The 52,552-nt window shown below is 51.8% G+C and carries 48 protein-coding genes (1 of these 48 running past the window's edge); 18 read left to right on the top strand and 30 right to left on the bottom strand.

Annotated features, from left to right (window positions below; genetic code table 11):
- Positions 1-379: 379 nt before the first annotated feature.
- The 5 genes from xylF to AB4Z33_RS03960 form a co-directional block, all read right to left on the bottom strand.
- Positions 380-1,525, bottom strand: coding sequence for a D-xylose ABC transporter substrate-binding protein (gene xylF, locus AB4Z33_RS03980; protein ID WP_442048663.1), 1,146 nt, complete (start codon positions 1,523-1,525; stop codon positions 380-382).
- Between the two features lie 22 nt (positions 1,526-1,547).
- Positions 1,548-3,086, bottom strand: coding sequence for a response regulator (locus AB4Z33_RS03975; RefSeq protein ID WP_442048662.1), 1,539 nt, complete (start codon positions 3,084-3,086; stop codon positions 1,548-1,550).
- Positions 3,061-4,530, bottom strand: a complete 1,470-nt coding sequence (locus AB4Z33_RS03970) for a sensor histidine kinase (protein ID WP_442048661.1) — start codon at positions 4,528-4,530, stop codon at positions 3,061-3,063. Before AB4Z33_RS03970 ends, AB4Z33_RS03975 begins: the two co-directional genes overlap by 26 nt.
- Positions 4,527-5,504 (bottom strand): sugar ABC transporter substrate-binding protein, encoded by a 978-nt coding sequence (locus tag AB4Z33_RS03965; RefSeq protein WP_442048660.1) that lies wholly within the window; start codon positions 5,502-5,504, stop codon positions 4,527-4,529. The genes AB4Z33_RS03970 and AB4Z33_RS03965 overlap by 4 nt, the downstream gene beginning before the upstream one ends.
- 172 nt (positions 5,505-5,676) lie before the next feature.
- Positions 5,677-8,091, bottom strand: a complete 2,415-nt coding sequence (locus tag AB4Z33_RS03960) for a choice-of-anchor A family protein (protein ID WP_442048659.1) — start codon at positions 8,089-8,091, stop codon at positions 5,677-5,679.
- 128 nt (positions 8,092-8,219) lie between these two features.
- On the opposite strand from AB4Z33_RS03960, the gene AB4Z33_RS03955 reads away from it, so the two are divergent.
- Both AB4Z33_RS03955 and AB4Z33_RS03950 read left to right on the top strand, forming a co-directional pair.
- Complete coding sequence (locus tag AB4Z33_RS03955; protein WP_442048658.1) at positions 8,220-8,819, top strand: hypothetical protein; 600 nt, start codon at positions 8,220-8,222, stop codon at positions 8,817-8,819.
- The gene (locus AB4Z33_RS03950; RefSeq protein WP_442048657.1) at positions 8,761-9,507 is read left to right on the top strand and encodes a glycosyltransferase; all 747 of its coding nucleotides are present in this window, start codon (positions 8,761-8,763) and stop codon (positions 9,505-9,507) included. The genes AB4Z33_RS03955 and AB4Z33_RS03950 overlap by 59 nt, the downstream gene beginning before the upstream one ends.
- Positions 9,508-9,557: 50 nt before the next feature.
- Here the strand turns inward: AB4Z33_RS03950 and AB4Z33_RS03945 are convergent, their stop codons facing one another.
- On the bottom strand, positions 9,558-10,574 hold the full coding sequence (locus tag AB4Z33_RS03945; RefSeq protein ID WP_442048656.1) for an SDR family oxidoreductase: 1,017 nt from the start codon (positions 10,572-10,574) through the stop codon (positions 9,558-9,560).
- A gap of 163 nt (positions 10,575-10,737) precedes the next feature.
- Positions 10,738-11,286: a hypothetical protein gene (locus AB4Z33_RS03940; protein ID WP_442048655.1), complete on the bottom strand. Its 549-nt coding sequence runs from the start codon at positions 11,284-11,286 to the stop codon at positions 10,738-10,740.
- A gap of 567 nt (positions 11,287-11,853) precedes the next feature.
- Here AB4Z33_RS03940 and AB4Z33_RS03935 point away from each other — a divergent pair.
- The 3 genes from AB4Z33_RS03935 (at position 11,854) to AB4Z33_RS03925 (ending at position 14,856) form a co-directional block, all read left to right on the top strand.
- Positions 11,854-12,909 carry an LLM class flavin-dependent oxidoreductase gene (locus AB4Z33_RS03935; RefSeq protein WP_337100855.1) on the top strand — a complete coding sequence of 352 codons (1,056 nt, stop codon included), beginning with the start codon at positions 11,854-11,856 and terminating at the stop codon, positions 12,907-12,909.
- Between the two features lie 117 nt (positions 12,910-13,026).
- Positions 13,027-13,497 (top strand): MarR family winged helix-turn-helix transcriptional regulator, encoded by a 471-nt coding sequence (locus AB4Z33_RS03930; protein WP_442048654.1) that lies wholly within the window; start codon positions 13,027-13,029, stop codon positions 13,495-13,497.
- A gap of 72 nt (positions 13,498-13,569) precedes the next feature.
- A complete protein-coding gene (locus AB4Z33_RS03925; protein WP_442048653.1) occupies positions 13,570-14,856 on the top strand; it encodes an MFS transporter in 1,287 nt (428 codons plus the stop codon).
- 63 nt (positions 14,857-14,919) lie between these two features.
- Here the strand turns inward: AB4Z33_RS03925 and AB4Z33_RS03920 are convergent, their stop codons facing one another.
- On the bottom strand, positions 14,920-16,149 hold the full coding sequence (locus tag AB4Z33_RS03920) for an MFS transporter (RefSeq protein WP_442048652.1): 1,230 nt from the start codon (positions 16,147-16,149) through the stop codon (positions 14,920-14,922).
- A gap of 215 nt (positions 16,150-16,364) precedes the next feature.
- Between AB4Z33_RS03920 and AB4Z33_RS03915 the strand changes: the two genes are divergently transcribed.
- Complete coding sequence (locus tag AB4Z33_RS03915) at positions 16,365-16,796, top strand: MarR family winged helix-turn-helix transcriptional regulator (protein ID WP_442048651.1); 432 nt, start codon at positions 16,365-16,367, stop codon at positions 16,794-16,796.
- A 59-nt stretch (positions 16,797-16,855) separates the two neighbouring features.
- Here the strand turns inward: AB4Z33_RS03915 and AB4Z33_RS03910 are convergent, their stop codons facing one another.
- Entirely contained in the window at positions 16,856-17,203 is a 348-nt protein-coding gene (locus AB4Z33_RS03910; RefSeq protein ID WP_442048650.1) for a potassium channel family protein, read from the bottom strand.
- Between the two features lie 331 nt (positions 17,204-17,534).
- Between AB4Z33_RS03910 and AB4Z33_RS03905 the strand changes: the two genes are divergently transcribed.
- Positions 17,535-18,392: a class II fructose-bisphosphate aldolase gene (locus AB4Z33_RS03905; protein WP_337100670.1), complete on the top strand. Its 858-nt coding sequence runs from the start codon at positions 17,535-17,537 to the stop codon at positions 18,390-18,392.
- A 73-nt stretch (positions 18,393-18,465) separates the two neighbouring features.
- Here the strand turns inward: AB4Z33_RS03905 and AB4Z33_RS03900 are convergent, their stop codons facing one another.
- Positions 18,466-19,704, bottom strand: coding sequence for an RNA polymerase sigma factor (locus AB4Z33_RS03900; protein ID WP_442048649.1), 1,239 nt, complete (start codon positions 19,702-19,704; stop codon positions 18,466-18,468).
- 147 nt (positions 19,705-19,851) lie between these two features.
- On the opposite strand from AB4Z33_RS03900, the gene AB4Z33_RS03895 reads away from it, so the two are divergent.
- Positions 19,852-20,523 (top strand): response regulator transcription factor, encoded by a 672-nt coding sequence (locus tag AB4Z33_RS03895; protein ID WP_442048648.1) that lies wholly within the window; start codon positions 19,852-19,854, stop codon positions 20,521-20,523.
- Positions 20,520-21,527, top strand: a complete 1,008-nt coding sequence (locus tag AB4Z33_RS03890) for a sensor histidine kinase (protein WP_442048647.1) — start codon at positions 20,520-20,522, stop codon at positions 21,525-21,527. Before AB4Z33_RS03895 ends, AB4Z33_RS03890 begins: the two co-directional genes overlap by 4 nt.
- A 35-nt stretch (positions 21,528-21,562) precedes the next feature.
- On the opposite strand, the gene AB4Z33_RS03885 is transcribed toward AB4Z33_RS03890, so the two are convergent.
- The 3 genes from AB4Z33_RS03885 to AB4Z33_RS03875 all read right to left on the bottom strand — a co-directional run bounded on the left by AB4Z33_RS03885 (position 21,563) and on the right by AB4Z33_RS03875 (position 24,514).
- Positions 21,563-23,527, bottom strand: a complete 1,965-nt coding sequence (locus tag AB4Z33_RS03885) for an FtsX-like permease family protein (RefSeq protein ID WP_442048646.1) — start codon at positions 23,525-23,527, stop codon at positions 21,563-21,565.
- The gene (locus AB4Z33_RS03880) at positions 23,524-24,270 is read right to left on the bottom strand and encodes an ABC transporter ATP-binding protein (RefSeq protein ID WP_442048670.1); all 747 of its coding nucleotides are present in this window, start codon (positions 24,268-24,270) and stop codon (positions 23,524-23,526) included. The genes AB4Z33_RS03885 and AB4Z33_RS03880 overlap by 4 nt, the downstream gene beginning before the upstream one ends.
- Positions 24,271-24,358: 88 nt before the next feature.
- Positions 24,359-24,514: a hypothetical protein gene (locus AB4Z33_RS03875; protein ID WP_442048645.1), complete on the bottom strand. Its 156-nt coding sequence runs from the start codon at positions 24,512-24,514 to the stop codon at positions 24,359-24,361.
- Positions 24,515-24,675: 161 nt separating this feature from the next.
- Here AB4Z33_RS03875 and AB4Z33_RS03870 point away from each other — a divergent pair, with 161 nt between their 5' ends.
- A complete protein-coding gene (locus AB4Z33_RS03870; RefSeq protein ID WP_442048644.1) occupies positions 24,676-26,484 on the top strand; it encodes an ABC transporter substrate-binding protein in 1,809 nt (602 codons plus the stop codon).
- Positions 26,485-26,802: 318 nt separating this feature from the next.
- On the opposite strand, the gene AB4Z33_RS03865 is transcribed toward AB4Z33_RS03870, so the two are convergent.
- Positions 26,803-27,318: a VOC family protein gene (locus AB4Z33_RS03865; RefSeq protein ID WP_442048643.1), complete on the bottom strand. Its 516-nt coding sequence runs from the start codon at positions 27,316-27,318 to the stop codon at positions 26,803-26,805.
- 215 nt (positions 27,319-27,533) lie between these two features.
- Here AB4Z33_RS03865 and AB4Z33_RS03860 point away from each other — a divergent pair, with 215 nt between their 5' ends.
- On the top strand, positions 27,534-28,454 hold the full coding sequence (locus tag AB4Z33_RS03860) for an aldo/keto reductase (protein WP_442048642.1): 921 nt from the start codon (positions 27,534-27,536) through the stop codon (positions 28,452-28,454).
- A gap of 81 nt (positions 28,455-28,535) precedes the next feature.
- On the opposite strand, the gene AB4Z33_RS03855 is transcribed toward AB4Z33_RS03860, so the two are convergent.
- The 5 genes from AB4Z33_RS03855 to AB4Z33_RS03835 form a co-directional block, all read right to left on the bottom strand.
- Positions 28,536-29,078, bottom strand: coding sequence for a GNAT family N-acetyltransferase (locus tag AB4Z33_RS03855; protein ID WP_442048641.1), 543 nt, complete (start codon positions 29,076-29,078; stop codon positions 28,536-28,538).
- 27 nt (positions 29,079-29,105) lie between these two features.
- Entirely contained in the window at positions 29,106-29,918 is an 813-nt protein-coding gene (locus AB4Z33_RS03850; RefSeq protein WP_442048640.1) for an aminoglycoside N(3)-acetyltransferase, read from the bottom strand.
- Positions 29,919-30,401: 483 nt separating this feature from the next.
- A complete protein-coding gene (locus AB4Z33_RS03845) occupies positions 30,402-31,802 on the bottom strand; it encodes a hypothetical protein (protein ID WP_442048639.1) in 1,401 nt (466 codons plus the stop codon).
- Positions 31,803-31,866: 64 nt separating this feature from the next.
- On the bottom strand, positions 31,867-32,640 hold the full coding sequence (locus AB4Z33_RS03840) for a DODA-type extradiol aromatic ring-opening family dioxygenase (protein WP_442048638.1): 774 nt from the start codon (positions 32,638-32,640) through the stop codon (positions 31,867-31,869).
- 21 nt (positions 32,641-32,661) lie between these two features.
- Positions 32,662-33,324 (bottom strand): alpha/beta hydrolase, encoded by a 663-nt coding sequence (locus AB4Z33_RS03835; protein ID WP_442048637.1) that lies wholly within the window; start codon positions 33,322-33,324, stop codon positions 32,662-32,664.
- Positions 33,325-33,493: 169 nt separating this feature from the next.
- On the opposite strand from AB4Z33_RS03835, the gene AB4Z33_RS03830 reads away from it, so the two are divergent.
- A complete protein-coding gene (locus tag AB4Z33_RS03830; RefSeq protein ID WP_442048636.1) occupies positions 33,494-34,042 on the top strand; it encodes a helix-turn-helix domain-containing protein in 549 nt (182 codons plus the stop codon).
- 65 nt (positions 34,043-34,107) lie between these two features.
- On the opposite strand, the gene AB4Z33_RS03825 is transcribed toward AB4Z33_RS03830, so the two are convergent.
- Positions 34,108-34,869: an SDR family NAD(P)-dependent oxidoreductase gene (locus AB4Z33_RS03825; protein WP_442048635.1), complete on the bottom strand. Its 762-nt coding sequence runs from the start codon at positions 34,867-34,869 to the stop codon at positions 34,108-34,110.
- A 204-nt stretch (positions 34,870-35,073) separates the two neighbouring features.
- Here AB4Z33_RS03825 and AB4Z33_RS03820 point away from each other — a divergent pair, with 204 nt between their 5' ends.
- Together AB4Z33_RS03820 and AB4Z33_RS03815 are read left to right on the top strand one after the other, a co-directional pair.
- Complete coding sequence (locus AB4Z33_RS03820; RefSeq protein WP_442048634.1) at positions 35,074-35,682, top strand: TetR/AcrR family transcriptional regulator C-terminal domain-containing protein; 609 nt, start codon at positions 35,074-35,076, stop codon at positions 35,680-35,682.
- A 16-nt stretch (positions 35,683-35,698) separates the two neighbouring features.
- Positions 35,699-36,520: an alpha/beta hydrolase gene (locus tag AB4Z33_RS03815; RefSeq protein ID WP_442048633.1), complete on the top strand. Its 822-nt coding sequence runs from the start codon at positions 35,699-35,701 to the stop codon at positions 36,518-36,520.
- 53 nt (positions 36,521-36,573) lie between these two features.
- Here the strand turns inward: AB4Z33_RS03815 and AB4Z33_RS03810 are convergent, their stop codons facing one another.
- The 6 genes from AB4Z33_RS03810 to AB4Z33_RS03785 all read right to left on the bottom strand — a co-directional run bounded on the left by AB4Z33_RS03810 (position 36,574) and on the right by AB4Z33_RS03785 (position 45,042).
- Complete coding sequence (locus AB4Z33_RS03810; RefSeq protein WP_442048669.1) at positions 36,574-37,569, bottom strand: FecCD family ABC transporter permease; 996 nt, start codon at positions 37,567-37,569, stop codon at positions 36,574-36,576.
- A 4-nt stretch (positions 37,570-37,573) separates the two neighbouring features.
- On the bottom strand, positions 37,574-38,545 hold the full coding sequence (locus tag AB4Z33_RS03805; protein ID WP_442048632.1) for a FecCD family ABC transporter permease: 972 nt from the start codon (positions 38,543-38,545) through the stop codon (positions 37,574-37,576).
- Between the two features lie 19 nt (positions 38,546-38,564).
- Complete coding sequence (locus AB4Z33_RS03800) at positions 38,565-39,578, bottom strand: ABC transporter substrate-binding protein (protein ID WP_442048631.1); 1,014 nt, start codon at positions 39,576-39,578, stop codon at positions 38,565-38,567.
- A 128-nt stretch (positions 39,579-39,706) separates the two neighbouring features.
- Positions 39,707-41,284 carry a helix-turn-helix domain-containing protein gene (locus AB4Z33_RS03795; protein ID WP_442048630.1) on the bottom strand — a complete coding sequence of 526 codons (1,578 nt, stop codon included), beginning with the start codon at positions 41,282-41,284 and terminating at the stop codon, positions 39,707-39,709.
- A 164-nt stretch (positions 41,285-41,448) separates the two neighbouring features.
- Positions 41,449-43,671, bottom strand: a complete 2,223-nt coding sequence (locus AB4Z33_RS03790; RefSeq protein WP_442048629.1) for a glycoside hydrolase family 3 N-terminal domain-containing protein — start codon at positions 43,669-43,671, stop codon at positions 41,449-41,451.
- Positions 43,672-43,689: 18 nt separating this feature from the next.
- Positions 43,690-45,042, bottom strand: a complete 1,353-nt coding sequence (locus AB4Z33_RS03785; RefSeq protein WP_442048628.1) for a glycoside hydrolase family 30 protein — start codon at positions 45,040-45,042, stop codon at positions 43,690-43,692.
- A gap of 140 nt (positions 45,043-45,182) precedes the next feature.
- Here AB4Z33_RS03785 and AB4Z33_RS03780 point away from each other — a divergent pair, with 140 nt between their 5' ends.
- Entirely contained in the window at positions 45,183-45,971 is a 789-nt protein-coding gene (locus AB4Z33_RS03780; protein ID WP_442048627.1) for a helix-turn-helix domain-containing protein, read from the top strand.
- 64 nt (positions 45,972-46,035) lie between these two features.
- Here the strand turns inward: AB4Z33_RS03780 and AB4Z33_RS03775 are convergent, their stop codons facing one another.
- Positions 46,036-46,392, bottom strand: coding sequence for a nucleotide excision repair endonuclease (locus tag AB4Z33_RS03775; RefSeq protein WP_442048626.1), 357 nt, complete (start codon positions 46,390-46,392; stop codon positions 46,036-46,038).
- A 205-nt stretch (positions 46,393-46,597) separates the two neighbouring features.
- Between AB4Z33_RS03775 and AB4Z33_RS03770 the strand changes: the two genes are divergently transcribed.
- On the top strand, positions 46,598-46,903 hold the full coding sequence (locus AB4Z33_RS03770; protein WP_442048625.1) for a phasin family protein: 306 nt from the start codon (positions 46,598-46,600) through the stop codon (positions 46,901-46,903).
- Positions 46,896-48,590, top strand: coding sequence for an ABC1 kinase family protein (locus AB4Z33_RS03765; protein ID WP_442048624.1), 1,695 nt, complete (start codon positions 46,896-46,898; stop codon positions 48,588-48,590). The genes AB4Z33_RS03770 and AB4Z33_RS03765 overlap by 8 nt, the downstream gene beginning before the upstream one ends.
- A 147-nt stretch (positions 48,591-48,737) precedes the next feature.
- Here the strand turns inward: AB4Z33_RS03765 and AB4Z33_RS03760 are convergent, their stop codons facing one another.
- The 3 genes from AB4Z33_RS03760 to AB4Z33_RS03750 form a co-directional block, all read right to left on the bottom strand.
- Positions 48,738-50,222 carry a protein adenylyltransferase SelO gene (locus tag AB4Z33_RS03760; RefSeq protein WP_442048623.1) on the bottom strand — a complete coding sequence of 495 codons (1,485 nt, stop codon included), beginning with the start codon at positions 50,220-50,222 and terminating at the stop codon, positions 48,738-48,740.
- A 20-nt stretch (positions 50,223-50,242) separates the two neighbouring features.
- A complete protein-coding gene (locus AB4Z33_RS03755) occupies positions 50,243-50,704 on the bottom strand; it encodes an SRPBCC family protein (RefSeq protein WP_442048622.1) in 462 nt (153 codons plus the stop codon).
- A 119-nt stretch (positions 50,705-50,823) separates the two neighbouring features.
- Positions 50,824-51,744 (bottom strand): helix-turn-helix transcriptional regulator, encoded by a 921-nt coding sequence (locus tag AB4Z33_RS03750; protein ID WP_442048668.1) that lies wholly within the window; start codon positions 51,742-51,744, stop codon positions 50,824-50,826.
- A 144-nt stretch (positions 51,745-51,888) separates the two neighbouring features.
- Between AB4Z33_RS03750 and AB4Z33_RS03745 the strand changes: the two genes are divergently transcribed.
- On the top strand, positions 51,889-52,552 hold the 5' portion of the coding sequence (locus AB4Z33_RS03745; RefSeq protein WP_442048621.1) for an alpha/beta fold hydrolase. Its footprint extends 68 nt past the window's final position; 664 of the gene's 732 nt are visible here — the first part of the coding sequence; its start codon is at positions 51,889-51,891; its stop codon lies beyond the right edge, outside the window.

Raw genomic sequence — 52,552 nt, 5'->3', positions numbered from 1 at the left:
GGTTGTCTTGTACAAACTGAGTAACAAGATTTTCAAATAGATTAGTGAGCATGTTTTCGGGTATATTAGTCATCGGTAGGGTCCTTTCTCTGGTGGCTTCAGCAACCCCGAGGATACCCTACTTTTTTGTTGTCTGACAAGGCTACAAATCTTGGTACACAAACAATTTTAYGTCATCTCACTGGGGGCGAAAAGGCCGATTCTGGCTGTATCAATTCCATTCAAAAGTCAGTTCAGCGGGCGATTTTGACCTATTAGACTGTATGAAATACAGGCAAAATAAACCTCAGTATGCGAGTCTCCGATTTATACAGAAAAGGATCTCAACCCATTCACGGCAAGGTGAAGGCTGAGATCCTCTTTCTCTAATAAATAAACGTTATTCCGGCTGCGCGAACCTGTACACATCCTCCTTGGCGTGGAAGCCGTCGGCAATAATGGTCGCGTCCAGGTTCAGCCGATCTACCGCGATCGGCGACAGCAGTACGGACGGCACCTCGATCTTGCCGTTATTCACCTTCCGGTCGGCGTGCGGAGTCTCGCCCTTGGCCATCATGACGGCAAGCTCGGCCGCCTTAAGCGTCAGCGCATGGATCGGCTTATACACCGTCATCTCCTGAGTGCCGGTTACGATACGCTGCGCGGCAGCGAGATCCGCATCCTGTCCGGCGACCGGAATTTTGCCGGCCAGTCCTTGTGCTTCCAATGCTGCTATGACGCCGCCTGCCGTCGCGTCGTTGGCGGCAATAACCGCATCGATCTGATTGTTATTGGCCTTCAGCGCCTCTTCCATATTGGCTTTGGCGTTAGCCGGCGTCCAATCCTTGGTCCACTGGTCGTAGACGACCGTAATATCTCCGCTGTCAATGAACGGCTGCAGCACGTTGAACACGCCTTCCTTGAACAAGTGGGCGTTGTTGTCCGTCTCCGCTCCTCCGATATACACATATTTGCCTTTCGGCACAAGCTTCGTGATCGAATTGGCCTGCAGTTCGCCGACCAGCTCGTTGTCGAAGGAAACGTACAGATCGATCTCTGCATTTTTGACCAGCCTGTCGTAAGCGATAACCTTCACCCCAGAGGAATGGGCTTTCTTCACAATCGCTGCCGTGGCCTCCGCATTATGGGGTACGATGACGAGAAGATCGATGCCATGGCTGATCATCGTCTCCGCTTGTACGATCTGAAGCGCGTCGTCTCCGTTCGACGCACTGATCTCGACCTCAACTCCGAGAGCTTCCACAGACTCCCGGAACAAATCCCGGTCCTTCAGCCAGCGTTCCTCCAGCAGCGTATCCATGGAGAATCCGATCTTGATCGGTTGCTCCACGGTCTCAGAGCTTCCGCCTGTTCCATCTTTGGTTGATACCGGCGAGGGCGAAACAACCGAATTCGACGCGCCACCACCTCTATCCGCATCCGCGCCAAGTGCGCCGTCGTCGCCGTTATTGTCGCAAGCGGCAACGGCTAAGACGATAACGATTGCAAGCAGAGCCGTCCTGACTCGCATCCATATACGCTTCACGCTAATCGCTCCTTCTCTGCCGTCAGCTCTCATCGTCGGTCAGCTTTCTGCCGCCGAGCAGCGTCTTGCGATATTCCTTGGGCGAGACAGAGCACATCTTCTTGAACACCTTGCTGAAGTAGTTCGGATCGTGATACCCGACCTCGAACGTAATTTCCTTGAGGCTCTTCTCCGGGTCCGCCATCAGCTTCTTCGCTTTTTCGATGCGGCATTCCGTTAGGAAGTCTATGTAGTTGATGCCAAGCTGGTCCTTGAACATTTTGCTAATGTAGAACGGACTAAGTCCCACGCGTTTCCCGATCGCATCTAGCGAAATATCCTCTTGAGAATGCTCCGCGATATACAACTTGATCTGCTGGATCGTGTCCGGCTCCACCTGTTCGTAGTGTTCCGCGTAGGACTGCTTCATGCGATCCAGCAAACGTCCGGTTTCGGCCCTCAGCTGGCGGCCGTCCTGAGACTGGAAGGAGAACAGCGGCGTCTCCGCCTCGATGCCCATCTCGCTGAGCACGCGGGAAGCCACCCACAGCAGCTCGAGCACGCGTTGCTGCGTCTGCATCAATTCGGCGCCTTCGTTCTCATACTGCTGGATAAAGTCCATGACGCCAGCCCTCACCTGGTCCCATTGTCCCAACCTGATTTGGTCGAAGAACTGCCTCTCCCGCTGCTTGGCCAGCTGGCCGTCAAGCACGGCGCCCAATACGGGCGTGTCCTCATAAAACCTGTATTTGACCGGTAGCGACGTATCCATTGAAGCTATTAGCGATTCTTGGTAAGACTGGCGAATGTGCTCGAGCGATCCCGACATGTTGCCGATGCCAACGAACCAGCCCGAAATGGCGTCCTGCTTCGCAACGGATAGAATATCTCGGGCGAGGGAAATCGCTTGGGTTCGGTACGAGCGCTCTGGATCCCTAACAACGATAATGGGCAGCTGGCGGCCGTAGAGTGCTCCGACCAGACCGCCTCCTGCCTGCCTAACCTTCTCCTTCACCGCTGTATAGAATTGTTCCGCGCCTGCGGGCAGCAGCACGAGCATGACGAACATTTCATTTGCCGTCCGAATATCAAGGAGGCCGACCAGCTCGTCGACATGCACATCGTGCACATGGTCGAACAGCAGCTGCGTCACGACGTCCGTCTCAATGAGCGGCAGCGCCTTCTGCAGCGAATTCTGCTTCATGCGATCTTCTTCAATCTCCCGGAGCACCTTCCCGACCGTGGCTATAATTTCGCTCGCCTTGCTTGGCTTGAGCAGGTAGTCTTTCACGCCAAGCTTGATCGCCTGCCGAGCGTAATCGAACGCGTCATACGCCGTTACCATGACATATTTGATCCGAGGATACTGCTCCTTGATCACTTCCACCGCTTCCAGACCCGTCATGCCCGGCATTTTGATATCCATTAGAATCAAGTCCGGCTCGAACTCGCCCGCCATCTGCACCGCGATCTTCCCGTTCTGGGCTTGCGCAATGACTAGGTCCGGGTAGCCCTTGCGCAATATCGCCTGCAGACCTTCGCGTTCTATTTGCTCGTCATCTACGATCAGGAGCTTTATCATAGGTTTCGATTCCCCTTGTTTTCGGTATTTTCATAATGACCTTCGTGCCGCGCCCGCTTCCGCTCTTAATATCGATCACGTCCTCAAGGCCGTAGAACAGATGAAGCCGTTTGACGACGTTGCTCATGCCGATACCCGTCGAGTGACCTTCCGCCTCAACGGCATGCTCCGCTAATATGCTTTGGATTTTTTCCTCGGTCATGCCCGGGCCGTCGTCTTCGATCTCGATCGTAACTCGCTCTTCCCCGTCGATGACGCGGAACCAAATGTTGCCGCCTTCCTCTTCGGGCTCGACCGCGTATATGACGGCATTCTCGACGATCGGCTGCAGCGTAAGACCTGGAATTTGCACGTACAGGCATGACTCGTCGAGCTCTATGTGCAGCCTTAGCCGCTCCGTGAACCGCGCTTTCTGAATATCGATATACTGGCGCATCACTTTCACTTCATCGTACAGCGTGACGGAGCGATCCAGTCGCTTCAGATTATAGCGCAGCAAGCCCGCCACGCTGACAAGCAGATCGCTTGTCTCCTCCGAGCCTTCCAAATAAGCTTTCTTCGACAGCGTATCGAGCGTGTTGAACAGAAAATGCGGGTTAATCTGACTCTGCAGGCTGCGAAGCTGGCTCTCTTGAAGCAGCAGCTTGTTTTGCTGCAGCTCGTTCTCGAGCTGCGCCTTCTGTTGGATTTCCGAGATCAAGTTATTAATGTTGATCCTCATCCGGTCGAACATCTTCGCAAGGAAAGATATTTCGTCGTTGGACTCCACTTCCACTACTAAGTCGAACCGCCCTCTGGACAGCTCCTTGGCCGCTTGGGTCAGCTTCAGAACCGGACGCGTAATACTCAAGGAGAACCAGTACGTGAAGACGAGCAGGAGGAACGTGATAAGCATGAGAAGCCAGACGCCCAGCTCCCTCAGCTCCTTGGATTGCTCAATAATGCCGCGGTAGAAGCGGTCATAAGTCCTCAGCTCGGTATCGATCAGCGTCAGCGTCATCTCGGAGATGTATTTGGAGATGCGCGTCGCTTCCGTGAACGCCTGGGACGAGGCCTCCGTCTCCTTCTCAGATTGGAAAATAAGCGATCGGTCGGTCGTCTCGACGAGACTGTCGATTAGGTTCATGTAGCTGGTTAAGACAAACGCATTCTCCGCATTGCGAAGCATATTCACCTCGTTCTTCGCCCCTAGAATACTCTCACGGCTCTCGTCCAGCTGGGTCAGGTTGGCTTCGCTCGGCGTCATCAGGTAGTTGTTCAGCGACGTAATGATCTGCTGGCTTGCCGTCGTCACCTCATTCATGCGAAGGTAGCGCTGCAAAATGTCATTGTACCGATCTTGCGTCTTCTGGTTGTAATAAGTAAGCGCTATCCATATCGTCGCCATAAAAAACAGCACGATCGCCGCCAGTGTCCATATTTTTTTCTGAATGCTGATGTTCATCGCGCTTCCATCGCCTTCGCCATCCGAATATCGGTGAGATAACCGTCCATTTCAAGAGGAACCRTCTCGCCGCTCAACCACTCCATCATCAGCTTCACGCTCAGCTCGCCCATTTTCTCCGGAGATTGCTCGATCATCCCGTCCAGCTTGCCCTGCTCGAACAGCTCTTCCGACTCGCGCCCGTCATCGAATGAATAAATATGATACGGTCCGATCTGCGAGCGCCTGCCGATCTCATGCAGCATCGCGCTGGCCATGCCGGCGTTCACCGCAATGAAAGCATCGGCGTCCGGTACCCGGTTCATCAGATCCTTCGTCGTGGCAATGACCTGCTCCCTTGTCGCCTCTGTTTCGGCGTAAGCCGTCCGAACATCCTTATAATCCTTCAAGACGTCTTGAATACCGGCCAGCCGTTGCTTCTGATAATACTCCTGATACGTGTCTCCCAGCAAAATGACGTTGCCCGATTGCCCCATATCCGCAAGCAGCTGCTTGGCGATCATCTGCCCCGCCGCGTACTGATCGGAGCCGACGTAGGTTCTTCTCAAGCTCTCCGCCATCGGCACGTCGTTAGCGACCGTTATAATGGGAATGCCGTAGAAGGCCGCCTTAATCTTGGTCAGGCTCTTGAACTCCTCTGCATCAAGCCCCTGCACGATAATGCCATCCACTTTGGAGTCGATCGCGATTTCTATTTTTTCCAAAAATTCCTCTTTGTTTTTCCCGTAGCTGCCCCATACCTCAAGACTCGCTCCGTCCTTCCGCGCCTGCTCGACCGCGCCGTGGCCAACCTTGTCCCAGAACGTCGTCTCCAGCTCCTGCGTGATGAGCACCAGACGATATTCGGTCTGCTTTGGGATCTCCGTCTGCGGCAGTCGCCAATCAGAACGGAAGGCTTTGCCCGCTGACACGAAGGTAAAAAAACATAACGTAAGACATACAATGCCGAGTAGAACCATGACCATTTTGCGCAAGAGAAGCGTCTCCTTTGTTCGAGCCTAACATCTAGCATCATCATATCCATGAATAGGAAAATGTTCAACTACGCTTATGTTATTTCATCGTTTAATCGAAGCAAACAAAGGATGCCCCGCAAGCAGCGGAGCATCCCTTGTTCAATTCATGCATGCATACAGCCTTCTCCTGCTACTCCTCTTCCTCCTCCGTTACGATAATGCGTGTCGTATTGGACAGCAGTGCCGCTCTGAAACACGAGGAGCCGAAGCGGAATTCGAAGAAGACGACCGCTTGGTTCTCGATGAAATCGCCTGCCGGCTCGAACAGAACCCTAACCCGGAACGACAGCGTGCGCGTGACGCCCGGTCCGATCGCGCCTAAGCCGACGCCTACCTTCGGATCCATTTGGCTGACGCCGTCGACGACCAGACTGCCCGATACGAATTGCAGCTGATTGGCCAGCTTATCATAGAAGATAACGTTGCCCGCTACGATATCGGTCGATGTATTGCTAATGGTTACATGATATTGATAGCTTTCTCCCACTCTAACCGTCTGAACGTTTGCCGTCTTAATGAAATTCGAGAAATCGGATGCGCTAATCTGCAGGATCGGATTCACGATCGTATTCGACTGGAACGTCTGCGTCGAGATCGTTCCGTTCGCGAGAAGGAAATTCGCCGTCGCCTGCGCCGTGTTCGTGAATGAACTGCCGCCCGTTACCAAAGCATCGAACCGAACGAATACCGCCTCATTCGGCGGAATAGGACCGAGATTAATGCCCGTATTCGGATTCGCCTCCAGCTCCAACACATCATCAACAATAACAGTGCCCGGTATGAAGAGCAGATTCGGCTGTAGGACATCTTGCAGCGTCGTTCGGACCGATATCGCATTGCCGTTATTGACGGCGAACAGACTTAACGTAATGCGTTGACCGATGAATAAAGATACGTCGAGAAAGGTTTTCGACAGCAGCAGATTTGGCGATGTCGGCTGGAACGCTCGAATCACCGTTACGAGTGCCGTATTGACAATAGGCTGAACCGTGCCGCCCATGAACGGAATCGTTACGCCCGGCAGCGGCGGCAAGGTGATGCCAGGAATCGTTACCGGCTGATCCAATACAACGACGCCTCCTGCTATCGTTAGCGGGGGCTGGCCCGCATTGTCTCCCGGCGCCGGCGTTACTCCCGGTTTGAACACGGGAAGAACGGGCAGAAGCATGCCGTTCACCGGCGTTACGCCCGGCGTGCCGGGAATGGCGATCTCCATCGGGCTGCAAGTCGGAACGAGCGTTCCTGGAGGAACAGTCACAACAACACCGTTGTTCGTAATTAGTCCCTGCGGCGGAAAACCCGCAACGAACACCTGGAATTCAATCGTGACCGTCTGCCCGACAGCAATCGTCCCGAGCACAAGCTCCGAGCCGATGTCCACGCCGCTGAATCGACCGCCGTCAATGAACAGGCTTGACGGGATGACGATGATTCCGTCTGGGAATACATCGGTTAAGATCGCTTCGCCCGGCGCTGTTCCCGTATTCGTAATCGTGATCGTATACGTGATCGTATCGCCCAACTGAGCGGTTAACACGCTTGGCGTCTTCGTTCCGACAATGTTCGGCCCCGTTATGACTGCTGGGGTTGTTGTCGTCGTACTCGAAGAGGTTGTGGATGATGTAGTGGTGGTTGAGGTAGTCGATGTAGTCGATGTAGTGGATGTTGTAGATGTCGTGGACGATGTTGTTGTCGTCGTTGATGTTGGAGGAACGACCATCGGCCCAGGCAAGCAGCCCACGAAAGGAATATTATGCGCCTCAAGTGTACCCGACACATTCGTCAGCGAAGCCGCAATAATCGTTCCGTTAATGTTGCCAAAGCCGATCGCTTCCCAGTCCGCATAAGGCGCAAGCACGGAGCCCGTAATGGATAAGTTTTGGTTAAATGCCCTTGTCGCTTGATAAAAGTTCCATAGAATCGTTGCTCCGTCTTCACGCGTGGACGTAACGCCATTGCGGAAGATTGTATAGCTGCCGAAGCCTACATCCGTTCCGCCGACATTAATAATGATCGTCGACCCTGCCGGAGCAACAATGTCGATCCCGTTGGCGGTATCGAGGCGAAGCCCGTTGCCGTCGACATTATTTCCGTTAAACGTGAACACGTTGAACGCAGGATCGGTTCCGGTTAGCACAATCTGGCCAAAATTGTTCGCTACCGTCCCGGTTGGCGTTACAGCCGAGAGATTGAGTGAAAGCGCCGCGAGCTCTTGCTCCGCTAAGTCAAAGTCGATAGGTGTGCCGACTAAAGGCTGATTCGGAACGCCGTTGTTGTTGGTCATCGTGTAATTAATGATTTCGCTATCGGGATAGATGACCGTATTGCCCGCAAAGTTCGTACCCATCGAAACGTTAATGTTTCCTTGAACGATCAGATCCGGCCGTGTCGTTGACACGGGCAGCGTATCGCCGATGCCATAGCTGGTGTAGGTAGCCGTCCCTCCAACGGCAACGCGTCCTTCCGAATCGACGAAAGACTGGGTATGATCTCCGAAAACAAAAACATTAAAGTCGTTGGCGATGCCTAAATTCACACAAGCCATCCTCTGCGCCCCTCCTCCATCTTGAGGTCAATTCCTAAATGTCATTCCATGATGTGTATGCATAATGAGCTAGTCTCAAACATACATGAGTATGGACTTTAAAAAAATTCGCAAAGAGGGAGTTTTCGATGAAGGTTGCGGTCCTAACGATGTTCAACGGACTTGCCAAAACCTATTCTCTCGTCAGCGTCGTCGAAGAGCATCTGCATATGCTGCTCGATGCAGGCGTAAAAGTGAAGCTGCTCGTCAGCCAAGATTGCCCGGATTCCGAGCGCTTCGGCATCTTCGCCGATGATCGGCTGGAATGGGTGAAAATTACGAATCGGCTGCAAGGACAGCAGATACATTGGATGGATTATTCGCAGCCGACAGGCAGAGTTCATGAAGCCTTCTACGATGAAGCGGCGACGATTGCCGAGAGCTTATATGAAGCGTTAAAGCATGAGGACGTATGTATCATGCACGATATTTTGTATCAAGGATGGCATCTCGTTCATAATGTAGCGGTTCGGATCATGCAGCGTCGGCTGCCCAATCTTCGATTCCTCGCCATGAGCCATTCCATGCCGATCCCAAGGCCGGCTCGTATGGACTGGCCGCTCTCGGCGCGGTATACCCCTTTGCCTAATACGACCTACCTCTACCCGACACAATCCGGACTAGCGGCGCTTGCCCGGCAAGTACAACGTCCCTTTAGAGCGCTGCCGTGCCATCTCCAATTGCTGTAACCCGTACGCTGAATTCAGCCAAGAGCTGCAGCAGCTAGCCGCGAAGACCGACCTGCTGTCGCCGGATATTGTGGCCGTCTATCCCGGGCGGCTTACTCCCGGCAAGCAGCAGAACAAGGCTGCTGCCTTAGCGGGGGCAATCGCCGCTGCCTCAGGCAAGCGCGTAAAGCTCGTCTTCTGCGACTTTCCCTCGCTCGATATTGAGGCAGCTGCGTTCAAGCGAATGATTGTAGAAGCCGGTATACACAACGGACTTCATAAGGAAGACATCGTGTTCACCTCCGATGCAGGCTGGCCTGACGGATTCCCCCATCGCAGCGTCATGGAGCTGTTCACGATCAGCAATTTATTTATTTGCCCCTCCTATTCCGAATCGTTCGGTTTGATCGTGCTGGAAGCAGCCAGCCGCGGCAATTTCATCGTGCTGAACGAAGCCGTTCCCGCTTTGGAGGAGCTGGGCAAGCAGCTCCATGCCTACTTCATGCGTTGGAATGCCCGGAACATCGGCTATGATACGCAGGAGCACTATCACCCTTCCGAGCGTCACTATATGCTGGAGCATGCCGCGGCCATAGTGGGCCAGATGGAACAGAACCCTGTTCTCCATGCCAAAACAACAGCCCGTCAGCGCTATAATCCCGAATGGATTTGGCAGCATCAATTGAAGCCGCTGCTCGAAGAGGTTTGAACGAACGACAAAGGACGCCCCTCGCGAGGGGCGTCCTTTGTCGTCCGTTGTTATTCCTTTATGCTTGCAATCGCCGCATCAAGAGCGCCGATTACTTTATCACACCAAACATCGAACTCTGGATCTTCCTTCTGATACTCTGGATGCTCCAAAATGTACTCAATCGTCCTCTTAATGCCTTGGTCAAGCCGCGTTGTCGCAACGAATTCCGGCACGAGCCGCTTTAACTTGGCATTATCGAATACAACGGTATTCGCTTTATCACCCAGCAAGCCGCCTCTGAAATCTTCGTTGCTGCAAGCATCAAGGAAGGCCGACGATACGTGAACCGCATTCAACTTCACGCCTAGAGCATCGGCGATAATCTCGTATATCTGATTCCAAGTCACCGACTCATCGGACGTAATATGGACGGACTCGCCAATCGCATGGATGTTGCCCATCAATCCGATGAATCCTTTGGCAAAATCGCTATTATGCGTCATCGTCCAAAGCGATGTCCCGTCTCCATGAATAATGACCGGTTTGCCTTCCAGCATCCGCTTCGCCACCTGCCATGAACCTTTGCTTCCGTGCACACCAAGCGGAATCGAACGTTCATCGTAAGTATGGCTTGGTCTAACAATTGTAATCGGGAAGCCCTGCTCTCGGTATTGCTTAATCAAGTACTCCTCGCAGGCAATTTTATTACGGGAATATTCCCAATACGGATTAGACAGCGGAGTTCCTTCCGTAATTCTATAATCGGATAAAGGCGTCTGATAAGCAGAAGCCGAGCTAATGAACATGAACTGCTTCGTCTTGCCGCTGAACAAGCGATAATCCCGCTCTAGCTGCGATGGTACGAAAGCAATGAAATCTGCAACGACATCGAAGCTTAAATCCTCGATCAGCGCAGCTACCCGCGCTTCATCGTTAATATCGGCTTGCAGCACCTTAATTCCGGCCGGCAGCCCTTCGTTTCTTGAACCTCTGTTGAGAAGGTACAGCTCATGGCCTTGCTCCAGCAGCTGGCTCGTAATGGCAGAGCTAATGATGCCCGTGCCTCCAATAAATAACGCTTTCATTTATTCGCACACCTCCGAAGTGTAGTCGGGTCTAGCGCCTCTCCTGCATATCGATGCTTATGAACAGGCGTTCATAGACTTATTCGACGTTACTGCGGCAAACCCTCCCAACAAAAGAAGAACGCCTGCTCCGGGCGCTCTTCTTTTGGGCCAAACAAACCTTTTATTTAGCTTTCTTCTGTGCCGTAGAGAACTGAATAGCCGTTCCGTTAATCACATTGCGAAGTACATTACGGAAGACAAAGGCCGCTACATTGTTGTAGTTGCTGTAGAAATCCGATAAGTCGTCATTGAAGAACTGCACGACTCTCACCTTGAACACGGGATACACGAACGTATTGCCGAAAGGTGTCCTCGCCACAACAAAGCTGAACAGTTCGTTCGTGCGGAAGGCAATTCGATACAGCGCAACGATCTTAGCCGGCGTCAGTCCTGTCGTGATTGGGCTGACGATCTTGCCCCCCGACTTCACTCTTACCGCAACTCTCGTATTGCCGAACGACTTCGTGGACAATAAAAGTGTTGCAAGCGCCTTCGCTTTACTTAAACCGCATACCTTCAGCGTAATCTGAAAACTCCCGTCAGGAAGCTGCACCATGGGCTCGACCGTTACTAGCCGGTCCTTGCCCACGGAATACTTGATCTCGCTCCAGAATGTCGCTTCTGGCGGAGACAACGAGATACGGACTTTTTGACGCAAATCCTTTGTCATGTGAACCCTCTCCTCCTAAGTCATTGGCTTGTACGCCACTCTAGCAGCGTTATGCCGAGACTATTGTTATCTATCATTTTATGGAAGAGAGAGTGATTAGGAACTGCATAGGCCTAGCCTTACAGAAATAGATTGCAGACGTTCTCTCGGCTGCACCTCCTTCAATATGCACGTGATGCGCGCCAAGACTAGCTCCGCTTCCTTTGCTCCCGCAATATTTTCCGTGTTGATGTAGAATGGGCCAGGGTTCAATCTCGCAAGAAGTATACTAGTAGCTTTCATCCCGTCCTGAATCGACATCCTCATTCCCCCTTCAATTCGCCTCGACTTTTGTACTATAAATTGGAAAATAGAGCATTATACGATATACAAGCGTAAACGGCTGTCGCTTTGCACGAACCGTTAGCTGCTTCTTTGCGCAGATCGTTTCTGTGCCGTCTTTGGCGGGGCACTCGTAAAGTTAACTATTTCGCTATATTCTTGTAAGGTACTTAACATTTTGATGTGGAAAATGGTAAACTAAAGCTATTGAGGAGGCGATTATCAATGTCCAATGAGACAGTTAATATGGAAATAGGAATTAGTACGTTTCTAGAGACGACACCGGATCCGTCAACCGGAATCGTCATCAGCCATGCGGAAAGAATCCGCAATGCGGTGGAAGAAATCGTCGTGGCCGATCAAGCAGGCCTTGACGTCTATGGAATTGGCGAGCATCATCGCCCCGATTACGCGGGCAGCGCTCCGGCCATCATATTGGCCGCTGCAGCTTCGGTAACGAAGCGGATACGGCTGTCAAGTGCCGTCACCGTTCTGTCGTCGGATGATCCCGTGCGCGTATATCAATCCTTCTCTACGCTCGACGCGCTCTCGAACGGACGGGCCGAGATTATGGCAGGCCGCGGCTCGTTCATCGAATCGTTCCCGTTATTCGGTTACAGCCTTGATGACTATGACGCGCTATTCGATGAGAAGCTCGAGCTGCTGCTTAAAATTCGCCAGTCCGAGAAAGTATCATGGCCCGGCGGCGGACTTCGTCCCGCTATCGACAATCTCGGGGTATATCCGCGATCCGTTCAAGAACCGCTGCCGGTATGGATCGCCACAGGCGGCAATCCGGAATCGGCCGTTCGCGCCGGAACACTTGGGCTTCCGGTCGCATTCGCGATAATCGGAGGCATGCCCGAAAGCTTCGCACAACTCGTTGCCTTGTACAAGCAGGCAGCCGAACGTGCCGGTCACGATCCAAGCAAGCTGTCGATCGCAACGCATTCCCACGGCTTCGTCGCCGACACGAATGAGCAAGCGGCCGACTCCTTCTTCCTGCCGACAGCGAGACAAATGAACGTTATCGGACGCGAGCGCGGCTGGCGCGGCTCTTATGACCGTGCTGCATACGACGCCGCACGAAGCTTAAGAGGCGCATTATATGTCGGCGATCCCGAGTACGTTGCAGAGAAGATCGTTCTCCTGCGCAAAAATCTCGGCATCACCCGCTTCTTCCTCCATGTCAACGTCGGCACGATGCCGCATAAGGAAGTGCTGCACGCTATTGAGCTGCTGGGTACGAAGGTTGCCCCTATCGTTCGCAAGGAAATCGCGCGCATGGAAGGAACGAACTAAAGAGAGAAGGTCGCTTATAGCATGACTATAAGCGACCTTTCATTTTGCCATTTGACAGCCTCGTTCATATGATGTATTTTCGTTGTACATACAAAATAAAAAAAGGAGGACGACATAATGCCCGATGAACAACAGACTCATAACGCTCCGGAGCAATCTTCCGACCATGACGATTCGTTTCTTCACACCTGTTTATATTTCACGACGAATCGCTTAAACAGAGCGATTACGCGCATGGCCGATGAAGCGTTCGCTACGACCGGACTTACCCCGGCCTACGGCTATCTCATCCGCCTCGTCATCGGCCAACCCGGCATTACGCAGAAAGAGCTGTCCGAGAAGCTGTATATTACGCCATCGACGCTAACTCGCTTCATCGATAAGCTGGAAGGGAAAAGACTCGTAGAGCGCAAGGTTCAAGGGAAAACCGTGCTCGTCTATCCAACCGAACAGGGCAAGCAGCTTGGACCGTCCCTTCGCGAAGCTTCCAAACGGCTGAAGGAAACCTACGAAGCCCTTCTCGGCAAAGAAGCCGCTGTATTATTGACCGGCTATCAAGAAGAATCGAGTCAGAAGCTGGAGAGTTAACTCTCTTCCGCGCCTTTTAAGTTGTATGTACAAACAAAATATAGATGAATAATAAATGGAGGTTGTTTACTCATGAATGAGTCTGCTGGGCAAGATGCTGTCAAACGCCCGCGATTTTATTATGGATGGATCATCGTTTTCCTTACCTTTGCCACCTTGCTCGTATCCGCCGGCATCCGCTCCCTTCCGAGTATTCTGCTCGTTCCGTTCCAAGAGGAATTCGGCTGGAGCAGAGGAGGCATCTCAAGCGTCATCTCCATTGGCATTTTCCTATACGGACTAGTAGGTCCTTTCTCGGCTGCTTTGCTGCTGCGCTTCGGCATTCGCAAAGTCGTTATTAGCTCGCTTGCCGTATTGGCGGCAAGCCTCGCAGCGACGCCTTACATTCAATCGCTATGGCAATTCGAGCTGCTATGGGGACTTGTCTCAGGGCTTGCTACCGGGATGATGGCCAACGTGCTTGGCGTCACAGTAAGCAATCTTTGGTTCGTGGAGCGCAAGGGACTTATTATCGGCTTGCTGACGGCAAGCGCTGCAACGGGTCAATTGCTATTCCTTCCTCTATTCGCGAAGATGACTGCTGATTTCGGCTGGCGATATGCGATTTATACCGCAATTGCGGGCATCCTCATCGTGCTTGTCGCCGTCATCTTCTGGATGAAAAACCATCCGTACGATGTAGGAGCTGCGCCATACGGCTCCGATCAGATCGTAAAGCCGCCTGTTTTCAGCGAAAATCTCTTTCTTGCCCCGCTGCGCAGTCTGCGACTGGCGATGAAGAACCTTACCTTTTGGCTGCTTGCCGGAACGTTCTTCTTCTGCGGCTTCTCGACCAATGGCCTTATCGGCACTCATCTCATTGCTGCTTGCGGCGATCATGGCATGCTGGAAGTAACTGCTGCAGGACTGCTCGCCATGATGGGTTTGTTCGACTTGTTTGGCACGACGATATCGGGATGGCTCTCTGATCGGTTCGATAGCCGCTGGCTTCTGTTCTGGTATTATGGGCTGCGCGGACTGTCGCTATTGTTCCTACCCTATGCGCTCGGCGGTTCGCCGGCAATGCTCGTCGTATTCGCGGTCTTCTATGGTCTTGACTGGATCGCAACCGTTCCTCCGACCGCCAAGCTGGCTGGGCAGACATTCGGCAAGGAAAAGTCCGGCATGGTCTTCGGTTGGATCGTCGTTGCGCATCAGATCGGCGCCTCTACCGCTGCTTACGGAGCAGGCGTTATGCGCGACTGGTTCGGCAGCTATTCGCAAGCGTTCGTCATCGCCGGCTTCGTATGCTTCGCAGCGGCTTTAATGGCCGTGCGGATTCGCAAGCATAGCTCTGCAAGCGCCCAAGCGACTGCTTAATCGATCGATAAAAAAGTCCATTCCTCGTGGAATGGACTTTTGCGTCTTAGCTCAAACTAACGATTAGTGTGATGGCTTCGCCCGATCGATGTGGCGGATATGCTTGTAGCTGATCGCAATGAACACGATTGACAGAAGCACGAACCCTGCGCCTACATAGAACGGCACATGAGCATTGTATATCTCCGCCAGCTTGTTGGCCATATACGGCGCAATCGCCGCACCGATGAAGCGCAAGAAGCTGTATGTCGCCGAGGATGTCGAACGCTCTACAGGAGCAGCGTCCATTACGGCAGTCGTAATAAGCGTATTGCTGTTGCCTAGTATCGCCCCGGCAAAGATGACCGCCGAAATAACAACCCATTTGGTCGATGTGAAAATACCCATTAGCGCCAGATCAGCAGCGAACAAGATCAACATGAAGCACATCGCCTTCAGCGTGCCGAATCGTCTTTGAAGCTTAGGGGCCATAAAGACGGAAGTAACCGCCAGCAGCACGCCCCAGCCAAGGAACACATAACCCATCCCGCGCGGCTTCAATCCCATAACGAATGGCGCATAAGCCATAATCGTGAAGAACCCTACATTGTAGAGTGCTGCGACAATACCGAGCGTCAACAGCGAACGATGCTTCATCGCCTTAAACGGTGCAAGCAGCGATGTTTTGTTCTGCGGAGCAGTCTTCGCAGCCGGTTTCGGCATCGTCAGAATAAGAACGAGGAAGCCGATGACCATGAAGCTTGAGACACCGAAGAACGGGCCTCTCCACGAGATCGAGCCTAACGTTCCGCCAAGCAGCGGCCCGATCGACATCCCGATGCCAGCAGCCGCTTCATAGAGGATGATTGCTTTCGCCGTTCCGTTCTTGGATAACGATACAAGAGCCGTTAAAGCCGTAGCAACGAACAAGGCGTTGCCAAGTCCCCAGAATGCGCGCAAGCCGACCAACGTCCAAATACTGTCCGCGAATCCGCCGAAGAAAGATACGATCGCAATGATTACGATACCCGACAGCAGCGTCCACTTTGCTCCTAGACGAGTCGATACCGTACCGGTTATCAGCATGGCAACGGCCATAATCGCATTATAGCTCGTATAGAGCAAGCTGACCTCACTTGGAGAAGCGTGCAAGCTGGCGGACAACTCACGCAGAATCGGATTAACAAGTCCCATGCCCATGAAAGCAATGACACTCGCGAAAAATACCGCCCAAACGGCGATAGGTTGATTCAGAATGCCGTTCTTTTGTTTCAACAACTCCGGTTCACTTTTTAAAACTGCCGTAGAAGCCACGAAATTATCCCCTTTATGATCATTTGATGGAGTGGTTACGCTTAATGTTGTATCATACAACCATTTGATTGTATTATACAACTAAAGGGGTGTCAATGGCTATTTACAACGCGTTTATTTGATTAATTCAACGCCGAAGTCTATCATTATAGTAGTAATGCAGCGCGCTGCGTGCTATGAACAATCAAATGAATTGCCAATGAGGTGTTCCATTCATGAATGACGATTCACTAGCGACTATAGAGCTAGAACTGGCCTTTCTAGTCCGACTTATTACTTCCCGTACTTCGAATAAAGGTGTCGGCAATCTCGACCGCTCCGCTTATTTGCTGCTGCATGAAATATCGGTCGAAGGCTCGGCCGGCGTCAAAGCGCTGGGGGACGCGCTTCTGCTCGATATATCGACCGCAAGCCGGCAAGCAGCCGCGCTGGAGCAGAAGGGCTACGCCGTCAAAGTGCCTGACGAGCAGGACGGCCGGGCCTACTTTTACCAAATAACCGAGCTGGGAGCGCAAGCGATTAGCGAATATAAGCAATCGCGGCAAGCCAGCATTGCTAGACTGCTGGATGAATGGCCAGAAGAAGAGCGCCAATTGCTTGGCGAGATGCTTCATAAGTTCAATCATGTGCTGCGTACGAAAAAGTAATTGATTACAGCTAAAGCCCAGCGCGATTCATGCCTGGGCTTTTTTATAATAAACAGACTTTAGGATGGAGAGGGTTCATCGGGTTTCTCCGGCTGCTTAATAAGCGAATAAGCGACAAAGCCAATCAGACCGAGGAACAACCCCGTGCCGACAATTATATACACCATCGTAAACAGCTTCCCTAGAATCGTCCGGGGCTCGAAGCTGGGATGACCTACCGTGCTTAATGTCGTCACGCAGAAGTATAAGGCATCGATAATCGACAGCCCTTCCTCTGTCACGTAGAAAATCGTACCGGACAGCAGCATAATAAGCACTAGGATGAGCAGCGCTTGAAAGTTTCTCATTTTCAAGGACTTCCACAGTCCCTTCAACAACCGCCCCAATGTCAGCATAAACGAAATCATCAACACTTCCCCTTCGGCTAACACGTTAACAATCACTTATTCATTATTTCCATGTACATGAATTCCTATTGATGCTCTCTTCATTGCACCATACGACAAGATAGCGCTATCATTCCAATTCGACGAATCAACCGCTCCTATTTTGTAGTTTTATCGTGAAAATTGTGATAACATATTGACTTAAAGGAACTGCGTGGACGGGGATACATTATTCCGTTCATACTCGTATGTACGCCGGCTTAGAACGATCATTTTTAAACGGCGGCCAAATKGGGTATGATTGAAAAGTCGAGTTCTTACGTTGCAATTATTTTGAAGGAGGATTTAACAAATGGCATTGGTTTCGATGAAAGAAATGTTGATTAAAGGTTTGAACGAAGGTTACGCTGTTGGTCAATTCAACATCAACAACCTGGAGTGGACGCAAGCAATCCTTGGTGCTGCCGAAGAAGAGAAATCGCCGGTAATTCTTGGCGTATCCGAAGGCGCAGCTCGTTATATGGGCGGCTTCACGGTCGTTACTGCGATCGTTAAATCGTTGATCGAAGAGATGAAAATCACAGTTCCAGTGGCCATTCACCTTGACCACGGTTCCAGCTTCGAGAAATGTAAAGCAGCGATCGACGCTGGTTTCACTTCCGTTATGATCGACGCTTCGCATCACCCATTCGAAGAAAACGTAGAAACAACGAAACAAGTTGTTGCTTACGCGCATGAGCGCGGCGTTTCCGTTGAAGCTGAGCTTGGAACAGTTGGCGGACAAGAGGATGATGTAGTTGCTGACGGCGTTATCTACGCTAATCCAGCAGAATGCAAAGAGCTCGTAGAGCGCACTGGCATCGACTGCTTGGCTCCTGCACTTGGTTCCGTTCACGGTCCTTACAAAGGCGAGCCGAACCTGGGCTTCAAAGAAATGGAAGAAATCTGCCAAACAATCAAGCTTCCTCTCGTATTGCACGGCGGAACTGGCATCCCTACAGCGGACATCAAGAAATCGATCTCCCTGGGAACTGCTAAAATCAACGTTAACACGGAAAACCAAATCGCGTTCACGAAAGTGGCTCGTGAGATTCTTACTTCCGATTCCGAAGTATACGATCCTCGTAAATTCTTGTCGCCAGGCCGCGATGCTATCAAGAAAACAGTTGCCGGCAAAATGCGTGAATTCGGTTCTGCAGGTAAAGCTTAATAAATCGCTTAACGCAACAACAAAGGCTGGACAAGCTGCTTACGGGCAGCGAGTCCAGCCTTTATTGTTATGCTCATGGACGATTGCTTAAATATTGGATCCACTGCTCCCGCAGCTCGGACTCCGTACGATTGAGTATTCCGCTGCAATTGCCAGGACTGCGAATCAGCTGATTCAGAGCATCCAGTCCGTACGTCCTCTCAATGAATTCAACCATCAAATAGGAAAATTGAAAACCTCCCATCGTTTCGAAATCCCATGTATCATTCTCAAGCTGATCCAATGTCGGAATGGTTCCGCTTCGTATAGCATCCGCAGTCGTATCTTTAAGAAATTGCTCGCTCATCTGTTTCGCTTCGTATCCGCCGATACCTTGGCACAGCCACTTCGGCGCCTTTGGATTAATGTCTCGTACGAGCCACATCGCGAATAAATGAGTCGTCGATCTTAGAATGGATTGATACGTATGATTTGGGCCTGGATCAAGCGGGGAAACAATCTTAAGCGTATTCCCCGCAAATGTGCCCATGAACCAATTCGGAGCATCAGGCTCTCCTACCGCTTGATGAAAAGCAGGTAGGTCAGGGTAGATTTCAATAACGATCTTCTGTGACGGCTGGTGCTTAAGCTTCTTCGCCAGTTGCTCCACGCTGCCGTTTAGCTCTCGCAATACGTCCTGATGAACCTTTTTCTCGCCTCCTGCACTACCGGCGCCGCTCTGTTCATTTTTACTCACAATCTCTATCAGCTCTTGAATAGACATAATGGCGATGTCACCCCAATCTTTTAATTGTTTCCTTAACTTTTCGAGTGCACGGTAAACCCTGTTCTTCACTGCGCTCTGGCGCATGCCAACGATCCCCGCAACCTCCGCGAGCGTGCAATCCATGAAGAAGTGCAGCGAAATAATGTGCTGATCCAACTCGCTCAGCTTGCCTAACGCGGAACCGATATCGATTCGAATTTCCACATACTTAGCGAAATCAAGCGAAATCGATTGCGAAGCTTCCAATTCCGCAAAGTCTGACGTGTACTCCTTCTTGCGCGAACGGCTTCTATATTCGTTTTTCGCTGTATTTCGGGCGATCGTGAATATCCAAGTGAACAGGCTTGCGTTCTCATTGAACCGATCCAGGTTCTCGATCGCTTTCATAAATACATGCTGCGTCAAATCATCGGCAGCCTCGCGGTTGACTTTAATGGCGAAATAGTTCCATATCGCTCGGCGATATTGATTATAGTTAGCTTCGAATCGTTCAATCTTTTCCTKTCCATCCGGATGAACAGCCTGCTGGTCTTGAGCTCGAGACATGAGTAAGAACCTCCTCTTGATCTTACAATTGATTAGACACCGCACGAGGCGAAAAAGCCACATGAAAAACAAAAAAACCTTGGACATCGCCGCTTGAGCAAGCCCCCGGCTTTGAACTATAGTAGGAAGGAGAAGGAGGAGTCGCCTTTGTTCCGAATCATGATCATTGAAGACGACGACAAAATTAGAAGCATCGTCGCCGACGCTTTACGCAAGTGGCAATACGAGGTTATTGAGCTTACTTCCTTCGAACGTATACGAGATGAGTTCACGGCAACGCAGCCGCATTTGGTACTGATGGACGTCAATTTGCCCGTGTATGACGGGTTTTACTGGTGTCAGCAAATTCGTGCCGTATCCAAGGTTCCGATCCTGTTCCTCTCGTCTCGCGATCAGAATATGGACGTCATTATGGCTATTAATATGGGCGCGGACGATTATGTGCAGAAGCCGTTCGACCTAAGCGTTCTCGTCGCCAAGGTAAGCGCTCTGCTGCGGCGCAATTACACATATCAAGACGATAGTCTCCAAATCACGCATCGCCAGCTCGTGTTCCATCTCTCGAACTCTTCCGTTCAATTCGGAGCCCAGACGGCAGAGCTGTCGCGGAATGAATTCATTATTTTGCAGACGCTCATGCGGAATATCGGCAAAATCATTTCGAGGGACGATCTGATGCAGGTACTCTGGAATGACGAACAGTTCATCGACGACAATACGCTCACTGTTAACGTCAACCGGCTGCGGCGCAAGATCGCGGCGTTAGGAGCCGACGACTTTATCGCGACGCGCAAAGGAATGGGGTATATCGTCGAATGAGGTTTTGGCGATTCATCCGTTATGAGCGCTCTTACCTGTTGTTGTGCGCCGTTATATTCCTGCTTACGGTAGCAATATTCGCAACTGATCCGTTAACCGTCTGGCAATGGCAGTCCTTCTTCTATGCGCTCGCACTTGCTTTCATTGTGCTAACCGCATTCGTCTTCCGTCGTTATGTCAAGAATACGCAAGCAATCAACCGTATGAACGACGATGAGGCCGAGCCGCTGTCTCTTGAAGCCGAAGCGTACCGGGAGGCACTGGAGCATGCCGGTATGTCTCATATCCGCGCGCTCAATGAGGTGCAACAGAAGCAGAAGGACAATTATGATTTCATCGTCTCCTGGTTTCATGAGATCAAGACGCCGATTGCCGTCCTTCGCTTAATGCAGCAGACGGAAGTCGATCCCCGCAGCTTGGAGGAAGAGCTTAGCCGTATCGAGCATTACGTGGAGCAAGCGATGTATTATGCCAAGCTGGACAGCTTTAATCAAGATTACGAATTAGCGAATTGCAACTTGGAGCTGCTCGCCAAGCAAGTCGTCAAAGCCCATTCCAAATCGTTCATCACTCAGAAAATTAAGATCCGACTGGACATCCCGCCGACCGTCGTACAAACGGATTCCAAATGGCTTTTGTTTATCGTGAATCAGCTCATGACCAACAGTCTCAAATATACGAACAAGCATGGGGAAATCACGATTACAGCTCGGGTCGCCGAGCAAGAGAAGCTGCTCATCATTCGCGATAACGGTATCGGCATTGATGCGAAGGATCTGCCGAGAGTGTTCAACCGGGGGTTCACCGGCACCAACGGACGCACGCACGCGAAGTCGACCGGCATGGGATTGTATCTTGCCCAAGAGCTTTCGAGGAAGCTAGGGCATTTCATTACTTGCGAATCGGTCCCTGGCAGCTACACCGAGTTCGTTATTCATTTTCCGAGAAACAATGATCCCTACCTAAGCACGCTGCAAAAGAGTCACGTACAAAAAACGCAATGACCTTCAGAGGTCATTGCGTTTTATTTTTTATATTATTAGACATTCTCGCTCACGATCTTATAGTACAGATTCGTGGAGGATGCGTAGAACAACAGGTAGATGACGAAGTAAACGCCTATAATAGCTGCAACTAGACCCGGCAGCTCCGGAAAGTCGCTCACCGATTCGAGAATGTAATATTTGATAATAAGCCAGCTATGAAACACGCCAAGCACGATCGGAGGCAAAAAAACGAACAGCAGTTGCTTGCGGATAACGCTCTTGATCTGCCGGTTATCGACACCGATCTTGCGCAGCACCGCATATTGCAGCTTCTCTTCCGTGGCTTCCCGCAGCTGCTTGAAGTAGATGACGCTGGCAAGCGCGAACGTCGCAATCAGAGCAAGAAATCCGCTGGCGAACAGCATGAGCGACGAGCTCTCGATCTGCTTCGAATACACATCGGCGAACGAAGAGTAGTAGGCATCCGGCGTCTGCGAGACGATGGCATGGACCTGTTTCGACAGTTCGTCGGCGTTTCTCGCATCGCGAATGCCGTAGATTTCATACAGCCGACTGTCCGTATGAGCCTTTAATCCGTCATAAGATTCATTGGATATGACAATCACCGCCGGCTTCAAGTCCATGGACGTTGCCGGATTGGTTGACCAGCCTAGATAGGCATAGTCCTTCTTATCGACAAGCGCGAAGGTTGACTCTTCATCTGTCTTCACGATGAATGCCGGCCGCTCCCCCGGCGTATATACCTTAGGAAAGTCCGAGCCCTGCGACAACGATACCGCTTCATTCCCTTGCAGCTTCACGCTCCGATCATGTCCGCGCAGCTCTATAAGCTCGTTATAGGTCCTCTCTGCCACGAGCAGTACTTCCGGCATGTACATCTCAGGGTTATCTACGATTACATTCATGTCCGTTACCGGCGTCACGACTAACACTTCATGCGTCAGGTGGTAAATTGCTTTATGCTTTGACTCATTAATGACACGGTCGATTCGTTCATTCGTCGCTGCATCCAGCGTTTGGAAGGCAATGTCGTTCGGCAGGTTGCGCCCAACCGCTTCGAACTGCACCTTATAATTGATCGTTACAAAGGAGAGCAGCATCATAATAGCTGCGCTGAACAACGAGATGAAGGTCAGATTGAGCGTATTGCCGCGAATTTGAAAACGGAGCGATGACGTCCACAGCACCGTATTGCCTTCGTGATATTTTCTGCGCTTGCTTATCGTCTGAAGCAGCCAGCCGGCGAACTGGCGGAAGAACAAATACGTGCCGGCGATAACGCCTACCGTTGAGCCGATTATGCTCGCCGTCGCGTAATCCTGCCAGAATACCGATCCTTTGCCGCTGCTAATGAGCCCATAAGCAATACCTAACAGCAAGACAGCGAGCAAAGCAAGCCACACAGAGACAYGGACAGGCCTCTCAGACTTCTGCTTCGCATGGAATAGCTCGGTTAGCTGTACACGATTCACCATAATATAGCTCTGTATGCTAATGATGATGGCCAGCAGAAGGAACACCCCTGCCGTTGTTGCTATAGCTTCAACCGGGAACGCCAGCGAGATTACTTGATCATATTGCATCAGATTCATAAGCAGCATGCCGAACAGCTTGGACAGCAATCCGCCGACCAGAATACCAGTCACGAGCGAGACCCCGCTTATAAGCAACGTTTCATAGAAAACCATACGCGTGACTTGCTTCTCGTTTAAGCCGTACAGCAAGTACATCCCGAACTCTTTTTTGCGCTGCCGCATGAAGAACGAGTTCGCGTACAGGATGAAGAAAATAATAAATAAGTATACCACTACCGAAGCGGTAGCAACGCCCACTTGGAAGTTCGCCCGGTTCTGAAGCGCAGCGATCACATCGTCGTTGTACATGAGCGAAGAGAATGTAAATTGAATGATGACGCCCGTTATCATCGAGAACAGGTAGATGGAATAGAGCCGAAAGTTGCGCTTCACATTCCTTAAGGTAAGATCAAGCAGGCTCATCGCAGCTTGCCCCCCATCAAGCTCTGATTCTCCAGTATCCGATCATAGAAGTGGCGCTGGCTCTGCTCTCCTGCGTAAATCTCGTTCACAACGCCGCCGTCACGAAGAAAAATAACCCTTTTACAGTAGCTCGCCGCGTAAGTATCATGAGTAACCATCAGAATCGTCGTGCCGAATGCGGCATTAAGGCCGACAAGCTGCTCCAGCAATTGTGTCGCAGAGCGGGAATCAAGAGCGCCCGTAGGCTCGTCGGCGAATACGATCGCCGGCTCCGTAATAATGGCTCTGGCCGATGCAACGCGCTGCTTCTGGCCGCCCGATATTTCATTCGGATACTTGGCTACGATTGCTTCGATATTGAGCGCCTGAAGGATCGGCTGCAGACGCTTCTCCATCTCTCCGGCCTTGAAGCCCCGAAGGGACAGCGGCAGCAGGATGTTTTCCTTCACCGTCAACGTATCTAGCAGATTGTAATCTTGGAAAATAAAGCCCATGCGCTCCTGGCGGAATTGCCTTAGCGACTGCTTCTTCATGCCCAGCAGCGACTTTCCTTCCAGCCATACTTCGCCTCCCGTAAATCGGTCAATCGTAGACAACACATTCATAAGCGTAGACTTCCCTGAGCCCGAAGGGCCCATAATGGCCGTCAGCTCGCCGGCTTGAATTTCAAGGTCAATGTTTTTAAGCACCGCAGTAGCGCCATAGTTTTTGGATAGATTTTTTGTTAGGATCACGTTTTGCATCATATGTTCCTCCCCTTTCTATCCTTTATTCTAATTATGTTCTTTATTTCCATCCATCGAATAAACAAACATCCAAGTGACATTACTGTCACTTAGGTATACCGAAGAGTGACAACAACATGCCGAAGCCTGCTCTCAGCTTGCCAACCTTGGATTTGCCTTCTATAACCATGCCTCTTTCCACGCGAGTGCGAGCCCATCGCTCCATCTCCGCTTGTCGGTATTGTCTCAGTTTCTCATTCACGTACTCCTCCAACATATCCATTCCCCTCTTCCGTTTCCGGCTTCTTCTTAATGTCACCATTATGATCTTTTCAAAAGGGGCTAAAAAGCGTATACTTTCGGCAATGGATTTCCCCTTTTATTCAAACAGCTATTAGCGTCTTGCTAGAGGAGGCAATCACTTTGCAGATACAGACCGTTGAACGCTACTTGATCCTAGTTGATCGATTCGGAGATATACGCCTTACAGGTTCACCTATGGAAGTAACGATGGAAGAGCTCTCGGAGGCTTTGTTCTGCTCCAAGCGCAACACAAGAATCATTCTGCAGAAGCTGGAAGACGAGGGATTGATCGAATGGCTGCCCGGACGCGGACGCGGCCATCATTCGAGGATCGTATTCCTAAAGGACAAACCATCGTATCTACTTGGTCTAGCACGCAACCGTGCGGAGAGCGGCGATTACAAGACAGCGTTCGAGCTGCTTGGCACTTACGGGGAAGGCACGGACGCGAAGGAAAAGTTTTTGGAATGGCTGGATGGACATTTCGGCTATCGGCAAGAGGAACGCGGAGATGGAAACGGACCATGCGATACGCTCGTCTTTCCCATTATCCATCAGATCGTGACGCTCGATCCCGCTTACGTTAACTATGTTTTCGACTCCCATCTACTGCGTCAGATTTGCGACCGGCTGTTGCAGTTTGACGAACGTACCGACAAGATCGTGCCCGGACTTGCCTACCACTGGACATCAGACTCAGACGGCAAAGAATGGACCTTCTATCTGCGAAAAGGCGTGCTTTTCCACGACGGCAGAGAGCTGTCTGCAGCCGATGTCGTCTATTCCCTTCAGCGGCTTCGCGGCGATGCGGACAATCGCTGGATCATGCGCGGCGTCTCGGACATTGCGGCTGTTAGCCGTCTCGTCATTCGGATCCGGCTTCACAAGCCAAACCGGATTTTTGACCGGTTCATGTGTACGACAGCGGCATCGATTATCCCCGCGGAGCTTGGTGGACATCCCGAGGATGATTTCTGGCAGCGACCTATCGGGACCGGCCCGTTCCGTCTTGTCTCAAGCACCGCGCACCGCATTCGGCTCGAAGCACATCACGGCTATTATCAGGGTAGACCTTTTCTTGATCGTGTGGATCTCGTTGTTCTTCCGGAGGAATACAGGGGAGACACGGCCGTATCGCCGGATGTCCTCCATACCGGTAAATGCGGCTGGCCCTCCATTGACCAGGAAGCGGTCGAAGACTGGCTTGCGATTGAGCAGCTATGCCGCGGATGTACGATGTTCTGTTGGAACTTCAATCGTGAAGGGCCCTATCATTCCGAAGCATTCCGTCAAGCAGTGAGGATGATCTTGAACCCGATCGATATGATCGACGAGCTGGGAGGCAGCCGGGTGATGCCGGCTTTCGGATTCCGAATAGAGACGAACCGGCATCTGAATGTCGAGCCGTACCGAGCCGAGCAAGTCCGCGCTGCGCTGCAGCAAGCGGACTATGACGGCTCACCTCTGCTCATTGCCGTACACGAGAATTATGAGGACGATGCTAGATGGATCATGAACCGCCTTAAGCAATGGGGAATCCAAGCGGAGGTGACGATCTCCGGAACGAACCTAGAGAAGGTCATGGAAGCGGATTGTACGATGTTCGGCATCGTGCTCGCGGAGGACGAAGTATGCGAGATCGAAGCTTACGAGCATGGAAGCTGCGTCATGCAATCGTTTTTGGACAACGATCGCTTGGACTGGATAAGCGAGCAGGTTGATACGGCTCTCGTTGCCGATAGCAATGAACGGCGACGCGCGGCACTGCGCCAGATTGAAGAGCGGTTCCGGAAGGATGCTACAATCCTGTTCCTTACTCACCGCAAGAACAACACGTACCTGCATCCATCGGTTCGGGGCGTGACGAAGCTGAATTCGCTTGGTTGGATCGACTTTAAGGACGTGTGGCTGGAACAGCTGCAAGTATAATGACATAGGGGATTGTTCTAAACGTGCTTGCACGATGTGAGTCCTTTAACTAGTCAGAGGTGATTGGATTGTATACAGGCTAATGGGCTAAATGACATCAGAAAAGCAGTTTGGGTGGATTTCCTACAGGCATATGAGGCATATTTGGAGGAATCGTGCTAAATCGGCGAATTAGGCTGTATGATTTCCAATCAAAGGCACTTGTTCCTTCTACAACAAGCTATTTAGTTGGACGATTTCCAGTCAAAAGTAATCAACGACCAGATGAAGGACCTCATACATTCCACTTTAAAGTGAAATGCAGAGGTCCTTAGTCCCTTATTCGCGGCAGATCATCACTTTGTTGCCGTCGGGATCCTTTACGACGAACCAATGGTCATGCTCGATTTCCGTTACAAGCTCTACGCCAAGCTGCTTCATGAAATCGAACGAGCCTTGCAAGTCGTCGGTCATGAGCATGAAGGCCGGCGTTTGAATCGAAGGAGCGCCTTCCGGCCGGTCGCCTCCCCACATCGGCATCGTGTCGAGAATGATGCCGACGCCGTCCATCGGCAGCGGACACAGATGTCCGCCCATGATGCTGCAGTCTTCCTCGCGCAGCCCCATAACGCGACAATACCAGCTGCGAGATTTTTCGATATCGCGTACAGGCACGAATATCGATCCTACCTTGTTTTTGATCGGGCTCGTTGACGGATGGCCTTCGACGGTGTGCTGTTGATCGGTCATTGTTTTCCCTCCATAGATCATTTTAAGCGCTTTCGGCGCTAGGAACGGTCGATAGCCTTCCGGCTTCTCTTCTGGCTGCTGGGTAGGCTTGGGCAATTGACTCATGATTGCGGTTGTCCTCCCCATTTCTCTTGTTACACCAATAATAGCAAATCAAGCCTGCGAAGGAATATACTTTCTTATCATGATTAACTGCCTTCATCCTGCTTAATAGGATTGAAACGTCCGTTGCCCTGTGCAACAATAGAGGGGATGGGCCTTGAGCCATATTCACCATACACAATCCCATTATCAACCCAAACCTATGGAGGTATATGAGCATGAAAACAATGAAGCTTGGAAGCAGCAATTTAGAAGTACCCGTTATTGCAGTAGGCTGCATGCGACTTCCGTCGCTGGACAAGCAGCAGGCCGAACGTTTCGTACAGACTGCGCTTGATGAAGGCGCTAACTTCTTCGAACACGCCGATATTTACGGCGCCGGCAAAGCCGAGGAGCTATTCGCAGAGGCGGTACATATGAGCCCGAGCGTTCGGGAGAAGCTTATTCTTCAATCGAAATGCGGCATCGTGCCGGGCGTCATGTTCGACTTTTCGAAAGAGCATATTTTGAGCTCCGTTGACAACATTCTGAAGCGTCTGAATACGGATTACTTAGACACGCTGCTGCTGCACCGCCCGGATACGCTCGTCGAGCCGGAAGAGGTAGCGGAAGCGTTCGACCTGCTGGAGAGCTCCGGCAAGGTGCGCCACTTCGGCGTCTCCAACCAAAATCCGATGCAAATTCAACTGTTGAAAAAATACGTGAAGCAGCCGCTTATCGCGAACCAGCTCCAGCTCAGCATCACGAATGCGACGATGATCTCCCAAGGCTTCAACGTCAACATGGAGAACGGTGCCGCAGTTAACCGCGACGGAAGCATTCTCGACTTCTGCAGATTGCACGACATTACGATTCAGCCTTGGTCTCCATTCCAATACGGTTTCTTCGAGGGCGTATTCCTCGGCAACGAGAAATTCCCCGAGCTGAACAAAAAGATCGACGAAGTCGCCGCCAAATACGAAGTTACGAACACGACGATCGCTGTCGCTTGGCTGCTTCGTCACCCGGCGAATATGCAACCGGTCATCGGCACGATGAATATCGATCGGCTTAAGGATTGCATCAAGGCGGCCGAGATCCGTCTCACTCGCGAAGAGTGGTACTCGATCTTCCTCGCTGCTGGCAATATCCTTCCTTAAATCGAACGGATGGCATAACATGGACACCCTTTGGCTGCAAAGGGTGTCCTTGTTGCTTAATTTGTCAGCCAGCCACGCCTATTAACGTGGTTCATCCGACGTTATGGCGAACAAATGATGATCCTCCCACACGCCGTTAATATAAATATACCGCTCTGCCAACCCCTCAAGCCGGAAACCCGCCTTCTCCAGCACGCGTCTCGAGCGCATATTTCTAGGCATCACGCCGGCCTGCACACGGTGCAGACCAAGCTCATCGAACGCTTGGGCCACGCATAGAGATACCGCTGACGTCGCATACCCTTTGCCGTTATGCCGCTGATCGATGAAGTAACCAACATTAGCATGCTGTGCTGGTCCGCGTGCAATTCCGGTTAATGCAATTCGTCCGACCAGCTCGTCCGTCTCTTCGGCGAAAACGCCGTATACGTAACCCTTATCGTCGACAGCATCACGTATGTTGACTGCAATCTCGCTCTGCTGCCCTTCAAGCGTAAAGTGCTTTTCCTCTCTAATCGGTTCGAATGGCTGCAAAAAAATGCGGTTTCTCAATCTTAAATCAAGTAGCGAGGCGGCGTCCTCCGCCTTGATGTTGCTTAAGTAGATAAGATTGCTGTTGCTCATGTTGATCCGCGCCTTCCTCTCCGCTAATTAGTTCATCGTCCGATTATTCGCCAACCACTCTACCGCGAAGTCAACCGCTTCCTCCATGTCGAACAAGAAGCAATCGGCATTGCCTACTTTGCCAAGCCTTGTAGCTCGCTCGTTTCCAAACTGCTCGCCAAGCTTATCGAAATCACCTGAATCATAAGCGCAGTCGGTGAACCACTTCCACGTCCGCTCGCCATCCTCCATGATCGCCGTACCCATCCGCTTCGTTGGCATGTCCGGTAGGATAGCTTCAGCCAGATGGAAGCTCGTGCAAGAATCGTATCCCACGCCGAGCAGCAGCACCTTGGCCCCGCCGCGGTACAGCTTGCCGAGCGGCGAATCCATCCCGAATTGCGGCGTCAGCGGGTGGCTGTAGACGATCTCAGCTGCTTGCCTCCCACTCGCGCAGAAGGAAACTTGCGGATGCGTTGATCTTATCGTTCCAGGGTGCGTCCGGAACAATTCGGCAACCCGCCCCATCCCCCTTGTCGGCGTAATAGTTGGATCGAAAGCAGGCAACTCGTTATAGATAATCTCGATCCACTCCTCGGGCACTGGCGGGTTCCCCCACTCAGCGGGATCACTCCAGTCTCCGCTCTGCGCCGGCATAATGAGCGTACCCGCTTCGCCTACCGCTTGAAGCAGCGCCTGTACGACCGCTTGAGCCCCGCCGCACACCCACCCCAAGGCAGATAACGAGGAGTGGACGAGAAGCATGTCTCCTTCATGAACGCCCAGCGTCCGCAATTGATTCACAATCATATTTACCGTAATGGGAAGCTTCGTACGATCGATAATATTTTGTTCACTCATGGTGCATCACTCTTTTCATAACCGTTACCGTAACGGCCTTCTAGGAATGCAAACATTATATCGCGTGGGTGAAGAGCGAGCAAACGAGGTATGCTTTAAGCGCCGTTACGAATGAGGCAGGGTGCAAATGAGCAGCATGTTGCCTTCCGGATCGTAGACGTGGCAGCCGCGCATTGCCATCTTCTTCTTCATCCTCACTTAACGTCAATTTCGATGCGGACTCGTGTGCAGATTTAAATATCTGGAAATTCTCCTGTTAAATCTGCTCATCCCGCCGTCTATTAGCAATTAAATGGAATTCCTCCCGTTAATATGACCCTCTTCCCTTCGAATCGGTGATACCGATGAAATTAACAGGAGGTATTCCTTTTATTTTCGGTTTATCCTGGCATTCTCCAATAAATAACTGGAGAAATTCCCTTTATTCCATACAAAAACGGCTGCGCCGCCTTCGACAAGGGGGCACAGCCGTTCATCATACGTCTAGATCCGTATCACCAGCATAAAAAGAAGCAGCAGCACCGCCATGCAAGCGGCGTACTTGTAATTGGGCGACGCCATCTCGAATACGGGCTTCTTGAACAATCCGGCCAATAAATTATTGACCGCCGAGGCCGGAGAGATCGGGTTGGATAATGCCCAGCCGCCGAGCAGGAGGATGGCATAGTCGTTCGCGCTCATCTGAATGGCGCCAGGGTCGATGCCTGTCGCAAATATTGTGACGAGCACGATTGGATGCAGACCGATAAGTGCAGAAATAATCATAAGAATAACGACCATAACCGAGAATGACAGCCAGATAGGAATCGGTATGCCCGCAAGCAGCGCAGGCAAAGAATCGCCAATCCCCGTCGCGCCGATCGAACCGCTGAAGAAACCCGCCGCAAGAAATAGCGTGATCTCCTTCTTCAGCGATGGGAGCGTCACCTGCATATGATTCACAAGGCCTTGCTTGTAAACGGAGCCTTGCCCTTGCGCCAAGCACCAGAGGAGCGGAACAACGACAGCTGTCATGCAAGTGATCAGAACCATCGGCAGATCAATGATCGATTCCATAATTAGAATTACGGCAATCGCCGTAGCGAGATATATCCCGAGCCCGATCGGGAATCCGCCGCCTCCTTGCTGTTCTTCCGCCTCCGCTTCCGGTTTCGCGGAACTTTCTCCAGACTCACCCTGTTGATCACTCAACGGAGCAGACTCTTTCTTCACTTCTCGCTCCGGATCAAGCAGCTTCCGCAAGTCTACCCCCACGCTCACTAGAAAGCTTAGCAACGACAATACAATTAAGTACGGAAGCAGCTCCGACCAACGTACCCCAAGCGCCGAGGTGATTAACGCCATCGCCGCAAAATAAGGCGACCAAACAATCGCCCCGGCAAATCCGCGATTCAGCGCATTCGCAAGCAGCTTCGAGATGCCGGCTGGCCGCGGCTTTACGAAGGCCAAATGATACACGACGGATATAGAGCCTACGTTGATAAACGCGCCCATGATCTGCGTCAGCAGCTGCGTGCCTGCATATAAGACGATACCGCTCTGCACCTTCGTCTCGTAGAAACGCCGCAACGCCGCAACGTACTTCGGCAGCCTCACGGGAATACCGAACAACGGCGCGAACGCAAACAAAGTGACGATCGTCGCATTCATGCCGGCAGCGCTCCACCACATGCGGGCGTCCGCCTTCTGAACGAGCATAAGAACAACACCGCCGACTACGAAGGCGGATGTCAGCAGAAGCGTGACTCCTTTTAAGCGGGGAAGCAGCACCGCAATTGCAACAAACACCAGAACGCCAAGCACGGCGGTAAGCATCTCCCAGCCCGTAAACTGCTGCAAGATGAAAACCGCCGCTAAAAGTAAAATAATCGATTGATCCAGCATGGTTCGGTAAGCAGATTTGATGCTAACCGCCTTCTTTCCTTATGTCTAATTCGTCTCCGAACCCTTAACTGAACTGCCAGCAGCTTAAGCTTAGATTACCATATTGATAGCTGCGATGGAGCAATTTTGCCTCACGCGTGCGATCTCCCGCCCCCATTGCCAGCAGCAGCGGAATGAAATGCTCGTTCGTCGGAACAGCCTCCTGCCCATATGGCGCCAGCTCTCTATAACGGAACAGCTCTTCGGTATCCCAAGTCTCCAGCTTGTCTTGCAGCCAATTATCGAAGCCCTCGGCCCAGCTGTCCGCCGCTTCCGCTCCCCAATTCACTCTGCGCAAATTATGAACCGTTCCCCCGCTGCCAACAATAAGAACGTCCTGCTCCCTCAGCTCCGCTAATGCTTTGCCGATCTCGTATTGCTGCTCGTTGGTCAAATAACGGTTGACGGATAAAGCGACGACCGGAATGTCCGCATCCGGATACACCAGCTTCAGCACAGCCCAAGCTCCGTGATCGAGACCTCTTTGCTCATCCCGAACGCTGTCAATTCCGTGCTTGCCGAACAGCGCTTGAATTTGCTCAGCTATAGCGTGATCCCCGCTTGCCGGATAAGTCATTTCGTACAGCTCAGGCTGGAAGCCGCCGAAGTCGTAGATTGTGCTGTACGTGTCAACATCGCTTACCGTCTGCGTGTTTTCTTCCCAATGCGCCGAGAACAATACGATCGCTTTTGGTTTTACAGGCATGCTTTGGGCGAATTTTTTCAAGAAACGGGTATAATCCACTTCATCAAGGACGAGGGACGGGGCACCATGGGCCATAAAATAGGAAGGTATCATCTTTTCATTCACTCCTTATTATTATTGGATTGATCGCAGGTTCGCGTCTTTTATAAGCCATTCGGTAAAATCACGTTGGTTCTCTTCAATTACTCCATGGTCGGACGGGTACGTCTTGAACGTCAGCTTCGGCGTCAAGCTCTCGAAGTAAGCCGATGTCTCATGCCCGATACGTATCGGGAAAACGGAGTCAAACTCGCCATGAGAAACAAATACCGAGATATTCTCCACGCTCTTCAGAGGATATTCCGTCTTCACAAATTCAGGTACGTAGCCGTTCAGCGCGACAATTCCCTTCAACTGATCCCCCATCGTGAGAGCCAGCGTCATCGACAAGATCGCGCCTTGACTGAAGCCGAGCAAATAACGTCTATCCGGGTCGACTGCATATTTCTCAGTTGCATAGTCGATGAACGACTCAAGCTGCCGTACGGCACGGTCGAACGTTTCGCGGAGCGGATTGCCGAGGCTTTTCAGCTCATAATATTGATAGCCTGCCCCGAGCAACAGATCGCCTCGAATACCGATTATGATAAACGATTCCGATAAAGGAGCGACTAAACCGAACATATTGTGCTCATTCGAGCCTTTGCCGTGCAGAGTGAAGATCGTCGCGTATTTCTTGTTCGCATCAAAATTGGGTGGAAAGTGAATGTCATACGCATAGGCTGGATTTGGATTCATAGTTGCACGCCTCCACTTCATTTTATAGGGTGTTGCTCTCTTCGGTTATTTTAAATAAGTATATAACTTTTATATTGCTAATATTATTCCGAAAAGAGTGGCGTGTCAACTAATTTATTGTTAATATGAATTTATATTCTTTATTACAAATATTCCGAGGTGAAATCGAATGGACATCGGTTCGAATATACGCGCTATCCGCAAGCGCAAAAATATTACGATCGCACAGATCTGCGAGGAAACAGGCTTGTCGCAAGGGTTCATGAGCCAAGTCGAGACGAACAAAACTTCGCCTTCTATCGCAACGCTGGAAAGCATTGCAGGCGCACTGAAAGTCCCGCTTGCCTACCTGCTTCTTAAGAAGGAAGACCGCATGCATATTGTGCGCAAGAACGATCGGAAAATAACGACGAGCGGAATACATCAGTTGAAGGTAGCGCATCTAAGCGCCACTAAAAACGTTCGCATGGTGCTTGTTGAGCTCCCTCCCGGAGCTTCCACAGGAGAAGCCCACGCGCATGAGGGCGAGGAAGTGCATGTCGTGCTCCAGGGCACGATATATGCCGAGCAAGGAGAGGATGCCGCCGAGTTCCATGAGGGGGACTCCTTCAGCTGGAACGCTTGTACGCCGCACTTGGTCAAGAACATCGGCGAGGAGCTGGCGATCGTGCTCATCTCCATCTATACGGAAACGGAGCTTGCTCCGAACTATCAATAATTATCAACAAAAAAGACACTCCCTCAACACAGGCGGTTGCAAGGAGTGTCTCTTCATTATTCGGATTATTTCGTAATAGCCCCGCCATCGATCACAAGCTCTTCGCCTGTTACGAACTTCGACTCATCGGAGGCCAAATATAGAACGCCGTATGCAATGTCCTCCGGATCTCCGGCATGCGGAGGAAGAGGCACGGCATTTTTGTAAATATCGCCGGCGATCTTCGCGAATTCGCCCATAATCGGCGTCTTGATCGGACCCGGATGGATGGAGTTCACACGAATATTGTCTTTTGCGAATGACTGCGCCGCATGCTTCGTCAAGGAGCGAACTGCGCCTTTGGAGGCGCTGTATGCCGCACCGTTACCGTCCGCATTCTCTCCGCCGACAATGGCTGCGATGGATGAAATATTAACGATCGAGCCTTTGCCGTTTTTCTGCATTTCCGGAATAACCGATTTCATGCCAAGGAATACGCCCGTTGTATTAATCGCCATCACTTTGTTCCAATCGTCGACGTCAGCCTCTAGAATCGTTTTGGCTATATGAATACCCGCATTGTTGACGAGAATATCGATTTTGCCGTATTTCTCTAAAGTAAGATCAACGACTTGCTTCCAGCCTTCTGGCGAGGATACGTCCAGCTTCACCGCTACTGCGTCTCCGCCGTTTGCATTAATTGCGTCGACTCCTTGCTGCAGCAGTTCGAACTGTACGTCCGTTGCAACAACCTTCGCTCCTTCTTTGGCGAACAATTGCGCATCCGCCAAGCCCATTCCGCCAGCAGCTCCTGTAATAATCGCTACTTTGCCTGATAATCTTCCCATATTTATCATCCCTTCGCTCATAGTTGTCACGCGTGAAGCGCTCTCACAAACAATGACCAAGAACATGTCATACGCTCTACGAAGTAGTATAATCAGGGTAGATAGGGTCAACAATATTCAACCTTTCACGGTTTTGTTCATTATCCAACAGCCTGCCGGCTGTATGTTCGATTACGTCTAATTAATGAACAGAGGAGGACCAAGATGCATAATGAGTCTTCTGATCGAAGAATTAAGAAGTCCAAGTCCGCTTTGAAAGACGCCTTGCTGACACTGATGGAGCGTAAGGAATTCGACGAAATTGCTATAACCGACATCGTCAAGCTGGCGGAGCTGAATCGCGGCACCTTCTATAAGCACTACCCTTACAAGGAAGAGCTGCTGGGCGAGATCCTTGAGGATATTACGGCGGATCTGATCGCATCCTACAGAGCGCCTTATCAGCACCAGCACACCTTCGAGGTCAAGAGCTTGCCTTCGGCAACCATTAAGCTGTTCGACCACGTCGAGCATTATGCGAAATTTTATAAGCTGCTGGTCAAGACGAACGCATTAGCCGATTTTCAAAATAAGCTGCATCTTGTGCTCAAGAAGCTGTTTCTCGATGACCTCACCGATATGACTCCCAACCCGCAGATTGACCAGGAGCTGCTCGCCGGCTATCGCGCTCACGGTCTTCTCGGCATGATCATTGACTGGATTAAGGGAGATTTCAAATACAGCTCGGCTTATATGGCTAAGCAATCGTTGGAATTCGTGCGCGCCAATCTAGAAAATAACGTATATATGTCGAACCTTACAAACAAAGATTAGCAAGGAGTTTCGTTCAATGCCATCTTATAACCAAGTGACGATTTCGAATACGATCTCAAAAGTTGTCGTCTCCCGTGGAGGACGCACGTATCACATTCTCATCAGCCTGCCTCTCCAGCCGGCGCCTCCTAGAGGGTTTCCCGTCATCTATTTGCTGGACGGCAATGCCGTGTTCGGCACGATGACGGAGGCGAACAGAGCGCAGTCCCGCTTCCCCGAACGGACAGGCGTAGATCCGGCGATCATCGTCGGCATCGGCTACGAAACGGATACTCCATTTCATCTATCGCGCCATTATGATTTCACTTATCCATCCCTTCCGTCCGAGCTTCCTCCCCATCCTGATGGGAAATCATGGCCAGAGCAAGGCGGCTCTGCTTATTTCCTTAGTTTTATTGAAGAAGAGCTGAAGCCGATGATCGAACGTGACTTCGCCGTCGATACGAAGCGGCAAACGCTGCTTGGCCATTCCTTAGGCGGCCTGTTCGTGCTAAACGCCCTCTTCTCTAAGCCGGACAGCTTCCAAACCTATATTGCCGGCAGCCCTTCTATTTACTGGAACGAGAAGCCGCTGCTTAAGCAAGAGCGAGCGCTTGCCTCGCTTCTGCCCTATGATAATGACGTGCCAATCAGGCTGCTCATTACGATCGGAGAGTTGGAGCGCGAGGCGGAGGGCCGCAATTACGAGAAAACCGAGGCTATGGCAAGTCGGTTAAGCCAGCTTAGTCCAACTCGGCTAAGCGTTGCTTTCAAGAGGTTCGAGGATGAAAGCCACATCTCCGTCCTGCCTCTCCTCATTAGCCAAGGTCTACGCTTCGCTATGCAAAAAACCTTATGAGACGCAGCGCGCGTTCATAAGGTTTTTCAATTTTTGAGTCTGCTGCGTCATATTCATACCTTCCGTCTCAGCAGCAAATAGATTAAATAAGGCACGCCGATCAAAGCGGCAATGATGCCGACAGGAATTTCCGACGGCGCAATATTGCGCGCTATGTAATCGGCAGCAAGCACAAGCAGCATCCCCAGCAGGCCGCTGACCGGCAGCAGCAATCGATTGTGTACGCCGACCAGCTGCCTTGCGATATGTGGAGCGATTAATCCGATAAACGTAATGTTGCCGGCAATCGATACACATGCGCTTACGAGCCCAACGCTGCACAGAATCATCCACATTCTCTCCCGATTGACGGCAACGCCTAAGCTGCGGGCCGTATCGTCGTCAAGCTGGAACAGATCGAGAATGCGATGCTTGTACAGGATGAAGGGAGTAAGCAGAAGCACCCATGGAAGAGCCGCGAGAATGTACGTCCAAGTCGCATTGTAGATGCTGCCATGCAGCCATATATTAGCCTTTTGGAAGTCATTCGGGTCCATCTTCAACGAGAAATAGATCGATATGGCGCTGAACCCCGCGGATACGGCGATGCCTATCAGAATGAATCGCGTCACATCGAGCATCCCCTTCCTCCACGAGAGGAAGAAAATGATTGCTGCCGCTGCCATCCCGCCTGCCCAGCCGAACAACGGACGAATCAATACGCTGTACCAATCATCCGTTACGACCGATCCTTGGGCGAAAAAAATAAAAATGACGATGCCCGCACCCGCGCCGGCGCTAATGCCCAATATGCCGGGATCGGCGAGTCCGTTGTTCGTCACGCCTTGTATGACCGCACCGGCGATCGCAAGGCCGAATCCAACRATAAGCGCCAATAYGATTCGCGGAAGCCGGTATTCATAGACGGTCATTGTAAAATCCTTCTCCACTTGCCTGCCAAGCAGCGTACGGATGATATCCGAGAGACTCATCTCCAAGCTTCCGCTCGTTATGTTCATATACACAGCCGCCAAGAGAAGGAAAGCGATAACCCCGATCCGAGGCATCATTCGTCTATACACCTTGAGCCCCCCCCTTCTTGTACACCAAATAAATAAAGAAAGGGATGCAAATGATCGAGATGACGATCGTAATCGGCGTTTCATACGGGTAGTTGAAGAAACGGCTGGCTATATCCGAGAAGCATAGAAACACGCCGCCAATAAGCCCCGAACACGGAATGAGCCAGCGATAATCCGTTCCGACCAGGAACCGAGCAATATGAGGCACCACCAACCCGATGAAGGCGATATTGCCGCCGATGGCGACTGCCGAGCCGGTCATTAGCGCAACCGCGAGCATCGCGGTCGTTCGAATAAGCATCGGCCGCATCCCTAAGCTCGCGGCAGTCTCCTCCCCTAATGACAGGATGGTAACGGACTTTGATATCGCCATCGAGGCGATCAACCCTGCCGCCGCAAAGGGAAGAACTAAGTACACGTCCGCCATATCCATCTTGTCGAGCCTCGAATTGTACCAGAAACTGACGCTTTGCGAGATTTGGAAAAAATGCGCCAGCGCGGCGGCCAGGCTGCTGAAGAACGTGCCTATGACGATCCCGATAATGGCAAGCCGCACCGGCTGGAAGCCGTTCGGCACAAGCCTCCCAATGCCGAACACGAACAGAATCGCTACGAGCGACCCTATGAAAGAAAACAACATAAGACCGAGAGAGCTTGCCGCAGCGGCTGTAATCATCGCAATTGTCACGAAGAAAGCCGAGCCCTCGGATACCCCCATAATCGAGGGAGAAGCCAAGTAGTTTCGCGTTACCCCTTGCATAAGAGCGCCCGAAACGGCAAGCAGGATTCCGATTATAACCGAGCCCAGCGCTCTGGGCAGTCTCGACGTAATAACGATATTGTCCGTAATGTTGCTTGAATCGTAGTGAAAAACAGCATGAACGACATCCTGTAACGACAGAACGGCTGCCCCGTAGCTGATCGATAAGAAAATACCGAGGGCCAGCAGTACAGGGCAGCTCATAACAATAATTAACTTTCTTCTATTCGGCATCGACCAATGTTGCCGTCACTTGCTCTAGGAACTTCGTTTTGCTCAAGATCGGCGTTCCGAACAAGTCCGGGTGAACCGGGTTCACAATGACATGCCCTTCTTTCACGGCGCTGATGCCGTTCCAAAGAGGCTTCGTTTTCAAGTCGTCGATCGCCTTCAGATCATTGAGCGGAACGAGCGCGAAGATATAGTCGGGATTCGCTTGCGCCACAACTTCAAGCGAAAGCGTCTCGCGGCGTTCGATATTGCCGATTACATCCGGAACGGTAAGGCCGAGTCCATCGTAAAGCACCGCGTTATATGTCGTTTGCGTCGAGTAGGCGCTTAGTCCGTACTCCGTGCTGATGCGCATGTAAACGACTTTTTTGTCCTTATTGGCAGACGCGCCGAGCTTGTCTTTCGACTCTTGGAGCTGCTTCTTATAAGCCTCGATTGCGGCTTTCGCTTCCTCCGCCTTGCCTGTCACTTCGCCTACGACCGTAATGTTCGCTTCGGTATCTGCACCGCTGAACGACAACGGAATCGTCGGAGCGATCTCTTCAAGCGGCTTCAAAGTCTCCGCATCCAATCTTGCTGTAGTGAGAATGAGGTCCGGCTTCAAGGCAAGCAATTGCTCCTTGTCCGGCTGTACGCCCGAATCAATCCATTGCACGCCTTCCAACGAATCACCGATCTCCTCTGGAATGCCATTCACGTACATATCTTTAGCTGCGGCATAAGGCTTCACGCCGAGCACATGCATTTCCTCCATCGCCTCAACGGCGAGAATGGCGATCTTCTCCGCTTTCTCCGGCACTTGATATTCCTTGCCCAAGTAAGTAACGGTCTTCAATCCACCTGTCTCTGTAACGCCTTCATCTTCTGCCTGCGCAGGCTCGTTCGTCGCCGTCTGTGCAGCTTCATTATTGCCTGTATTGCTATTGTCTGCTTGATTGCCGCAGCCCGCTACGATAAATACGAAGACGAGTAGCAAGATGAGTAGCTGTTGTGATTTCACTTTCATGTTCCCAATACCCCCGCTGTTAGTTAATGAATGCTTCTCATAATAATGATAATCATTATCACGATGACAATCATAACATGGGGGATAACCACCGTCCATTTCCTATTGTGACGATATCCTTTATGAAATTATGACATGAAGTGGCGCATGAGCAGCTCTAGCTGTACATGCAGCGACACGGGGTCCCAATTGTAAAAGATGCTGTGATCATTGATGAATACACGGTTTTTGTAGATGGCAGGAAGACTATTCCAGAAGTTTCCGTTCATGATTTTCGCGGCATACGGGCTGCCTCCCTTTTCCTCATAAATAGTCACAAAAATATAGTCGGCAGAATACAGAGGAAGCTCCTCGGGCGTTATCAGCTTGTACCATTGCCTTGCAAACAGCTCGCTTCGGACCCGCGCCGGCGGATTCAGCTTCAGCATATGGTAGATCAATTGGCCGCCTCTGCCGCCGGAGTCGCCGATGACCATAATTTTATCGTTCCAAATCTCAAGGATTAGTACCGTCTCATGGTCGCCTATCTTGTCGGCTAGCTGTCTTCTCGCCTGAACGACCTGCTCGTCCAAGCTTCCAAGAAGCTCATTGGCCTTCTCATTGGCATTCACGATTTCGGCGATGAACATGAACTGCTCACGCCATCCCAGCTTATTCAGCGAAAGCGAAATGGTCGGGGCAGTCCGCTTCAGATCGCCTAATTCCGGATAAGTATCGTAGCAAAAAATAAGATCCGGCGACGCATCCGCAACAATCTGATTATAGTGAAACGTATGCAGATCCATGAGCTGCGTCGATCCATCGCACAGGCTGTCTTTGTACAGCTCTTGAATATAGGGGTTAATTTTCGCTACGCTCGGGATTACGCCAAGGGCGAGCAAGCAAGCGGTGAAATGCGAAGAAACGGAAGCGATGCGCTTAGGCATCTGCAAATAGAAGGTCGGCGACACGCCTGTTACCTCTTTGAACTTGCGGCTTAAATAAAACTCGTTGCTGTAGCCGACGCGGTGGGCAATCTCTCTTAAGCTGCCTCTTGAGGTAAGCAAATATTGCTGCGCATTCCTGATTCTTAACTCGGTTAAGTAGCTGCTGAACGTGCTTCCCGTCACTTTTTTGAACAACCGCGAAAAATATTCAGGATTCAAATCGACCATTCTGGCAAGCTGATCCCGGTGAATATCTTCATGGTAATGGCTTTCTGTGTAGGCAATAATGCTATCAATAGCGGTTGTGTCCGGCTTCTCTTTGGACTCTTCATGCTCGTGGGAAATGAGAAACATCATTTCGTTGAACAGCATTTGTCGCTTGAAGTCCTGAGCAGCACTATGCACCCCGTTCATCAGCTCTATACTCTCTGCCAAATCCCTGAGCTGGTGGTAACAGCGCCGCGCCACTTCTCCATTATTGAACAGTCCGCCCTCTGGGACCCTTGCGCCCTTGGAATAAACGCCAATCGTCAGTTGATAAAACAGTAGTCCCTGTTCATGCCCGCTCTCTTCCGTATAGTGCATAGCCGTTCCCGGCTTGCAATAAACGACCATGCCCGACTTATCCAAATGATAGCTCTTGTTATCGATCCAGAGCTCCCCTGCTCCGTGTATGATAATGAGCAGCGTGTATGTGTCGAAGGTTAGCTTCTCGCGGGCAACCGAAGCATAGAGCTTTGTTAGCGATATATGTTCCAATTTAAGCACCTGTTGCTGCATCGCATTCCCTGTCCTCTCTCGTGTCGATCTAGACGAGCTGTTCCTCTAATAATAGCTTGTTGCCTATGAGAGTTGAAGGGGGAGTAAAAAAGAGGACAGCTCGAAGGTATGACTTCGAGCTGTCCTCTTTGATTGGAAAACACGCCGCTTGCTGACTGCTATTCCTATTCCACAACTTTGATCGTTATCGTCTGCCCCGCGCTTGCATTAGGGCCGATCCATACGGTGAAGTCGCCTGGCTCCGTCGTCAGCTTCATATCTTGGTCCAATATAGCGAGAGAATCGCTTTGTACGTTCAACGTTACGTTTGCCGATTCACCAGGCCGCAGGCTAATCTTGCGGAAGCCGATCAGCTTCTTAAGCGGCTGAGTGACGCTCGCCACCTCGTCTCGGATATAACACTGTACGACTTCTTCGCCTTCGTGGTCTCCGGTATTCGTGACAGTCACGGACAAATTGAGATCGCCGTTCGCGCTCATGGACGTCCGGTCTGCCGTAATGGAGCTGTATTCGAAGCTTGTGTAGCTAAGCCCGTAGCCGAATGGGTATAGCGGCTCGGTAGTCGAATCGATGTAGTAAGAAGAATAGACACCCGCAGGAGGGCGGCCGGTCTTTTTGCGATAATAGTAGATCGGCACCTGTCCGACATTGTGCGGGAACGTAACCGACAGACGGCCGCTCGGGTTGTAGTCGCCGAACAGCACATCGGCGATCGCATGACCGCTTTGTACGCCAAGATGCCAAGCCTGGACGATCGCGGCAGCATGCTCTTGCAGCCATGGCAGCGCAAGCGGTCTGCCGCTCAGTACCACGGCTACGACTGGCTTGCCCAGCGCGGCGACGGCTTGCACTAGCTTGCGCTGCGCGCCCGGCAGATCAAGCGATGTCCGAGAGCGCGATTCGCCGCTCATCTCGAGCGCTTCGCCCAGCGCCAGGACGACGACATCCGCTTGGCGCGCCGCTTCCAGCGCGGCTTCGAAGCCGTCTTCGCCGTCCGCGTCGATGGCGCAGCCTTCCGCATAATGGATGGCTGCTCCCGCTTCTGCGCCTGCCGCTTGGCGGATGCCTTCGAGCAGGCTGATCACATCAGCCGGATTGCCGTCCATTGCCCAGCAGCCAAGCGGGTCTTTGCTGTTGTCCGCAAGCGGCCCGATCACGGCGATCGATACGCCTTCCTTGCGCAGCGGCAGCACTTGCCCTTCGTTGCGCAGCAGGACGATCGATTCTCTCGCCGCCTCGCGAGCGAGCTCAGTGAAAGTAGCGCGGGCCTCGGCAGCCGCTTCGGCAGGTGGAATAGCGACGTACGGCTGCTCGAACAAGCCTAGCTTAATCTTAACCGCGAGAATACGCAGCACGGACTCGTCGATAAGACGTTCCGGCACGCGGCCTTCGCGGACAAGCTTCGGCAGATGGCGCATATAGAAGCCGGAATGCATGTCCATGTCGCAGCCCGCAAGGATACTGCGTTCGGCCGCTTCTTCCTCGCTGCCGGCTACGCCGTGCACGATCAGCTCTTGCAGCGCATTGTAATCGCTCGCTACAATGCCTTCGAAGCCCCATTCGTCGCGAAGAATCGTCTTCAATAAGTATGGATTAGCGCATACCGGTATGCCGTTCACTTCATTGAACGATGCCATGATGCTAAGCGCGCCCGCATCAACCGCTTCGCGGAACGGCGGCAGTATCACTTCGCGCAGCACGTGGTCGGACAGATCGACCGTGTTGTAATCGCGTCCCGCTTCCGCAAGGCCGTAACCTGCAAAGTGCTTCGGACAGCTAGCTGTCGCCTGGCCTGCTCCGTCATCAATCTGCGCGCCCTCTACCCACGCCTTGGCGTACTGCGATGTCAGCAGCGGATCTTCGCCGATGCTCTCGGCGATGCGTCCCCATCGCGGATCGCGACTTACGTCGATCATCGGCGCGAACACCCATGCGACGCCATCGGCAAGCGATTCGCGGGATGCGGCTTCCGCCGTGCGCCGCGCCAAGTCTGGATTCCACGCCGACGCCTGCGCCAGCGGAATCGGGAACACCGTTTTGTAGCCGTGAATGACATCGCGGCCGATCAGCAGCGGGATCTGCTGTGAGGTATGCTCTTGAATGGCCCGTTGCAGCTCGTTCGCTTCCTCTGCGCCGGACAGATTGAAGATCGAGCCCACTCGCCCTTGGCGAATTTCTTCCAGCAGCAGATCGCGCTGAGATACACCCGTCTCGGGGTTAATCGGGTTGAAGCCCCAGTCGTACTGTGTCATCTGGCCGACCTTGTCCTCAAGCGACATGCGGGACAACAGCTGCTCCGCCTGACGGACAATGTCCGGCGTCATCCATTTGCGCGGAGAGACTGCTTGTGCTGGGGCCGAGGTCGTTACTGGCTGTTCCATTTTCATTTTCGACATACCCTCCTATTACAAGCTTGGGAAAATCAGCGTTTGGATAGAATGCGCAGGAATGCTGCCCTCGGCGATTTGCTCGCGGTTGCGAAGCAAGTAAGGATGCGGCGCGTCCGAACGGTTCAGGACAACGACAACGAGCTCGCCGTTCGTATTCTTGAACGCCGTCGTTTGCAGCGCTTCCGTATATTTCGTGCAGCTGACGCGAATCGCGCCCGGACGGATATATTTGCTGAAGTGGCCAATGTAATAATACGACGACTGGAACGTAAGCGAATCAGACTTCGTATCGACGATGATCGGCGCGTCGCAGTAGTTGCCGACGTGATTAGGTCCGCCCTGCTCGTCAAGCACGATGTTCCAATCCGTCCAGCCGGACATGCCGTTGTTCAGGTTGCCCATAATATCATGCGCGTAGCGCTCTCCGCTCTTCCACGAGCCGAGCTGCACGCCGCCTTCATGGCAGCCTTCCGTGAACATAAGCGCTTTGTCCGGGTAGCTGCGGGATACGGCATCAAGCGCCTCGAAGTGATCGCCGGAGTACCAATGGAAGCCAATGCCCCAGATATACTTAGAAGCTTCGGCGTCATCGAATGCCGTCTTCGCGCGATCATATACGCGCTCCTTGTTATGGTCCCAAATCATGACCTTCACGTCTTTGCGCCCAGCCTTGTGCAGCTCCGGTCCAAGATAATCACGCACGAAGTCGCGTTCTTCCTCGGCGGTGTAAATACAGGAATCCCAGATTTGGACAGCCTTCGCTTCGTTCTGAACGGTAAGCCCCCATACCGGCAATCCTTCCGCCTCGTAGGCCTCGATGAACTTCAAGTAATAACGCGCCCATACGTCGCGATATTCCGGCTTCAGCTTGCCGCCGTTATTCATCTCACCGTTGGTCTTCATCCATGCCGGAGGACTCCACGGGGATGCGTAAAAGGTGAAGTTATCGCCTGCAAGCTCTCTCGCCTGGCGAATATATGGAATGATAACCTCGCGGTCATGGCTAATGTCGAAGGTGCTGAGCTCCGTATCGCCATCTTGCACGTAGGAGTAGTTGCCCAGCGCAAAGTCGCAGCTATTGATATGAGTGCGGCAGATCGTATAACCGATACCGTCTTTCTCGTCATAGTAAGCATTCAGAATGCGCTTGCTATTCTCGTCGCTCAGCTTCGACGCCGTAACGGCCGACGCCTCGGTAATCGCGCCTCCGAAACCGATGATCGATTGATATTCGACATCCTCATAAACATTAATGATCTGATTCTCTACGCCAGCTTTATCTTCGCGCAGCTCAAGCGGCGCGATCTCCGTCAATCGGTCTTGATTGCCTTGCGAGGTTTGGATTGTTCTAATCGTACGTGTAGACATATGGAGTTCTACTCCCCTTTCGTAATTCGTGATGCTTTTATTATAATAGGAGTGAGACCCGCCCTTGAAGAAACAATATGGTCGAATATATCAACAATCTGATTGATTATATTAAAAAGCGTATGAGAGGAGAATGAACGATGAGCGCGCTTAATATCCAATTAAGCGAATACTCCAAGCATGTCGAGCCGTTTCGCCAATATTACGGCAACGGTCTGGACACCTATATTATTCGGCTACAAATTGAAGGAATATGTGAAGCGCTCATCGACGGACAGATGAGGGAAATACGCCCGGGCCATCTCATGCTGTGCAAGCCCGGCGATATCTACGATCTGCGCATAGGCTTCGGAGCAAGAGGAGCACAACTGTCTAGCGACTACTACGTAATGGGAAACGGACCGGGTATGCGGGAGTGGTGGGAACAGCGCATGCGACCGACATTGTCCATGATCGCCGAGGACAGCAGACTGAAAGCAATCTGGCATCAGATCGTTCTCGAGAAACGTCGGCTGGACGGCGGACACAAGAATATTGTCGACTCTCTTGTCTGGTCGCTGCTCATGCTGATCGACCGCGCCCTCGACGAAGCGCCTGACATTCCGTCTCCGCTTGCCTCTCATGCGCTGCGCATGCGGCAATATATCGAGGAGCATACCGCCGAGGAAATCACCCTCGCGCAGGTCGCCCATCATACCGGACTTAGCGTGTCTCGCGCCGTCCATCTGTTCAAAGCGCACTTCGGTATATCAATTATCGGCTATGCGCAGCAGCTCCGGCTCAGCCACGCCGTGAAGCTGCTCGATCACAGCCAACTGTCCTTGGAGCAGATCGCGGCGGAAGCCGGCCTCGGCAGCTACGCTTACTTCCATCGGCTGTTCCGAGATCGCTACGGCATCTCGCCCGGTGCTTATCGAAAGAAGCAGTAACCAACAAAAAAACCAGAAGCGACCCGCGCTCCTGGTTTCTATGGCTTTTTCCGCCAACTGTTCCTTATTTGTAATACACCTTGTCCTCGTTGTACTTCGCCTTGAATTCATTAATCGCATACGTTTCGTAGATGTCCCGATCCACTGCGCTTTCCACGACGTAAACCTCTATCTTATGCACTTCGTCCCGATGCTTCTTCATTGGCGATACGGAATCTTCGAAATGCTTCTTAATTCGCGGTCTTATTTTCCTTGCCTTGCCCACGAACAGCAGCTCGTCCTTATCATTGTAGAACATGAAGAAACCACCCAGCTCTCTCGTAATGAGATGAAATTGAGTGAATCCGTAAATGTTGCTTTCCTGCGGGTTGTCTTGCTTGAAAATCGTCACGTCCGGCGTTGGCAGCGTAATGTTGATCATATCGGTTCATTCCTCTCTATATGGATATCACGGTTATAACCCTTGTCCCATGCATTCTATATTACCACATGCTAGCAGAGAACGCGCATGCTGCATCAGAACTTCGAATGGCGTGTCTGCCAAAGCTGGCATTTTTTTATATTTCTCGCCGATATGAGAATACTATCCCCAAAGTCAGATTTTTAGGCAGGGAGATGGGATGAAAATGAAAGACACGATTGAAAAAATGTTTTCGCTAGGAGTTGGCGTCGTCGTTGCCGGCAAGGAGCAGGTTGAAAAAACGGTTGAGGAGCTAGTAAAAAAGGGAGAGGTCAATCGGGCAGAGTCCAAAGAGTTGATTGACCGGCTTGTGAAAAAGGGCGAAGAAGCTCGCCAGCAGATGGAAGCGGCTGCGGCTGAACGGCAATCCTCTCCCCTGGGCGACAGTCAGCAATGGGCTACGCGGGAGGACATTGAGCGAATTCACGAGAGATTAGATGCTCTAGAGCGTAGGGACCGCAAGGATGAGTAACGGCTTGCCCCGTTTCGGCATTAGCAAACGAATCCGGCAGTTGAAGCGCTACCGGACGATCGCGTCTGCTTTTGCCCGCAACGGTTTAGGGTACATTTTCCACGATATCGGACTTCATGAGAAGTTCTCTTTATTCGGGCACGGCAAGCGCAAAGGAATCGAGGCCAAAAGCATCGGCGAGCGCATCCGGCTCATCCTGGAGGAATTGGGCCCGACGTTCGTGAAGCTGGGGCAGATCGCCAGCACGCGTCCCGACTTGATTCCTCCCGGCATCTTGTCCGAGCTAGAGCGGCTTCAAGATCATGTGCCCGCATTCTCCTATCGGGAAGCCGCACGCATCATAGAAGAGGAGCTCGGAGAAGAGCTTGGCAGACTATTCCTCGAATTCGCGGAAGAGCCCATGGCTGCCGCCTCTATCGGACAGGTGCATCGTGCCGTGTTGAAGGACGGAACGGTAGTCGCCGTTAAAGTGCAGCGTCCCGGCATTCATGCGCGGATCGAAACCGATCTAGACATCTTGGCTGATGTCGCGCGAGTAGCCGAATCCCGGCTCGAATGGGCCGGCGCCTATCGGCTCGGCAGCATGGTCGAGGAGCTCGGCAAGGCGCTTCGATCCGAACTCGACTATACCGTTGAAGCAAGGAACGCGGAGCGATTCGAAAGCCAAAGCAAAGCTCTAGGGGACGTAAGAGTTCCTAAGGTATGGCGTGACTATAGCTCGAGACGGGTATTGACGACAACCTATATGGAAGGAATTAAGCTTTCCGACAAGGAGCAGCTTATACAAACCGGAATTGACCTGCGCGTGCTGGCGGAGCGATTCACTGCGATTATTTTGCATCAGGTGCTGATCGACGGCTTTTTCCATGGCGATCCTCATCCCGGCAATGTGCTCGCACAGAAGAACGGCTTGCTTGTCATGCTGGACTTCGGCATGGTGGGGAGGCTGACCCCTGAAGCGAAGAAACATTTTGCCTCCTTCGTCATTGCTCTGAGGAATCAGAGCACAAGAGGCGTCATTCGCGCCATTAGCCATATGGGAGTTGTGCCGGAGGATGTGAATAAGGATGAGCTGCACCTCGATGTGGATGCTCTAAGGGATAAATATTACGACGTACCCTTTAACCAAATTAGTATGGGTGAGGCGGTGCAGGATTTGTTCGCGGTCGCGCTTCGGCATCGCATCCGGATTCCCGCCGAGCTGACGCTGCTGGGCAAGACGCTGCTCACGATGGAAGGCGTCGTGTTGTCTCTAGATCCGACATTCAGCGTATTCAACGTGGCTGAGCCTTTCGGCAGGAAGCTGCTGCTCGAGCAGATCAACCCTGTCCAGAAGCTGAAGTCGTGGATAGATGAGGTCCCTGATTATGTGGATTTGGTGCAAGACATTCCGATCGTGGTGAAGGAACTGGTCGCGTCGATGCGTCAAGGACGGCTGAAGGTGGAGGTTGGAATCCCCCAAGTGGATAGCTTGATGAAACGAATGGATCGGATCAGCAACCGTCTATCGTTCAGCATCGTATTGCTCGCTCTTAGCATCGTAATGGTTGGATTAATCATCAGCGCAGCCTTGAATCATGCGCAGACGTTATTCTGGGGCATTCCCATCATCGAGATCGGGTTCGTCATCGCGCTGCTCATGTTCTTGTGGCTAATCTTCGCTATACTCCGTTCCGGCCGATTCTAGCCTGACAGCTACTCGGCCGGTCCTATTCAGATCGGCGGCGCACACCGTCTTACCTTCCTTATGTCCTCCCTCTCCCAGCTTCAGATAATCTACTATGATATAAAAAGCGCCTTGTCGCGGGCGAACACGACAAGGCGCTTATTTTAATTAGGTACCGCAGAACGTCTGGTAGCCGCCTGACGACAGATCGGGCAACGAGCAATACGTTTCCTGTTCAGGCGAGTACGCAAAAGGCGTTGAGAGCGCTTGAAGCAGCCGCTCCATAACACTGTAATCGCCTAGCTTCACGGCGGCATCCAGTGCCTCCTCAACTCGATGATTACGAGGGATGACTGCTGGATTGCTGCTGCGCATGAGTGCATAACTTTTGTCTAAAGTCTGCTCCTGCTTGCCCAGTCTAGCCTGCCAGCGTTCCAGCCAGCGTTCGAATCCGGAGCTGCCGGACAGACCCGTCACAGACTCGGGCTTATCCATTGAGAGTGCGCGGAAAGTATTCGTATAGTCCGCGCCCTTCTCCTGCATCATGGCGAGAAGGTCCATAATTAGCGATTCGTCCTCCTGGTCCTCGCCGAAGAGGCCAAGCTTATCCCGCATTCCTGCAAGCCAGTAGCTTTCATATAACGGAGCAAACTGCTCTAACGCCTCTTGGGCAAGCGGTATCGCCTGCTCTTGATCGTCGTTCAGCAGCGGCAATAGCGTCTCGGCGAATCGAGACAAATTCCACACGGCAATATTCGGCTGATTGCCATAAGCATATCGACCATGGGTGTCGATAGAGCTGAACACCGTTGCCGGATCGTACGTATCCATGAAAGCGCACGGCCCATAATCAATGGTCTCGCCGCTTATCGCCATATTGTCCGTATTCATAACGCCGTGAATGAAGCCTACGAGCTGCCACTTGGCAATAAGCGAAGCTTGGCGCTTAATGACTTCTTGCAGCAGGCGCAGATAGCGATCCTCATCTTTACCATCTATATCTTGATAATGTCGTTGCAGCGTATAATCCGCAAGCGCCCGAAGCTCCTCGATCGTTCCCCGATAAGCCGCATATTGGAATGTGCCCACGCGCAGATGACTTGCCGCCACGCGAGTCAGTACCGCACCCGGCAACATCCTCTCGCGGACGATCGATTCACCCGTCGTCACAACCGCAAGACTACGTGTCGTCGGTATACCAAGCGCATGCATCGCTTCACTGATGATGTATTCGCGCAGCATCGGACCAAGCGCAGCTCGGCCGTCGCCGCGGCGGGAATACGGCGTTGGGCCGGAGCCTTTCAACTGTATATCAACCCGCTCGCCATTCGGCGTAAGGTGTTCACCGATCAGCAGCGCGCGACCGTCGCCCAGCATGTTGAAATGGCCGAATTGATGGCCTGCATAAGCTTGGGCAAGCGGCAAAGCGCCCTCAGGCACTTCATTCCCGGCAAGCACCGCCAGGGCCTCTTCGCTCCGCAGCCCCTCAGCGTCTAGCCCCAATGCTGCCGCAAGCGGTTCATTAAGGATGCTGATCTCGGGAGCGCTCACTTCGGATGCGTTCAGTCTTGTATAATATAACTCCGGCAAACGGGCATAGCTGTTATCAAAGTTCCAGCCGCCTGCTGTTATGGATGGTTTTTTTATCGTCATAGGTATCTCCTTCGCGCGAATTAGCGCTCAATGTGAGCGTATGGGGCTTTGTCCGCTACAAGATTCAAACGAATGCCGTGCTCCAGCCATGCTTTTAATCCGCATAATACGATCGTGAAGCCTTCCGTTGAACCGATGGCTTGCCCCACGATCTCGTCCGCGTCCCCTTGGAAGCCCGTATCGGTTATCGTGACGAACGTCTCCGTCTCGGATTGCGGAGTGAAGCTAAATTCAACAAAGGTGCCCCAGTCGATCACGATTCGCTGATTAGGCTCCAGTTCGATCACTTCCACGCTGGCCGAAGCGCCGTACATTTCCCAATCCCACCGGACGCTCTTCCCCGCTTCCAATCTGCCGCTTCCCTTAGTGAACCAGAATTGCGTCGTAATTGTCGGATCAATGAAAGCCTCGTACACCTCTGAAACCGGCTTTCTGATGAGCATTTCCGCTTTTGCCACCGGCGCGTTAATCAACGTTGCCATCGTCATCTCTCCTCCTGCATAAAAAAAGTTATATAAAGACGTTTCTTTCATCCTTTGGAGCCCACGCGTATATGTGCTTGAAGTATAAACGAATCAGATGTAAATTACAAAAACAGCATTCAGGGATACAAAAAGCCCATGGCTTCGATTTTCCCCCTCATCCACTGAATCGCTTCCTTCGGCCCTAGCACGGTAACATCCTCTCTCAGCTTCCAGATTAAATCCATATAGAATGGCAAGTCCTTAGAAGCAATCGGAACGTCAGCCGACCCGCTTCCATCATCCCCGCGTTGCAAGTAAGGAGCAAACCGGGCGTTCGATTCGAGATGCCATAAGCCTTCGCTCGTAAGTGATAGCCGGAGCACGATCCCCTCCGACGGATCGGTTACGGGCTTATCCAGCAAGCTTAGCTGATCGACGTCTTCCCGGCATCGAATAGACGCGTTAAGCACAGCCGTTCGTATTCGGTCTACCCGGAATTGCCTGATCTCCTTGCGCTTGAAGCAATAGGCGGGACAGTACCAGTAGCCTGAGCTGGCGTACAGACCGATAGGCTGAATGTCGCGCGTGGTCACGCCGTTTCCGGAGCTATATTCGACCGTCACAATGCTCGGTATCATAATCGCCTGCATCATCGTGTTCAGTACCTCCGTGGACATCGGACGGTACGGACTCCAAATCATGACCTTATTCTTGAGACGATCGATCCGCTCCCTGGCATCGGCCGGCAAATAGTGATAGAACTTATGCAAAGCGGTTGTGGCACCGTCACCGAAAGGCACCGTGCTTAAATAATCGAGCGACTGGCAGGCGAAGAATAAAGCGACGGCCTCGCTTTCGGTGAAGCTGATCGGCGGCAGCAGCCTTTCCTGCAGCAGCCTATATCCTCCGCCTCTTCCCTGAACCGAATACACGGGAACGCCAAGACTGCTTAATTCATCCAAATCGCGGGCAATCGTCCGCTTCGATAAGCCGAACTCATCAGCAAGCTCCTGCACGGTGAATGATTTTCTTGCGTTGATCATCATAATGAGTTGGATTAATCGCTGTGACTTCTGCAGAGTAAGCCCACCTCTAATTCGTATTTATTTTTATCTTATCCATATAATAAGACATTATTTGTCTTGTTTATAGATTAAGGTTGATTTAGATATCGATTGGGACGATACGAGGAGGAGAAAAAAATGATGGATATTCATCGGTTTAAGCAAGACAAGATAGCTCTCGTATTTATACATGGCGCCGGGCTGGATAGCCGAATCTGGAAACAAGTAGCGGACGGCATGAATTATCCTTGCCTCCTGGTTGATTATCCGCATCGCGGGGACACCGGCGGATCGCTGAAGGATCTGCATTTGAAAGATTACGTCGCCCATATACGAAGACAAGTGGATGAACAGAACTATCAGAGGATTGTGATTGTCGCACATTCTTTAGGCGGCGTTCTCGGCCTCCGGCTTGCTGCCGAAATGCCCGAGCAAGTTAAGGGCTTCGTAGCGATCGGAGCGGCCATACCGAAAAATGGCGGATCATTCGTATCTATAATGCCTTTTGCCAAGAGACTATTGTTATCGGTGATCATGCGGCTCGCAGGGACGAGACCGCCGGAATCGGCTATCCGATCCGGTATATGCAATGACTTGTCGCCCGAGAGTGCGAACGAGATTGTACGCAGGTTTACACCTGAATCGGTATATGTGTATTCGGATCGATCCGAGGCGCCTGTTCCGAGCGTGCCGAAGCTATTCATCAGGCTTACACGGGATAAGGAGCTTGCTCTTGCCCTGCAGCAGCAAATGATCGCCAATCTGTCTCCTGAGCAGGTGCATAGCCTTGAAACGGGCCACC

Origin of the sequence: Paenibacillus sp. 2TAB19, assembly GCF_052115185.1 — a bacterium.
GTDB lineage: Bacteria > Bacillota > Bacilli > Paenibacillales > Paenibacillaceae > Pristimantibacillus.
This window is presented reverse-complemented; position numbering and strand designations above follow the sequence as displayed.

Excerpts from the sequence above, each read along its gene's own strand:
- AB4Z33_RS03935 (WP_337100855.1), top strand. The coding sequence starts at position 11,854 with ATGGAAATAGGAATTAGTACGTTTCTAGAGACGACACCGGATCCGTCA.
- AB4Z33_RS03860 (WP_442048642.1), top strand. The coding sequence starts at position 27,534 with ATGAAAACAATGAAGCTTGGAAGCAGCAATTTAGAAGTACCCGTTATT.
- AB4Z33_RS03755 (WP_442048622.1), bottom strand. The coding sequence starts at position 50,704 with ATGGCAACGTTGATTAACGCGCCGGTGGCAAAAGCGGAAATGCTCATC.
- AB4Z33_RS03945 (WP_442048656.1), bottom strand. The coding sequence starts at position 10,574 with ATGAAAGCGTTATTTATTGGAGGCACGGGCATCATTAGCTCTGCCATT.
- AB4Z33_RS03865 (WP_442048643.1), bottom strand. The coding sequence starts at position 27,318 with ATGAGTCAATTGCCCAAGCCTACCCAGCAGCCAGAAGAGAAGCCGGAA.
- AB4Z33_RS03915 (WP_442048651.1), top strand. The coding sequence starts at position 16,365 with ATGAATGACGATTCACTAGCGACTATAGAGCTAGAACTGGCCTTTCTA.
- AB4Z33_RS03925 (WP_442048653.1), top strand. The coding sequence starts at position 13,570 with ATGAATGAGTCTGCTGGGCAAGATGCTGTCAAACGCCCGCGATTTTAT.
- AB4Z33_RS03930 (WP_442048654.1), top strand. The coding sequence starts at position 13,027 with ATGCCCGATGAACAACAGACTCATAACGCTCCGGAGCAATCTTCCGAC.
- AB4Z33_RS03840 (WP_442048638.1), bottom strand. The coding sequence starts at position 32,640 with ATGATACCTTCCTATTTTATGGCCCATGGTGCCCCGTCCCTCGTCCTT.
- AB4Z33_RS03830 (WP_442048636.1), top strand. The coding sequence starts at position 33,494 with ATGGACATCGGTTCGAATATACGCGCTATCCGCAAGCGCAAAAATATT.
- AB4Z33_RS03970 (WP_442048661.1), bottom strand. The coding sequence starts at position 4,530 with ATGAACATCAGCATTCAGAAAAAAATATGGACACTGGCGGCGATCGTG.
- AB4Z33_RS03855 (WP_442048641.1), bottom strand. The coding sequence starts at position 29,078 with ATGAGCAACAGCAATCTTATCTACTTAAGCAACATCAAGGCGGAGGAC.
- AB4Z33_RS03940 (WP_442048655.1), bottom strand. The coding sequence starts at position 11,286 with ATGACAAAGGATTTGCGTCAAAAAGTCCGTATCTCGTTGTCTCCGCCA.
- AB4Z33_RS03785 (WP_442048628.1), bottom strand. The coding sequence starts at position 45,042 with ATGTCTACACGTACGATTAGAACAATCCAAACCTCGCAAGGCAATCAA.
- AB4Z33_RS03790 (WP_442048629.1), bottom strand. The coding sequence starts at position 43,671 with ATGAAAATGGAACAGCCAGTAACGACCTCGGCCCCAGCACAAGCAGTC.
- AB4Z33_RS03820 (WP_442048634.1), top strand. The coding sequence starts at position 35,074 with ATGCATAATGAGTCTTCTGATCGAAGAATTAAGAAGTCCAAGTCCGCT.
- AB4Z33_RS03910 (WP_442048650.1), bottom strand. The coding sequence starts at position 17,203 with ATGATTTCGTTTATGCTGACATTGGGGCGGTTGTTGAAGGGACTGTGG.
- AB4Z33_RS03960 (WP_442048659.1), bottom strand. The coding sequence starts at position 8,091 with ATGGCTTGTGTGAATTTAGGCATCGCCAACGACTTTAATGTTTTTGTT.
- AB4Z33_RS03795 (WP_442048630.1), bottom strand. The coding sequence starts at position 41,284 with ATGCAGCAACAGGTGCTTAAATTGGAACATATATCGCTAACAAAGCTC.
- AB4Z33_RS03760 (WP_442048623.1), bottom strand. The coding sequence starts at position 50,222 with ATGACGATAAAAAAACCATCCATAACAGCAGGCGGCTGGAACTTTGAT.
- AB4Z33_RS03955 (WP_442048658.1), top strand. The coding sequence starts at position 8,220 with ATGAAGGTTGCGGTCCTAACGATGTTCAACGGACTTGCCAAAACCTAT.
- AB4Z33_RS03825 (WP_442048635.1), bottom strand. The coding sequence starts at position 34,869 with ATGGGAAGATTATCAGGCAAAGTAGCGATTATTACAGGAGCTGCTGGC.
- AB4Z33_RS03835 (WP_442048637.1), bottom strand. The coding sequence starts at position 33,324 with ATGAATCCAAATCCAGCCTATGCGTATGACATTCACTTTCCACCCAAT.
- AB4Z33_RS03890 (WP_442048647.1), top strand. The coding sequence starts at position 20,520 with ATGAGGTTTTGGCGATTCATCCGTTATGAGCGCTCTTACCTGTTGTTG.
- AB4Z33_RS03845 (WP_442048639.1), bottom strand. The coding sequence starts at position 31,802 with ATGCTGGATCAATCGATTATTTTACTTTTAGCGGCGGTTTTCATCTTG.
- AB4Z33_RS03880 (WP_442048670.1), bottom strand. The coding sequence starts at position 24,270 with ATGCAAAACGTGATCCTAACAAAAAATCTATCCAAAAACTATGGCGCT.
- AB4Z33_RS03770 (WP_442048625.1), top strand. The coding sequence starts at position 46,598 with ATGAAAGACACGATTGAAAAAATGTTTTCGCTAGGAGTTGGCGTCGTC.
- AB4Z33_RS03815 (WP_442048633.1), top strand. The coding sequence starts at position 35,699 with ATGCCATCTTATAACCAAGTGACGATTTCGAATACGATCTCAAAAGTT.
- AB4Z33_RS03850 (WP_442048640.1), bottom strand. The coding sequence starts at position 29,918 with ATGAGTGAACAAAATATTATCGATCGTACGAAGCTTCCCATTACGGTA.
- AB4Z33_RS03800 (WP_442048631.1), bottom strand. The coding sequence starts at position 39,578 with ATGAAAGTGAAATCACAACAGCTACTCATCTTGCTACTCGTCTTCGTA.
- AB4Z33_RS03775 (WP_442048626.1), bottom strand. The coding sequence starts at position 46,392 with ATGATCAACATTACGCTGCCAACGCCGGACGTGACGATTTTCAAGCAA.
- AB4Z33_RS03780 (WP_442048627.1), top strand. The coding sequence starts at position 45,183 with ATGAGCGCGCTTAATATCCAATTAAGCGAATACTCCAAGCATGTCGAG.
- AB4Z33_RS03805 (WP_442048632.1), bottom strand. The coding sequence starts at position 38,545 with ATGAGCTGCCCTGTACTGCTGGCCCTCGGTATTTTCTTATCGATCAGC.
- AB4Z33_RS03975 (WP_442048662.1), bottom strand. The coding sequence starts at position 3,086 with ATGATAAAGCTCCTGATCGTAGATGACGAGCAAATAGAACGCGAAGGT.
- AB4Z33_RS03765 (WP_442048624.1), top strand. The coding sequence starts at position 46,896 with ATGAGTAACGGCTTGCCCCGTTTCGGCATTAGCAAACGAATCCGGCAG.
- AB4Z33_RS03905 (WP_337100670.1), top strand. The coding sequence starts at position 17,535 with ATGGCATTGGTTTCGATGAAAGAAATGTTGATTAAAGGTTTGAACGAA.